Origin of the sequence: Streptomyces avicenniae, from assembly GCF_000719135.1 — a bacterium.
In the GTDB taxonomy this organism is placed as follows: domain Bacteria; phylum Actinomycetota; class Actinomycetes; order Streptomycetales; family Streptomycetaceae; genus Streptomyces; species Streptomyces avicenniae.
Genome location: NZ_JOEK01000017.1, coordinates 167039 through 223769, shown reverse-complemented (window position 1 = coordinate 223769; position 56731 = coordinate 167039). Strand labels below are relative to the sequence as shown.

General features: G+C 74.4%; 50 protein-coding genes and 1 pseudogene (2 of these 51 cut by a window edge). 33 read left to right on the top strand and 18 right to left on the bottom strand.

Translation table 11 applies throughout. From position 1 onward, the window contains the following. Window positions 1-2717, bottom strand: partial view of an AfsR/SARP family transcriptional regulator gene (locus IF27_RS26525; protein ID WP_052852329.1) — the 5' portion only. The gene continues 436 nt to the left of window position 1, outside the view; 2717 of the gene's 3153 nt are visible here — the first part of the coding sequence; its start codon is at window positions 2715-2717; its stop codon lies off the left edge, out of view. 121 nt (window positions 2718-2838) lie between these two features. On the opposite strand from IF27_RS26525, the gene IF27_RS26520 reads away from it, so the two are divergent. The 3 genes from IF27_RS26520 to IF27_RS26510 all read left to right on the top strand — a co-directional run bounded on the left by IF27_RS26520 (window position 2839) and on the right by IF27_RS26510 (window position 6188). Beyond that, window positions 2839-4374 (top strand): MFS transporter, encoded by a 1536-nt coding sequence (locus tag IF27_RS26520; RefSeq protein WP_052852326.1) that lies wholly within the window; start codon window positions 2839-2841, stop codon window positions 4372-4374. A 492-nt stretch (window positions 4375-4866) separates the two neighbouring features. After that, the gene (locus IF27_RS26515; RefSeq protein WP_052852324.1) at window positions 4867-5106 is read left to right on the top strand and encodes a ScoMcrA-related endonuclease; all 240 of its coding nucleotides are present in this window, start codon (window positions 4867-4869) and stop codon (window positions 5104-5106) included. Window positions 5107-5249: 143 nt separating this feature from the next. After that, a complete protein-coding gene (locus tag IF27_RS26510) occupies window positions 5250-6188 on the top strand; it encodes a hypothetical protein (RefSeq protein WP_052852322.1) in 939 nt (312 codons plus the stop codon). A 453-nt stretch (window positions 6189-6641) separates the two neighbouring features. Here IF27_RS26510 and IF27_RS26505 read toward each other — a convergent pair whose 3' ends face one another. After that, a complete protein-coding gene (locus IF27_RS26505; protein WP_052852320.1) occupies window positions 6642-7364 on the bottom strand; it encodes a TetR/AcrR family transcriptional regulator in 723 nt (240 codons plus the stop codon). A 157-nt stretch (window positions 7365-7521) separates the two neighbouring features. Between IF27_RS26505 and IF27_RS26500 the strand changes: the two genes are divergently transcribed. Further along, complete coding sequence (locus IF27_RS26500) at window positions 7522-7980, top strand: nitroreductase family deazaflavin-dependent oxidoreductase (RefSeq protein WP_052852318.1); 459 nt, start codon at window positions 7522-7524, stop codon at window positions 7978-7980. A 22-nt stretch (window positions 7981-8002) separates the two neighbouring features. Here the strand turns inward: IF27_RS26500 and hemC are convergent, their stop codons facing one another. After that, the gene (gene hemC, locus IF27_RS26495) at window positions 8003-8935 is read right to left on the bottom strand and encodes a hydroxymethylbilane synthase (protein ID WP_052852316.1); all 933 of its coding nucleotides are present in this window, start codon (window positions 8933-8935) and stop codon (window positions 8003-8005) included. Window positions 8936-9043: 108 nt separating this feature from the next. Beyond that, entirely contained in the window at window positions 9044-9196 is a 153-nt protein-coding gene (locus IF27_RS31285) for a hypothetical protein (protein WP_190233112.1), read from the bottom strand. Window positions 9197-9801: 605 nt separating this feature from the next. Between IF27_RS31285 and IF27_RS26490 the strand changes: the two genes are divergently transcribed. The 3 genes from IF27_RS26490 (at window position 9802) to IF27_RS26480 (ending at window position 13790) form a co-directional block, all read left to right on the top strand. Next, entirely contained in the window at window positions 9802-10503 is a 702-nt protein-coding gene (locus IF27_RS26490) for a helix-turn-helix domain-containing protein (protein WP_110946258.1), read from the top strand. A 114-nt stretch (window positions 10504-10617) separates the two neighbouring features. Then, window positions 10618-11367 (top strand): HAD family hydrolase, encoded by a 750-nt coding sequence (locus IF27_RS26485; protein ID WP_052852313.1) that lies wholly within the window; start codon window positions 10618-10620, stop codon window positions 11365-11367. Next, the gene (locus IF27_RS26480) at window positions 11364-13790 is read left to right on the top strand and encodes a glycoside hydrolase family 65 protein (protein WP_052852311.1); all 2427 of its coding nucleotides are present in this window, start codon (window positions 11364-11366) and stop codon (window positions 13788-13790) included. The genes IF27_RS26485 and IF27_RS26480 overlap by 4 nt, the downstream gene beginning before the upstream one ends. A 31-nt stretch (window positions 13791-13821) precedes the next feature. On the opposite strand, the gene IF27_RS26475 is transcribed toward IF27_RS26480, so the two are convergent. From IF27_RS26475 to IF27_RS26455, 5 genes are all read right to left on the bottom strand, one after another. Next, window positions 13822-14694: a universal stress protein gene (locus IF27_RS26475; RefSeq protein ID WP_052852308.1), complete on the bottom strand. Its 873-nt coding sequence runs from the start codon at window positions 14692-14694 to the stop codon at window positions 13822-13824. 135 nt (window positions 14695-14829) lie between these two features. Next, complete coding sequence (locus tag IF27_RS26470; protein ID WP_052852306.1) at window positions 14830-16044, bottom strand: NHL repeat-containing protein; 1215 nt, start codon at window positions 16042-16044, stop codon at window positions 14830-14832. A gap of 101 nt (window positions 16045-16145) precedes the next feature. Continuing rightward, window positions 16146-16508, bottom strand: a complete 363-nt coding sequence (locus IF27_RS26465; protein ID WP_052852303.1) for a nitrite reductase small subunit NirD — start codon at window positions 16506-16508, stop codon at window positions 16146-16148. Then, window positions 16505-19081, bottom strand: a complete 2577-nt coding sequence (gene nirB, locus IF27_RS26460; RefSeq protein ID WP_420822055.1) for a nitrite reductase large subunit NirB — start codon at window positions 19079-19081, stop codon at window positions 16505-16507. The genes IF27_RS26465 and nirB overlap by 4 nt, the downstream gene beginning before the upstream one ends. 53 nt (window positions 19082-19134) lie before the next feature. Further along, window positions 19135-20394 (bottom strand): NAD(P)/FAD-dependent oxidoreductase, encoded by a 1260-nt coding sequence (locus IF27_RS26455; RefSeq protein WP_052852299.1) that lies wholly within the window; start codon window positions 20392-20394, stop codon window positions 19135-19137. A gap of 126 nt (window positions 20395-20520) precedes the next feature. On the opposite strand from IF27_RS26455, the gene IF27_RS26450 reads away from it, so the two are divergent. The 7 genes from IF27_RS26450 to IF27_RS26420 all read left to right on the top strand — a co-directional run bounded on the left by IF27_RS26450 (window position 20521) and on the right by IF27_RS26420 (window position 25095). Next, window positions 20521-21003: a MarR family winged helix-turn-helix transcriptional regulator gene (locus tag IF27_RS26450; RefSeq protein ID WP_052852298.1), complete on the top strand. Its 483-nt coding sequence runs from the start codon at window positions 20521-20523 to the stop codon at window positions 21001-21003. Further along, on the top strand, window positions 21000-22676 hold the full coding sequence (locus tag IF27_RS26445; protein ID WP_052852297.1) for an MFS transporter: 1677 nt from the start codon (window positions 21000-21002) through the stop codon (window positions 22674-22676). The genes IF27_RS26450 and IF27_RS26445 overlap by 4 nt, the downstream gene beginning before the upstream one ends. A 104-nt stretch (window positions 22677-22780) precedes the next feature. Beyond that, window positions 22781-22993: a hypothetical protein gene (locus IF27_RS26440; protein WP_052852296.1), complete on the top strand. Its 213-nt coding sequence runs from the start codon at window positions 22781-22783 to the stop codon at window positions 22991-22993. After that, on the top strand, window positions 22986-23513 hold the full coding sequence (locus IF27_RS26435) for a DUF6879 family protein (RefSeq protein WP_052852295.1): 528 nt from the start codon (window positions 22986-22988) through the stop codon (window positions 23511-23513). The genes IF27_RS26440 and IF27_RS26435 overlap by 8 nt, the downstream gene beginning before the upstream one ends. A gap of 10 nt (window positions 23514-23523) precedes the next feature. Next, the gene (locus IF27_RS26430) at window positions 23524-24366 is read left to right on the top strand and encodes a helix-turn-helix domain-containing protein (RefSeq protein WP_052852294.1); all 843 of its coding nucleotides are present in this window, start codon (window positions 23524-23526) and stop codon (window positions 24364-24366) included. 100 nt (window positions 24367-24466) lie between these two features. After that, the gene (locus tag IF27_RS26425; protein ID WP_052852293.1) at window positions 24467-24697 is read left to right on the top strand and encodes a DUF397 domain-containing protein; all 231 of its coding nucleotides are present in this window, start codon (window positions 24467-24469) and stop codon (window positions 24695-24697) included. Next, window positions 24694-25095: a hypothetical protein gene (locus tag IF27_RS26420; protein WP_052852292.1), complete on the top strand. Its 402-nt coding sequence runs from the start codon at window positions 24694-24696 to the stop codon at window positions 25093-25095. Before IF27_RS26425 ends, IF27_RS26420 begins: the two co-directional genes overlap by 4 nt. A 25-nt stretch (window positions 25096-25120) precedes the next feature. Here the strand turns inward: IF27_RS26420 and IF27_RS26415 are convergent, their stop codons facing one another. Continuing rightward, window positions 25121-26095: an amidohydrolase family protein gene (locus IF27_RS26415; protein WP_052852291.1), complete on the bottom strand. Its 975-nt coding sequence runs from the start codon at window positions 26093-26095 to the stop codon at window positions 25121-25123. 159 nt (window positions 26096-26254) lie between these two features. On the opposite strand from IF27_RS26415, the gene IF27_RS26410 reads away from it, so the two are divergent. From IF27_RS26410 to IF27_RS26400, 3 genes are all read left to right on the top strand, one after another. Further along, window positions 26255-26749 (top strand): SigE family RNA polymerase sigma factor, encoded by a 495-nt coding sequence (locus IF27_RS26410; RefSeq protein ID WP_052852290.1) that lies wholly within the window; start codon window positions 26255-26257, stop codon window positions 26747-26749. Window positions 26750-26784: 35 nt separating this feature from the next. Then, window positions 26785-27723 (top strand): hypothetical protein, encoded by a 939-nt coding sequence (locus IF27_RS31280; protein ID WP_052852289.1) that lies wholly within the window; start codon window positions 26785-26787, stop codon window positions 27721-27723. 74 nt (window positions 27724-27797) lie between these two features. Beyond that, on the top strand, window positions 27798-28739 hold the full coding sequence (locus IF27_RS26400) for a DUF3152 domain-containing protein (protein ID WP_110946268.1): 942 nt from the start codon (window positions 27798-27800) through the stop codon (window positions 28737-28739). A 7-nt stretch (window positions 28740-28746) separates the two neighbouring features. Here IF27_RS26400 and IF27_RS26395 read toward each other — a convergent pair whose 3' ends face one another. Next, on the bottom strand, window positions 28747-29367 hold the full coding sequence (locus IF27_RS26395; RefSeq protein WP_052852288.1) for a GNAT family N-acetyltransferase: 621 nt from the start codon (window positions 29365-29367) through the stop codon (window positions 28747-28749). Window positions 29368-29423: 56 nt separating this feature from the next. Here IF27_RS26395 and IF27_RS26390 point away from each other — a divergent pair, with 56 nt between their 5' ends. After that, on the top strand, window positions 29424-30422 hold the full coding sequence (locus tag IF27_RS26390; protein WP_052852287.1) for an AraC family transcriptional regulator: 999 nt from the start codon (window positions 29424-29426) through the stop codon (window positions 30420-30422). 21 nt (window positions 30423-30443) lie between these two features. Here IF27_RS26390 and IF27_RS26385 read toward each other — a convergent pair whose 3' ends face one another. Together IF27_RS26385 and IF27_RS26380 are read right to left on the bottom strand one after the other, a co-directional pair. Beyond that, window positions 30444-30815, bottom strand: a complete 372-nt coding sequence (locus IF27_RS26385) for a cupin domain-containing protein (RefSeq protein WP_052852286.1) — start codon at window positions 30813-30815, stop codon at window positions 30444-30446. Between the two features lie 54 nt (window positions 30816-30869). Further along, window positions 30870-32990, bottom strand: a complete 2121-nt coding sequence (locus IF27_RS26380; RefSeq protein WP_052852285.1) for a molybdopterin oxidoreductase family protein — start codon at window positions 32988-32990, stop codon at window positions 30870-30872. 161 nt (window positions 32991-33151) lie between these two features. On the opposite strand from IF27_RS26380, the gene IF27_RS26375 reads away from it, so the two are divergent. From IF27_RS26375 to IF27_RS26345, 7 genes are all read left to right on the top strand, one after another. Then, window positions 33152-33892, top strand: coding sequence for a sirohydrochlorin chelatase (locus tag IF27_RS26375; protein ID WP_052852284.1), 741 nt, complete (start codon window positions 33152-33154; stop codon window positions 33890-33892). Window positions 33893-33994: 102 nt separating this feature from the next. Continuing rightward, window positions 33995-35311 carry a deoxyguanosinetriphosphate triphosphohydrolase gene (locus tag IF27_RS26370; protein WP_052852283.1) on the top strand — a complete coding sequence of 439 codons (1317 nt, stop codon included), beginning with the start codon at window positions 33995-33997 and terminating at the stop codon, window positions 35309-35311. A gap of 162 nt (window positions 35312-35473) precedes the next feature. Further along, window positions 35474-36754 (top strand): NAD(P)/FAD-dependent oxidoreductase, encoded by a 1281-nt coding sequence (locus IF27_RS26365; protein WP_052852282.1) that lies wholly within the window; start codon window positions 35474-35476, stop codon window positions 36752-36754. Between the two features lie 123 nt (window positions 36755-36877). Beyond that, entirely contained in the window at window positions 36878-38620 is a 1743-nt protein-coding gene (locus tag IF27_RS26360) for a pyruvate dehydrogenase (protein ID WP_052852281.1), read from the top strand. A gap of 47 nt (window positions 38621-38667) precedes the next feature. Then, entirely contained in the window at window positions 38668-40647 is a 1980-nt protein-coding gene (gene dnaG, locus IF27_RS26355; RefSeq protein ID WP_052852280.1) for a DNA primase, read from the top strand. Window positions 40648-40733: 86 nt separating this feature from the next. Next, window positions 40734-41885 (top strand): RNA polymerase sigma factor, encoded by a 1152-nt coding sequence (locus IF27_RS26350; RefSeq protein ID WP_420822054.1) that lies wholly within the window; start codon window positions 40734-40736, stop codon window positions 41883-41885. Window positions 41886-41982: 97 nt separating this feature from the next. After that, window positions 41983-42831, top strand: a complete 849-nt coding sequence (locus tag IF27_RS26345) for a pentapeptide repeat-containing protein (RefSeq protein WP_052852279.1) — start codon at window positions 41983-41985, stop codon at window positions 42829-42831. A 73-nt stretch (window positions 42832-42904) separates the two neighbouring features. Here the strand turns inward: IF27_RS26345 and IF27_RS30605 are convergent. Next, window positions 42905-43165 (bottom strand): annotated as a pseudogene (locus tag IF27_RS30605) (sigma factor-like helix-turn-helix DNA-binding protein); the annotation flags it as partial. Between the two features lie 124 nt (window positions 43166-43289). Between IF27_RS30605 and wrbA the strand changes: the two are divergent. Further along, window positions 43290-43907: an NAD(P)H:quinone oxidoreductase gene (wrbA, locus tag IF27_RS26335; protein WP_052852277.1), complete on the top strand. Its 618-nt coding sequence runs from the start codon at window positions 43290-43292 to the stop codon at window positions 43905-43907. Window positions 43908-43932: 25 nt separating this feature from the next. On the opposite strand, the gene IF27_RS26330 is transcribed toward wrbA, so the two are convergent. The 3 genes from IF27_RS26330 to IF27_RS26320 all read right to left on the bottom strand — a co-directional run bounded on the left by IF27_RS26330 (window position 43933) and on the right by IF27_RS26320 (window position 47340). Next, on the bottom strand, window positions 43933-45366 hold the full coding sequence (locus IF27_RS26330; protein WP_052852276.1) for a xylulokinase: 1434 nt from the start codon (window positions 45364-45366) through the stop codon (window positions 43933-43935). A gap of 182 nt (window positions 45367-45548) precedes the next feature. After that, entirely contained in the window at window positions 45549-46766 is a 1218-nt protein-coding gene (locus tag IF27_RS26325) for a cation:proton antiporter (RefSeq protein ID WP_052852399.1), read from the bottom strand. A gap of 94 nt (window positions 46767-46860) precedes the next feature. Next, window positions 46861-47340, bottom strand: coding sequence for a cation:proton antiporter regulatory subunit (locus IF27_RS26320; RefSeq protein ID WP_052852275.1), 480 nt, complete (start codon window positions 47338-47340; stop codon window positions 46861-46863). Between the two features lie 362 nt (window positions 47341-47702). Between IF27_RS26320 and IF27_RS26315 the strand changes: the two genes are divergently transcribed. Together IF27_RS26315 and IF27_RS26310 are read left to right on the top strand one after the other, a co-directional pair. Beyond that, a complete protein-coding gene (locus tag IF27_RS26315) occupies window positions 47703-48335 on the top strand; it encodes a winged helix-turn-helix domain-containing protein (protein ID WP_052852274.1) in 633 nt (210 codons plus the stop codon). Beyond that, entirely contained in the window at window positions 48332-49738 is a 1407-nt protein-coding gene (locus IF27_RS26310; protein WP_110946255.1) for an MFS transporter, read from the top strand. Before IF27_RS26315 ends, IF27_RS26310 begins: the two co-directional genes overlap by 4 nt. Here the strand turns inward: IF27_RS26310 and IF27_RS26305 are convergent. Then, on the bottom strand, window positions 49636-50304 hold the full coding sequence (locus IF27_RS26305) for a class I SAM-dependent methyltransferase (protein ID WP_110946254.1): 669 nt from the start codon (window positions 50302-50304) through the stop codon (window positions 49636-49638). The genes IF27_RS26310 and IF27_RS26305 overlap by 103 nt on opposite strands. A gap of 517 nt (window positions 50305-50821) precedes the next feature. Between IF27_RS26305 and IF27_RS26300 the strand changes: the two genes are divergently transcribed. From IF27_RS26300 to IF27_RS26280, 5 genes are all read left to right on the top strand, one after another. Further along, window positions 50822-52093, top strand: a complete 1272-nt coding sequence (locus IF27_RS26300) for a sensor histidine kinase (RefSeq protein WP_052852273.1) — start codon at window positions 50822-50824, stop codon at window positions 52091-52093. After that, a complete protein-coding gene (locus IF27_RS26295) occupies window positions 52090-52761 on the top strand; it encodes a response regulator (protein ID WP_052852272.1) in 672 nt (223 codons plus the stop codon). The genes IF27_RS26300 and IF27_RS26295 overlap by 4 nt, the downstream gene beginning before the upstream one ends. Before the next feature lie 74 nt (window positions 52762-52835). Next, window positions 52836-53756, top strand: a complete 921-nt coding sequence (locus tag IF27_RS26290; protein ID WP_052852271.1) for an NADP-dependent oxidoreductase — start codon at window positions 52836-52838, stop codon at window positions 53754-53756. A gap of 77 nt (window positions 53757-53833) precedes the next feature. After that, window positions 53834-54811: an aldo/keto reductase gene (locus tag IF27_RS26285; RefSeq protein ID WP_052852270.1), complete on the top strand. Its 978-nt coding sequence runs from the start codon at window positions 53834-53836 to the stop codon at window positions 54809-54811. 145 nt (window positions 54812-54956) lie between these two features. Then, window positions 54957-56731, top strand: the 5' portion of a protein-coding gene (locus IF27_RS26280) for a phosphatase PAP2 family protein (protein WP_052852269.1). It continues 142 nt past the right edge of the window; the window shows 1775 of its 1917 coding nt (coding positions 1-1775); it begins with the start codon at window positions 54957-54959; the stop codon falls past the right edge of the window.

Here is a 56731-nt window from a genome sequence, read left to right as displayed (position 1 = left end):
CCCAGCCCGAGCCCGATCTCGGCGAACTGCTCCCCGAACCGGTCCGACTGCTCGACGGCCACCCGCCGCGCCCGCTCGTGCAGCTCCCCGGCCTTCGCGTAGTCCCGCTCCAGCAGCGCGATGCGGCCGAGTCCCGAGAGCTGGAAGGAGAACTCCGCCCACAGCCCGAGGTCTTCGGCCATCCGCAGCCCGTCCCGGTAGAGGCGCGCGGCGCGCCCGTAGTCGCCGACGACCTCCGCGAGCGTCTGGAGCGGGACCATGGCCTGGAGCTGCCCCCACCGGTCGCCCAGCTCGCGGAAGAGCGCGAGGCTGCGCTCGCCGTCCTCGCGCAGCGCGTCGAAGTCGCCGCGCAGGTTCGCCTGGAACGTGCGGGTGCCGAGCGCGGCGGCGGTGCCCCAGGTGTCGCCGAGGGAACGGAACGTCTCCAGCGCCCTGTTGACCAGTTCGACCCCGGACGCCAGGTCGCCCACGCCGTACAGGCGTGAGCCGAGGAACCATTCGGCGCGCGCCCGTCCGGCCGGGTCGTCCACCGCCGCGTACGGCTCCAGCGCGGTGCGGTACTCCGTCACCGGGTCCGTGCCGCCGCCGCCCAGCAGGCGGATGCCGCCGCGCCACGCCGTGGCCCGCGCGACCAGCGCGGGATCGCGCGGGCCGGTGACCGACAGGGCGAGGGAGAGGGAGCGTTCCGCCTCGCCGGTCCTGCCGCGCAGCCGCCAGTACCAGGCGAGCGCGTTCACGAGGCGGAGCGCCGGGTCGGCCGCGCCCGTCCTGACGGCCGTGTCGAGCGCCGCGCGCAGGTTCGCCGTCTCGGCGTCGAGGCGGCGCAGCCAGGTGCGCTGCCCGTGGGCGCGCAGGTGGGGTTCCGCCTGTTCGGCGAGCGCGGTGTAGCGGGTGAGGTGCCGCTGCCTGAGCGCGTCGAACTCGCCGCTCTCACGCAGGCGTTCGTGGCAGTACGCGGTGACGGACTCCAGCAGCCGGTACCGCGGCCCGTCCGGCGTGTCCGCCACGACGACCAGTGAGGCGTCCACCAGCCGCGCCAGCAGGTCGGGCACGTCCCGGGCGGCGACGTCGCCGGTGGCGCAGAACGCCTCGGCCATGTCGAGCGCGCAGCCGTCCGCGTGGAGCGCGAGGCGCCCGAGGACCGCCCGTTCCCGCTCGCCGAGGAGGCCCCAGCTCCAGTCGATGACCGCCCGCAGCGTGCGGTGCCTGGCCGGTGCCGTGCGCCGTCCCGTGGCCAGCAGCGGGAACCTGTCGTCCAGGCGCGCCGCCACCTCGCGTACGCCCAAGGCCCGGACGCGGGTCGCGGCCATCTCCAGGGCGAGGGGGATGCCGTCCAGGCGTCGGCAGACGGCGGCCACCGCGTCGGCGGTGTCGGCGTCGAGCGCGAAACGGGGGGCGGCGGCGCTCGCGCGCGCGACGAACAGCTCCACCGCGGCGGGCTGCTCCAGCGGCGGCACCTCCTGGAGCCGCTCGCCCGGGATGCCGAGCGGCAGCTGGCTGGTCGCGAGGAGCGTGAGCGCGGGCGCCGCGTCGAGGAGCCGCTCGGCCACCTCGGCGACCGGCCCGACGACGTGCTCGCAGTTGTCGAGGACGAGGAGGGCGCGCCGACCACCCAGCGCGCGCACGACGCGGTCGGCGGGCGGGATCGGGCGGCCCGCCGTGTCGTCGCGTACCCCGAGGACGGCGCCGATCGTCTCGTAGACCGTCTCCGCCGTCGCGGTGGCGTCCAGCGCGGCCAGTTCGGCGAGCCGTACGCCGCCGGGGAACCCGTCGGCGGCCCGCGCCGCCGCCGCGCGGGCCAGCCGGGTCTTGCCGACGCCGCCCGCGCCGGTGAGCGTCACCAGCCTGTCGGCCGCCAGATGGGCGTGGAGCGTGCGCAGGGCCTCGGCGCGGCCGACGAGCGCGGTCAGGCCGCCGGGCGCGCCGCCGCGTGCCGGTGCGGGGGCGGGCGCGGGTGTGGGGGCCGTGGTGAGCGACGGGTCCTGCGTGAGGATCGCCCGGTGGAGCGCGGCCAGTTCGGGGCCAGGGTCCATGCCCAGTTCGTCGGCGAGGCGTTCGCGCAGCTCCGTGTAACTGCTGAGCGCCGCGTCCGGGCGCCCCGCCAGGCCGAGGGCGCGGATGTGCGCGGCGCGCAGCCGCTCCCGTAGCGGATTGCGGGCGACCGGCTCGTGCAACTCCTCCGCCACCGAGGCGTGTTCGCCGAGGGCGAGGCGCGCCTCGGCGCGTTCCTCGACGGCGGACAGCCGCCGTTCCTCCAGACCCGCGGCGGCGGCGCGGGTGAACTCCGCGTCCGCGAAGTCCGCGAACGCGGGGCCGCGCCACAACGCCAGGGCCGACGCGAACAGTTCGGCGCGCACGGCGGGATCGTCCGCCGCCCGTGCGCGCGTCGTCAGCCCGACGAACCGGTCGGCGTCCACCGCGTCGTCACCGACCACGAGCTGGTAGCCGGGCGGGCGGGACACCACCAGGTCACGGCCTCCGGGCTCGGCGGCTTCGAGCGCCCGCCGCAGCTGCCAGACCTTGTTCTGGAGCGCGCCCGCCGGACGGCCGGGCACCGCGTCGCCCCACAGGTCGTGGACGAGCCGGTCCGCGGACACCGGCCGCTCCCGGTGGACCAGGAGCGCGGCGAGCAGGGCCCGGACCTTGGCCTCCGGGACCCGCACGGGCCGCCCGTCCGCCGTCCACACCCCCAGCGGGCCCAGCACCCCGAAACGCATGGGATCACGCTAACCGACCGGCGCTCCCGGGCGGGGAACGGCCCGAGAGCGGACCGAGAGGGAACCGGGAGCGCCCCCGTCCACGCTGCCCGTCCCAAGGCTTCACCGGAAGGAACGCCCCATGACGACGCATGCCCCCACGACCGGCGTGGCGAGGAAGGCCGGTCCCCGGGAGTGGACCGGGCTCGCCGTGCTGGCCCTGCCCACCCTCCTGCTCTCGCTCGACCAGAGCGTGCTGTTCCTGGCGCTGCCGCCCCTCGCCGAGGACCTGCGGCCCAGCGGCACGCAGACGCTGTGGATCATGGACATCTACGGCTTCATGATGGCCGGGTTCCTCGTCACCATGGGCACGCTCGGCGACCGGATCGGCCGCCGGAGACTGCTGATCACCGGCGCGGTCGTCGTCGGTGTGACGTCCGTGCTCACCGCGTACTCCACGAGTGCCGAGATGCTGATCGTGAGCCGCGCCCTGCTCGGGATCGCGGCGGCGACGCTCATGCCGTCCACGCTGGCCCTGATCGGCAACATGTTCGAGGACCCGCGGGAGCGCGGCCGGGCCTTCGCGCTGTGGGCCAGCTGCTTCATGGCGGGCACCGCGCTCGGCCCGGTGATCGGCGGGGTGCTGCTCGAACACTTCTGGTGGGGCTCGGTGTTCCTGCTCGGCGTGCCGGTCATGGTGGTCCTGCTGATCGCGGCGCCCCTCCTGCTCCCCGAGTACCGCGACGCCGGGGCGGGCAGGATCGACCTGTTCAGCGTGGGCCTCTCCCTGGCGGCGATCCTGCCGGTCATCCACGGTCTGAAGGAGTTCACGAAGCACGGGTGGGGGCCGGTGCCGGTCCTGACGGCGGCGGCCGGTGCGGCCGTGGGCGTGCTGTTCGTGCGCCGTCAGCGGAAGCTGACCCACCCGGTGCTGGACGTGAGCCTGTTCCGCAACCGGGCCTTCACCTCCTCCCTGCTGATCACGACGCTCCTGATGGTCGGCGTGGCCGGGAGCTACCTGCTCATCACCGGTTTCCTCCAGATGGTCGAGGGGCTCTCGCCGGTCGAGGCGGGGCTGTGGATGGTGCCCTCGGCGCTCGCGTCGATCGTCTCCGCGATGCTGGCGCCCACGCTGGCGGCGCGTTTCTCGATGGCGTCCGTGATCGCCGCCGGTCTCGCCGTCGCGGCGGGCGGCTACGCGCTGATGGCCTTCGTCGAACCGGTCGGCGGGCTGCCGCTCCTGGTCGTCGGCTTCGTGATCTGCTTCTTCGGCACGGGGCCGGTCGGGGCGCTGGGCACCAACCTGGTCGTCAGCTCCGCGCCGCCGGAGAAGGGCGGCTCGGCCGCCTCGCTCCAGGAGACCAGCAGCCACCTGGGCGTGGCGCTCGGCATCGCCACGATGGGCAGCCTCGGCTCGCTCGTCTACCGGGAGGGGATCACGCTGCCGGGCGGGGTTCCTGCCGACGTGGCCGAGTCCGCCCGGGGCAGCCTCGAAGGCGCGCTGGCGGTGACACGAAACCTCCCGGCGGACGCCGCGCGCGAGACGCTGGCCGCGGCGCGGGAGGCGTACACGAGCGGGCTGAACACGGTCGCCGTGGTGTGCGCGGTGTTCGCCGCCGCCACGGCACTCATCGCGGCGACAACCCTGCGCCGCGCGGGCAAGCCCACCGATGGGTGACCGAGCAGACCTTCCACTCTGACGAGTTGGTTGCGCGGATGACGAGGTCGTCGCACCCGTCGTGGGCACAGCTTCCACGAGCCGGGCGCCGACCCGAACCGGAACGGCAGCGCCTGGTCGTTCCGGACGCTCGACGACGGGTCCGACGGGCTCTCGTAGCCATCCTCAGTACGGCGTGAGTGCATGGCGTGTGGCCGTGCGCGGGCGAGCTGTTCGGGTCCGGCCCTTCGCCCGCGCACCCGGCAGGCCTCGACCTGCCACACCCGCTTCAGGGGCGGGACCGAATCCTTCCGGTGTGCTGCTCAATGCCGCCGCCTGATGCAGCGTGGCCTCATACTCGGTCCCGCTCACGACATGTCGTGCCGGACAATCCGTGAGGTCTGGCTGCACTCGATGTGGCGGACGGTGCCCGGCCTCACCTCGAAGGAACGCCCCTATCCGGCAGCTGACTCCAGCAGTAATCAAGTCGAGCAATAGTCATATGATCCCAGCGTGGGAATCGACGATGTCACCCGTGAGCATCTGGTTCAGACACTGGCGGAGTGCGACGCCCTCGGCAGGAAGCCGTCCGTTGTCACCTACCGGATCAAGCCGGTTCGAAGCCACCTGGTCCTTCGGGATGGCCGTCTGGACGACTCCGGGGCCGTCGTCGGTGTGGCTTACCCGCATGCGACGTTCGGGCCCCGGGATCAGGCGACTTCCTCCGAGGCGCTGCGGCAGGTGTCCCGGTGACGGCGCGACCCGTTCTCCGTGTCGAGGGCTCTCACGGCGGGAAGGGGCCCGTTGACTCAAGTCCCGCGACACGCCTGTTGGTCTCCCCGGCGTTCGGCAGCGTCGAATCGCGCCGACACTGGAAGGACACTCTGGACCGGTCCGTGCCGTTCACCGAGTCCCCGTATGCCGAGAGGTTGACGGAAGACCAGCTACGGTCTCTGAAGACATTCCACCCGGACGGGCGGAGCAGGTTCTGGGGGGCCACCCCGGGCCACGACGGCAAGATGGCGGGCGTCTCCACCGGGGACGTGGTGTTCTTCACCGGCAAGAACCATCTGCGGGCCATCGGTGAGATCGGGGCGATCTTCCGGAACAGCTCCTTCGCCGATGTGTTGTGGCCGCCGAAGGAAGGCGGCGAGAGCTGGCACACGGTCTACAGCCTGCGCCAGTTCGAGCGGGCGGAGATTCCCTACGCGACATTGAGCGCTCTCCTCGGGTACAAGCCCACCTTTCAGTACCCGGGGCAGCTGGTGTTGTTCGGCGAACGGGCGCGTGCCGGAATCGACGGCCTGCTCATCACCACCAGGACGGCTCTGGAGGATGCCGGTGCCGTGACGCCGCCCGGCGTGGTTCGTGAACTGCCACTGGAGCGACAGCACACCCGGTCCGTGACGGTCGAGCGAACTGCGCAACAGGTTCTCTTCAACCGGGACGAGGCGGCGTTGGTCGCCGAATTCTGCGGAACCTTGACCGGCACGACAACGACACGCTTCGCAAGTCCGGCCGGCCTCTGTGACATCTTTCTGGACGGTCCTGAGGGAAGCGAACTCATCGAGGCCAAGTCGCGCGTCGGGCGTCGGTACGTACGCGAGGCCTTGGCCCAGCTGCTCGACTACGCGCGCTACGCACCCCGTGCGGTCGGTCGCCTCGGTGCGCTCTTCCCTCACCCTCTTGAACTCAGGGAACGCAGCTTTCTGCACCATTACGGGGTCGATGTCGTTCATCGGGTTTCCCCAGGCGTCTTCGAACGAGTCCCCGCTCCCGATCAGGCCCGTGAGCGCATGCGAATCATGTGGGAGTCGCGCGAACCGAGTCACTGACAGGGCCCCGAACGGGGCGGCGTTCAAGAGGTCGGCGCGTCAGGGGCATGCCGCGCAGCGGACACGGTTCACACGGCATTTTCCACGGGGTCACGGGGGCCAACACACTTCGGTGTCACCGATCCCCCGTGCGACGACGAGGCCGAGACGTGACTGCTGACCGGAGAAGAGAGGAACCGCCGTGAGGCGATTCCTCCGGCGGCCTCCGCCCGCGGACCACCAAGCTGCCATGGGCGTGTCCTCACCGGGCAGGGCTTGCGCAGGTAAGTCTGTGGCCAGGCGGGAAGGAAGAGAAGCCGATCTTGGTTCCCGGACGTTCCCGACTGTGCTCGAACACCCCCGGCATGCTTGAGCGTTCTGAGAACGCGCAGGCCGCATGAAGGACGCACATGCCCCCGGCAGCATCCGGGCCGTGCGACACCCGCTTTAGGAGAGCGGTGCTCCGTGCCGGGGTCACTCCTCCGGGGTGCCGCCGCGGGTGGTCGGGAGGCCGATGTCGGCGGCGATGCGGGAGACGGCGTGGGCGAAGAACTCGTCGCGCGCCGTCACCACGCCCGTGTACTGGCCGAACACCTCGAAGCTGATCAGCCCGACGAGCTGTGCCCACGCCGCCACCAGTGCCGCCACCACCGGCGCGGGCAGTCCCGGCGCGTACTCGTCGGCCAGCGCCTCCGCCTCGGCCCGCACCGGGGGCGGAAGCGGGTCCCAGGTCGGCGGGGCCAGCAGCGCGTCCTCCTGCGCCTCGGCCGTCAGCGCGAGCAGCGCGAGGGGTACGCGGACGCCGGGGCCCGTCGTCGCCTGCGGTGCCGCGTAGCCCGGTACGGGGGTGCCGTGCACGAGGGCGAACTCGTGCGGGTGCGCGAGGGCCCACGCCCTGACGGCCCCGCACACGGCGACCCAGCGGGTGGCCGGGTCGTCCCGGGGCGTCGCGGCGAGGGTCTCCTCGGCGGCCTCGCCCAGCGCGTCGTAGGCGTCCACGATCAGCGCGGTCAGCAGGTCGTCACGGCTCGGGAAGTACCGGTAGAGCGCCGACGACGCCATGCCCAGTTCCCGCGCCACCGCGCGCAGCGACAGCCGGGACGCCCCCTCGGCGGCGAGCCCGCGCCGCGCCTCGTCCTTGATGGCGGCGGTGATCTCGCGCCTGGCCCTGGCCCTGGCTCCCTCGATGGTGCTCATGCACCCCAGTCTGCCATTCGGTGGATCGGTGCACCAATACGTGAACACTGCTCTTGCTTTCGTGGCGCAGCCGTGCCACTGTGGTCCCAGGCCGAGAGCAGTGCTCACGTAACGGCCGCCCGCCCCGTCAGGACCCCGGAACCGAGAGGCACCCACCATGAGCAGCGAAGCCGCCCCGCACCTGCGCAAGCCCGGCTGGTTCACCGTCAACGTGCTCAACCGCACCGTCTCCTGGCTCACCCGTCGCGGCATCAGCGTCTGGGGCTCCCGCGTCCTCGCGGTCAAGGGCCGCAAGAGCGGCGCCTGGCGCCGCACCCCGGTCAACCTGCTGACCGTGGACGGCGCGCAGTACCTCGTCGCGCCGCGCGGCCACGTCCAGTGGACCCACAACATGCGGGCGGCGGGCGGGGGGCAGCTCATCCTCGGCAAGCGGGTCACCGCGTTCACCGCCACCGAGGTCGCCGACGACGACAAGCCGGAGATCCTGCGCGCCTACCTCAAGCGCTGGAAGGCCGAGGTCGGCATCTTCTTCGACGGCGTCGGCCCCACGTCGTCCGACGAGGAACTGCGCCGCGCCGCCCCGAAGCACCCGGTGTTCCGCGTCTCCTACGAGTGAGGGACGACGCGCGCGGCCGTGGTCAGTGCGGGATGGCGTCGATGACGTCCCGCGCCCCCTGGCGCAGCAGCGCCACGGCCACCGACATGCCCAGCGCCTCCGGGTCCAGCGGCCCCGCCCACTCGTGCGCGTCCAGGACCGTCTTGCCGTCGGGCGAGAAGACCCTGCCCCACAGTTGCAGCCGCCCGTCGCGCTCGGCCCTGGCGTAGCCCGCGATCGGGCTGTTGCAGTGCCCGCGCAGGACGTGCAGGAACGTGCGCTCCGCCGTCATCTCCCGCCACGCGTCCGGGTCGCCGAGGATCGAGACCGTCTCCAGGACGCGGTCGTCGTCCGCCCGGCACTGGAGCCCGAGCACCCCCGCGCCCAGCGGCGGGCACATGTCCTCGACGCCGAGCAGCTGCGAGGCCGCGTCCCGGCGCCCGATGCGCTCCAGGCCCGACAGGGCGAGCAGCAGCGCGTCCGCCTCCCCGGCGGCCAGCTTCTCCAGCCGCCGGTTGACGTTCCCCCGCAGCGGCACGCACTCCAGGCCGGGCCACGACGCGGCGAGCTGGGCCCGGCGGCGGACCGAGGACGTGCCGATCCGCGTGCCGTCGGGCAGTTCAGGGAGGGTCAGGCCCTCCGGGTGCACGAGCGCGTCGCGGATGTCGTCGCGCCGCAGGTACGCGGCGAAGGCGGTGCCGGGCGGCAGGGGCCGGTCGGCGGGGACGTCCTTCATGCAGTGGACGGCGAGGTCCGCCTCGCCCGCGAGCAGCGCGGCGTCCACCTCCTTGGTGAACGCGCCCTTGCCGCCCAGCGCGCCCAGGTCGCCCGTCCACCGGTCGCCCGATGTCGTGACGGGCACCACCGCGGTCCGCATCCCGGGGTAGAGGGCGCCGAGTTCGGCGCGCACCCGTTCCACCTGGGCCAGCGCCATGGGGGAGGAGCGGGAGACGATTCGGATCAGGTCGTCCGGCATGGCGGCCACCCTAGTGGCTCGCCCGCGTGCACCCGGACGGGCGGACGGGGGGCTGCGGGCCTCCGCTGAGGTCTCCCCGGAGCCGCTTCACCCGAACGGGCGACGCCGCTACGGTGTCCCTGGCGGCAGGGGCCGTGACGCGTCGCCGCCCTTGGCGCGGCGGTCCGCGCGGCTGAGGGCGTTCGCCTCGCGCAGCCGGTCCTCCAACTCCGGGCGGCGGTCGGGGTTGCGCGGCGTCGCGGACTGCTCGGTGTCGCTCATCGCGGGCCCTCCCCCCGGGGTCCCGCGGCCGGAGCAGCCGCGCCGTCGATGGGCCGGGCGCCCGCACACGTCGCCGATGGCGTGGTCACGTGCCTCACCTCTCATCACATGGTGTGGTGATCTCCCCTCATAGCGTGACCGCACGGGGTGCCCCGGCACAGTGGAAACGGGCCACAACCATGGCGTGCGCCGGGCGCGCCAGAGGGGCGCGCGGCCGGAATCCGTCGGGAATCCGCAGGCATGGCCTCGCCCGGCCGGGGCATCCGGTTCCCCGGAACGGCGACGGCCCCGCGTCCCCCCGCGCGCGGGCCGTCCGCCGGTCCACCAGCCCTCTGGCACCTCACAGCGTGTTCAGGCCACGACGGCGCGGCGCCGCCCGTCCGTCCCGGCAGGACACGCCGCGCGGGACCGTACGGCGCGGGCGGGCCGCAGCAGCGTCGTTCCCGGCGCGTTCCGGGGAATGGCCGACATTGCTCCGGGGCACTTGACAACCGCACACGCCACCAGCACGGGACGCGCCCCGGCGCGCGGGTCCCGTGGGGCCGGGGAACGCTGGGAACGGCGCCGGGTACAGCCGGGCAGGGGAAGCGAGAGGTGGTCGAACCATGGCAGGTCACGGACGGCACGTACACCGGGCGGCGCGCGGCGGCACGGGCACACGCAGCCACATCGGCGACGTCGGCCGCCGCGTCGCGATGCGGCGCGAGGAACTGGGCCTCAGCCGCGAGGACGTGGCGCACCGCGCGCGCGTCGCGCCCCAGTACCTGCGCTACCTGGAGGAGAGCCCCGCCTCCCCGACACTCGACTCGCTGACGCGCGTCGCCCGCGCGCTGGAGACCACCGTCGCCGAACTGCGCGGCGCCCGCCCGGTCGTCGGCGCCGCGCCCCGCCCGGCCGCCACCGCGGAACTCGTCGCGCTCGACACCGACGAGTGCTACGACCTCGTCGCCCGCCACACGGTCGGCCGCGTCGCCGTCACCACCGCAGACGGCCCGGCCATCATCCCGGCCGGGTACCGGCTCGTCGAGGGCGCCGTCGTCTTCCGCACCGGCACCGACGCGCCGCCCGCGTTCGACACCGACATCGCCTTCGAGGTGGACCACCTGCCGTCGGGGCGCGACGGCGTCGGCTGGAGCGTGCAGATCCTCGGCCGCGCCACGCCGGTCGTGGACGAGGAGGAGGTCGCCCGGCTCGTCGCCGCGACCGAGGGCGGCCGGTGGGCGGGCGGCGAGCGCGAACTGTGGGTCAGGCTGCGCCCGGTGCGCGTGACGGGCCACCGGATGCGGCTCGCCCCGTCCGGCCGCTGACCGGCCCCCGGCCCGTCGCCGCGACCCCCGTCCGGCCGTCGCCCGTTTGCGGGACGGCCGTCGCGGGGGTCCCATGGAACGAAGGCGACAGGACTGACGTCCGGGAGGCGGTGGGTGGCTGTGCCGGAACTGTGGGACTGCCGGGCCGTGGTGTTCGACACCGATGGAGTGATCACCGATTCGGCGCGGGCGCACGCGACCGCCTGGAAGGAGGCGTTCGACGCCGTACCCGGCGTGGAGCCGCCGTTCGACCAGGAAGACGACTACCGGCGCTACGTGGACGGCAAGTCGCGCCTCGACGGCGCCGCCGCCTTCTTCGCCGCGCGGAACATGGACCTGCCCTACGGCGAGCCCGACGAGGCGCCCGGCACCGACAGCGTGTGCGCCGTGGCCGCCATGAAGGACAAGATCTTCATGCGCGTCCTCGACGAGGGCGTCCTGGAGGCGTACCCCGGCACCGTACGGCTGATGCTGGCGCTCCAGAGCGCCCACGTGCCCTGCGCCGCGATCTCCTCGTCCCGCCACGCGCGCGACCTGATCGAGCACGCGGGCGTACGCCCCATGCTGGAGACGGTCGTGGACGGCAACGACGTCGCCAGCCTCGGCCTGGCGGGCAAGCCCGACCCCGCGCTCTTCCTGGAGGCCGCGCGCCGCCTGTCGGTGCCCGCCGGGTCGGCCGCGATCGTCGAGGACGCGCTCTCCGGCGTCGAGGCGGGCCGCCGCGGCGGCTTCGGCCTGGTCGTCGGCGTGGACCGCACGGCCAGCGCGACCAGCGCCGACGACCTGCGCGCGCACGGCGCCGACATTGTCGTGCGCGACCTCGGCGAACTGGTCGGCGCGGCCTCGGAAGGTGACGGCGGATGACCGACTCCGAGTGGCAGTGGACGTACGAGGGCTACGACCCGGCCGCCGAGCCCCTGCGCGAGGCGCTGTGCACCCTGGGCAACGGCTACTTCGCCACCCGCGGCGCCGCCCCCGAGACCGTCGCCGACGGCACGCACTACCCGGGCAGCTACGCCGCCGGTCTCTACAACCGGGCCCCCACCCTCCTCGCCGGGCGCACCCTGGAACACGAGGACATGGTCAACCTGCCCAACTGGCTGCCGCTGCGCTTCCGCACGCACCCCGACGACGGCCCGGACGGCGACTGGTTCACGCCCGACGACCCGGCAGGGGGCGAGCTGCTGGAGTACGGCCAGGAACTGAACATGCACCAGGGCACGTACGAGCGCCGCTTCCGCTACCGCGACGCGCACGGCCGCCACACCCGCGTCGCGCAGTCCCGGCTCGTGCACATGGGCGACCCCCATCTCGCGGCGCTGCGCACCGAGTTCACCGCCGAGGACTGGTCGGGCACCGTGGAGGTCGAGTCGGCGATCGACGGCTCGATCGGCAACACGGGAGTCTCCCGCTACAGCGACCTCGCCGACCACCACCTGACGGCGATGCGCACCGGCGGCGGCGAGGAGAAGGACCCCACCGTCATCTGGCTGCGCTGCCGCACCAGCGTCTCCGACATCCGGATCGTCGTCGCCGCGCGCACGCACGTCGAGCCGGAGATCAAGCGCGAGGACATCAGGACCCACCGCTCCGACTTCCGCGTCGGGCAGGTCCTCGTCCTGCCGATCGCGCCCGACCGCCCGGTCGTCGCGGAGAAGACGATCGCGCTGCACACCTCGCGCGACCCCGCGATCAGCAGCCCGCTGTCCGCCGCACTGGAACGCGTACGCCGCGCGCCGTCGTACGCCGACCTGCTCGCCTCGCACCGGATGGCCTGGGAACGGCTGTGGCGCCACGCGGGACTTGAGGTGCCGGGCGAGCCGGGCCGCATCCTGCGCGTGCACCTCTTCCACCTGCTCTGCACGCTGTCGCCCGCGCACACGGCGGAGCTGGACGTCGGCGTGCCCGCGCGCGGGCTGCACGGGGAGGCGTACCGGGGCCACGTGTTCTGGGACGAGCTGTTCGTGCTGCCCTACCTGAACCTGCACTTCCCCGACCTGTCCAAGGCGCTGATCAACTACCGCTACCGGCGTCTGCCCGAGGCGTGCCGCTCGGCGCACGCGATCGGCCGCGCGGGCGCGATGTACCCCTGGCAGAGCGGCAGCGACGGCCGCGAGGAGACGCCCGAGGTCCACCTCAACCCGCGCTCGGGACGCTGGCTGCCCGACAACTCGCGGCTCCAGCACCACGTCGGCTCCGCGGTCGCGTACAACGCGTGGCGCTACGGCCAGGTCACGGGCGACACCGAGTTCGCCCACTCGCGCGGCGCCGAGATGCTGCTCCAGATCGCCCGCTTCTGGGCCGACTCCGCCGTCTACGACCGGCGGCACGAGCGCTACCGCATCCTCGGCGTCCTCGGCCCGGACGAGTACCACGACGGCTATCCGGACCGCGACACGTCCGGCCTGGACGACAACGCGTACACCAACGTCTCCGCCGCCTGGGTCCTCGCGCACGCCGTGCGCGTGGCGCGGACGCTGCCGGTGTCGCGGCGCCGCGAGGTGTTCGAGCGCATCGGCCTCGCCGACGGGGAGCCCGACGAGTGGGACGAGATCTCCCGCCGCCTCCACGTCCCCTTCCACGAGGGCGTCATCAGCCAGTTCGAGGGCTACGGCGAGCTGGAGGAACTGGACTGGGAGGGCTACCGGAAGCGGTACGGCGACATCCGCCGCCTGGACCGCATCCTGGAGTCGGAGCACGACACCGTCAACCGCTACAAGGCGTCCAAGCAGGCCGACACGGTCATGCTCGGCTACCTCTTCCAGCCGCGCGAGCTGATCGCCGTGCTCCAGCACCTCGGCTACACCGACTTCGACGAGGACACGTGGCGGCGCACCGTCGAGTACTACCTCGACCGTACGAGCCACGGGTCCACGCTCAGCGGCGTCGTGCACGCCTGGGTGCTGGGCCGCTCCCGGCACGCCAAGGCGTGGTCGTACATGAAGGACGCGCTGGCCAGCGATGTCTGCGACATCCAGGGCGGCACCACGTCCGAGGGCATCCACCTCGGCGCGATGGCCGGGACGCTCGACCTCGTGCAGCGCGGGCTGACGGGCCTGGAGACCCGCAAGGGCGCGCTGTGGCTGGACCCGGCGCCGCTGCCGGAGCTGTCCGAGTACGCGTTCTCCGTGCGGTTCAGGGGCGTCGAGGTGCGGCTGCACATGCGGCCAGGCGAGGTGAAGGTCTCCGTCCCCGAGTGGGAGGAGGCGCCCGCGCGGGTGCGGCTCGGCGACCTCACGGTCGAGGTGGCGCCCGGCGAGGAGAAGCTGCTGCCGCTCCCCGGCTGACGCGCCGGACGCGGCGCCGTCCGCCCGTGGCCTACCGCCCGTGCCGTTCGTACGGGACGACGGCCACGGGCGCGGGCGCGTGGTGCAGCGCCGCGTGCGCGACGGCGCCGATGCGCATGGCGAACAGCGAACGGTTCGTGCGCCGCCCCACCACCAGCAGCGCCGCGCTCACCGAGGCGGCGCGCAGCAGCTCCTCCGCCGCGTTGCCGAACCGCACGTCCTCGATCAGGGGCACGTCCGGGAACTGGAGGCGCCAGGGCGCCAGCGCCTCGACCAGCGCCGCCGTCTCCCGCGCCTCCGCCTCGTCGTGCGCGTCGCGGTCCTCCAGGTTCTCCGGCAGGTCGGAGCCGCCGAAGAGCGACGGCGCCCCGCCCCACACGCGCACCGCCCGCACGGCGGCCCCCCGTGCGACGGCGGAGGCGAACGCGAGCCCGAGCAGCGCGTCCCCCGGCGGCCCGAGGTCCCGCAGGCCGACGACGATCTCGTCCCCGTCGTCGTCCGCCCCCGCCCGCACGAGCACGACGGGGCGCTCGCTGTGCGCGATGACGGGCAGGCCGACCGAGCCGAGCAGGAAGCCCATCACCGGGGTGTGGCCGCGCGTGCCGAGCACCATGACCTCGGCGCCGTCGGCCTTCTCGATCAGCCCGGCGGTCGCCGTCTCCGCCAGCAGCTCCGTCGTGACGGGCAGGCCGGGGTGACGGGAGGAGACGTCGCGCGCCACCTGCTCCAGCAACTGCTGCCCGTCCCGCCCGTCCGGCACCGTCCCCATGTACAGGGACTCATCGACCCAGGCGTGCACCAGGTGGACGCCGAGCCCGCGCCGCCCGGCCTCGCGCGCGGCCCACTCGACGGCGGCGCCGCTGCTCGGGCTGCCGTCCACCCCGACGGTCAAGGGCCGGACCATGGGCCGCCTCCTTCGCTGTCCCGCACCACCGGTCGCTTCCCGCGCCACCGCACGGTCACGTCCACTGTGGCGCGGTTCGGTGCCGGGGGCGACCGGTGGTCGTCCCCCGGGGCGAGGGGCCGGGCGCGCGGGTGGTCAGTTCCAGGAGTGGAGGACCAGGGGCTGCGACAGGATGGGGTTGTCCTCGTCGGCCGTGGCGCCGACGAACGTGAGCCGGCCCGTGGGGGAGAGGGACACGCCGTTGATCCAGCGCAGGTCGGCGTCCGTGTCCGGGAGCACGGGGAGCGTCCACCGGTCGCCGGTCAGCCGCATCACGAGGCCGGACGGGTCGCCGACGCGCTCGCCGACGACGGTCACACCGCCCGGCGTGACGGCGACGCGCTTGAGGCGCCCGGCGGCGTCCGGCGTGGGGACGCGCTCCCAGCCGTCACCGGTGTCGCGCAGGACGAGCGCCTCGGTCCCGGTGTCCCCGCCGTCCTCGGTCGGCAGGCTCCGGCCGACGGCCCACAGCGTGCCGTCGGCGCCCGCGGCGAGCCCGTACAGCTCGCCGCCCCCCGGGGTCGCGGGCAGGTCGGCGGTCGTCCACACGCCGTCGTCCAGGTGGCGCAGCGCCGGGTGGCCGTTCTCGTCCCAGCCGCCGATCCACAGCTCGCCAGGACCGGTCGCCAGGAGGCTGCTCGGGGTGAACGCGGCGGGGTCGGGCACGGCGACCTGCTGCCAGGAGGTGCCGTCCCAGTGCTCCACGAGGGCCTCGAAGTGCGATTCGATGATCACGCCGCCCGGCTTCGTCGGATGCGGCGTGCGGCTGTCGATGATGTCCGCCCAGCCGACCGCCCACACGTCGTCGGGGGCGAGCGCGGACACCGCCGAGAAGCCGCCGAACTCGGCCTTCGGCGGCAGCGGCGCGGTCACGGCCCGCCAGACGCCGTCCGTCAGGTGATAGGTCAGGATGCCGCCCGTCTCCTCCAGGTCGGCGAGCCCGACGAGCCATGCCTCGGCGCCGCCGGAGCCCGGTACGGCGGTGGCGGCGTTGATCTCGTTCATGCCGCCGCCGTACGCGGGCAGCTCGATCTCCTGCCATCCCTGATCGGTCCGCGTGTCGAGGCCGAGGAGCAGCGGGCTGTCCGGCACGTCCTCGCCGCGGTGCATGCCGAACGCCCAGGTGGTGTACGGGTCGATCTGCACGGTGTCGAGCAACTGGCCGATGCCAGGGGGGAGCGCGGGGGTGGTGAAGACGGGGGCGTGCCCGCTCGCTGTGGTGGGGACCGTCGCGGCACCGGCCGCGGGGACGCCGCCGAGGGCGACCAGCGCGCCGGACGCGAGGGCCGTCAGGGCGAGAGATATGCGCATGTGCGTGCTTTTCCAGGTGAGGAGACGGGACGTGAGGAGGCGATCCTAGGCTCGCCGATCGCAAGTGCGCACGATTCAGGGGGTGTTGGCCGCGTCACGTGTCAGTTCGTCGTGCGGCGGGTGGGGTAGGCCGTGACCGCGCGGTCGGGGGAGGGGTCGTCGAGGCAGACGCCGGTCGTCAGGTCGAAGCGCTGCTTGAGCAGCGGCGAGGCGACGAACGGGCCGCCGCCGCTGCCGCCCGTCGAGCCGAGCAGCCCGCGCGCCAGCACCCGGGCGCCCGTGAACGGGTCGCGGTTGTCGATGGCGTACGTCGCGCCGCGGCCGTCGAGGAAGACCGCCGCCTGGGCGCCGCCCGGCAGCAGCGCCGCGACGCCCCGGCCCGGGGTGAGGGCGGCCAGGTCGCAGACGGGGAACCAGGAGCCGTCGGGCAGGAGCAGTTCGAGGGTGGTGGGCGGCGTGCTCATCGGGCGGTGGCCTCCGCGGTCGGGACGGCCAGCGCCGTCAGGTCGGGCCTGATCTGGCCGCGCTCCGGGGTGAAGGTGACGGTGGGGTCGGGGGTGTCGGGCGCGTTCACGAAGGACACGAAGCGCCGCAGCCGCTCCGGGTCGCCCAGCGTCTGCGCCCACTCGTCGCGGTACCCGGCCACGTGCGCGGCCATCAGCGCCTCAAGGTCGGCGCAGATGCCCAGCGAGTCGTCCACGACCACGTCGCGCACGTGGTCGAGGCCCATGCGCTCCAGCCAGACCGAGGTGCGCTCCAGGCGGTCGGCGGTGCGGACGTAGAACATGAGGAACCGGTCGATCAGCTGCACCAGGCCGGTGTCGGAGAGGTCCTGCGCCAGCAGGTCGGCGTGCCGGGGCGTGGCGCCGCCGTTGCCGCCGACGTACAGGTTCCAGCCGGCCGCCGTCGCGATGACGCCGAAGTCCTTGCTCATCGCCTCGGCGCACTCGCGCGCGCAGCCGGAGACGGCCGACTTCAGCTTGTGCGGCGAGCGCAGCCCCCGGTAGCGCAGCTCCAGGTCGATGGCCATGGCCACGCTGTCCTGCACGCCGAAGCGGCACCAGGTCGAGCCCACGCACGACTTGACCGTCCGCAGCGCCTTCCCGTACGCGTGCCCCGACTCGAACCCGGCGGCGACCAGCCGCGCCCAGATGCGCGGCAACTGGTCCACGCGGGCGCCGAACAGGTCGATGCGCTGGCCGCCGGTGATCTTCGTGTAGAGCCCGAAGTCGCGCGCGACCTCGCCGATGACGATCAGCTTCTCCGGCGTGATCTCGCCGCCCGGCACGCGCGGCACGATCGAGTACGACCCGTTGCGCTGCATGTTGGCGAGAAAGTGATCGTTCGTGTCCTGGAGCGCGGCCTGTTCGCCGTCCAGGACATAGCCGTCCGCGCCGATGGACGGTGCCAGGGAGGCGATGACGGACGCGGCGACCGGCTTGCAGACCTCGCAGCCCTCGCCGCCGCGCGCCTCGGCGCGGCCGTAGCCGTCCAGCAGCGCCCGGTAGGTGGTGATCCGCAGGGCGCGCACGATCTCGTACAGCTCCTGCCGCGTCTGCGCGAAGCAGCCGCACAGCCCGGTGTCCACGGCGACCCCGGCCGCCGTCAGCTCGTCGTTCACCAGCTGGCCGAGCACCTTGACGCAGCTGCCGCAGCCGGTGCCCGCGCGGGTGCAGCCCTTGACCTCGGCCACCGACGCGCAGCCGCCCTCGGCGACGGCCGCGCGGATCGTGCCCTTGCTGACGTTGTGGCAGCTGCAGATCACCGCGTCGTCGGGCAGCGCCGCAGGGCCGATGGCGGTGGGCGGCGCGAGCCCGGCTGGCAGGACGAGTTGCTCGGGTGCGGCGGGCGGCACCGTGCCGGTCAGCGGGCGCAGCAGGCCGTACGACTCGGCGTCGCCGACGAGGACGCCGCCGAGGAGCGTGCCGTCGTCGGCGACGACCAGCTTGCGGTAGATCCCGGCGCGCGAGTCGGCGTAGACGACGTCGAGGCAGCCGTCGGCGCGGCCGTGCGCGTCGCCGAAGGAGGCGACGTCCACGCCGAGCAGCTTGAGCTTGGTCGAGGTGTCGGCGCCGGTGAACGGCCTGCCGTCCGCCGCGCCCGCGATGGCGGCGGCGGCGGTCGCGGCCATCTCGTAGCCGGGCGCGACCAGCCCGTACACCGTGCCGTCCGCCGCCCGCGCGCACTCGCCGATCGCGTAGACGGCGGGGTCGGACGTGCGGCAGTGCGCGTCCACGACGATGCCGCCGCGCTCGCCGACCGGCAGCCCCGCCTCGCGGGCGAGCGCGTCGCGCGGCCTGACCCCGGCCGAGAAGACGACGAGCCCGGCCGCGACCGACGAGCCGTCCGACAGCGTGATGCCGGTGACGGCGCCGGTCGCGTCCGTCGTGATCTCCTGCCCGCCGACGCCCGTGTGCACCACGACGCCCAGGCCCTCCACGGCCCGCCGCAGCGCGGCGCCGCCGCCGTCGTCCACCTGCACCGCCATCAGGCGGGGGGCGAACTCGACGACGTGCGTCGTGAGGCCGAGCCCGGTCAGGGCCCCGGCCGCCTCAAGCCCCAGCAGGCCGCCGCCCACGACGACCCCGGCGCGGGCCGTGCGCGCGCGCTCCTCGATGGCGCGGACGTCCTCGATCGTGCGGTACACGAAGCAGCCGTCCGCGTCGCGTCCTGGCACGGGCGGCACGAAGGCGTACGAGCCGGTGGCCAGGACGAGCGTGTCGTACGCGACGACCAGGCCGGACGCCGTCGTGACGGTCCGCGCCTCCCGGTCGAGGGCCGTGACGGGGTCGCCGGTGTGCGTCTCGATGCCGTGCGTCGCCAGGAAGCCGTCCGGGACGAGCGACAGGGCCTCGGGCGTCGTGCCGGTGAAGCAGGAGGTGAGGTGCACGCGGTCGTACGCCGGGCGCGGCTCCTCGCCGAACACGACCACCCGGGCGGTGCGCGTCACGCCGAGGTCGGCGAGCTGTTCGAGGAAGCGCTGGCCGACCATGCCGTGACCGACGAGCACGAGGGTGGGCTTGCGCGCGGGGGACATGATCGGGGCCTCCATGCGGGTGGGTGCGGGTGCGGGATGCGGGTGCGAGGGGGTCAGGCGGTGTCGGGGGAGAGCAGGTGCAGCAGCGGGCCCGCGGGGAGTGGCTCGGCCGCCTGCCAGGCGCGCGCCAGCGGGCCGACGCCGCCCAGGTCGCCCACCAGGACGCCGCCGCGCAGGTGGTCGTCGCGGACGACGAGCGAGCGGTACGTGCCGCGCGTCCCGTCCGCGAGCCGCAGCGTGTCGTCCGGCGGGCCTGGCACGGGCAGCCCGAAGGCGGCGAGGTCGAACGGCGCCGGTCCGTCCGGCAGCGTGAGGCGCACCAGCGCGCGGGTGCCGGTGTAGCGGGCGGCGCGGTCGCCGCTCAGCACGGCGGCCAGGACGTCGGCCTGTTCGGTCGCGGCCCCGGCCAACCCGTAGGAGACACCGGCGTGTTCAGCGCAGTCGCCGAGGGCGCGGATGCGCGGGTCGGCCGTCGTCAGCAGGTCGTCCACGACGACGCCGCCCGTGGGGCCGACGGGCAGCCCGGCGTCCCTGGCCAGCCCGACGCGCGGCCGGACGCCGCAGGCGAGGACCACGAGCCGGGCGTCCGCCTCGTACCCGTCCGCCAGCCGCACGCCCCGTACGGCGCCCGTCGCGGGGTCGGTGCGCAGCGCGCTGACCGCGCACTCCGTGTGCACCTCGACGCCGAGGTCCGTCAGGTGGGCGCGCAGCAGCGCGGCGGCCTCCGGGTCGAGGTGGCGGTCGAGCAGGTGCGCGGCGCGCTGGGCAAGCAGCACGCGGGCGCCGCGCCGTGCCAGCGCGGCCGAGGCGAGGACGCCGAGCAGGCCGCCGCCGATGACGACGGCGGGCGCGGCGCCCGGCGCGGCGTCGAGGGCGTCGCTCAGCGCGCGGCAGTCGTCGAGCGTGCGCAGGGCCCGGACGCCGTCCGGCAGTTGGTGGCCGGGGGAGTGGAGGCCGGGCAGGGGCGGCAGGACGGGGTTGGCGCCGGTGGCGAGGACGAGGGTGTCGTACGGGTGCACGCCGCCGTCGTCGCACGTCACGGTGCGCGCGGCGCGGTCGATGCGGACGGCCCGCGCCCCGGGGAGCCAGCGCACCGCCTCCGGCGGGCCCGGCAGCTCGATGACCTCTGCCGGGTAACGCCCGGCCAGCACGTCGGCGAGCAGCACCCGGTTGTACGCGGGCCACCGCTCCTCCGCCAGCACCGTGACGGACCCGGCGGCGCCCGGCAGGACGCGGCGCGCCAGGCGGGCGGCTGCCTGGCCGCCGCCGACGATCACCAGACGGCCGTCCGCCGCCGCGCCGTTCGTTCGCATGCACCGAGCGTGCGGGGGCGCTGTTACCCGGCGGCATCACACCCGTTTCCCGGCGGGAACGCTGTCCTCCCCGCCCGCCGCGGGCCGCTGTGAGCCCGATACATAAGGCAGTGATATAAATGAGTTATGGACTTTCCCCGGGAGACGGTGCACGCGCTCGAACGCCTCCTGCGGCTCTTCCGCCGCATGAGCACCCCGAGCGACCTGTCGCTGACCGCCGTCGCCACCCTCTCCACCCTGGAACGCACCGGCCCCCGCCGCCTCACCGAACTGGCCGCGGCCGAAGGCGTCACCCAGCCCGCGATGACGCAGCTCGTCTCCCGCCTCCAGGACGCGGGCCTCGCCGCGCGCGCCGCCGACCCCGCCGACGGCCGGGTCGTCCTCGTCGGCATCACCGACACGGGACGCGACTTCCTGGAGCGGCGCCGCGCGCTGCGCGCCGAACGCCTCGTCGTCCTCCTCGACCGGCTCCCCACCGACCAGCAGGACGCCCTCCGCGCCGCACTCCCGGCCATCGACGCGCTCACCCGCCTGGCACTTGAGGAACCCCCCGCCGTCCCCACAGCCGCAGTCCCCGACACCCGACACACCCCGGGAGCACCCACATGAGCGGCCCCGCCACCGCCCGTCCGTTCCAGCAGCCGAAGGCCGTCTTCGCGGTCGCCTTCGCCTGCGTCGTGTCCTTCATGGGCATCGGCCTCGTCGATCCGATCCTGCCCGCCATCTCCGAGGACCTCGACGCCACCCCGAGCCAGGTCTCCCTGCTCTTCACGAGCTACCTGGTCGTCACCGCCGTCGCCATGCTCGTCACCGGCTGGGTCTCCAGCCGCATCGGCGCCAAGCGCACGCTGATCGTCGGCCTCGCCGTCATCGTCGTCTTCAGCGCCCTCGCCGGGGCCTCGGGCAGCATCGACGGCATCGTGGGCTTCCGCGCGGGCTGGGGCGTCGGGAACGCTCTGTTCATCGCGACGTCGCTCGCCGTCATCGTCGCCTCGGCGAGCGGCGGCTTCGTCGGCGCGATCGTCCTGTACGAGACGGCGCTCGGCCTCGGCATCGCCGTCGGGCCGCTGCTCGGCGGGCTGTTGGGCGACATCAGCTGGCGCGGCCCGTTCTACGGCGTCTCGGTCCTCATGGCCATCGCGCTGCTCGCCACCGTGATCCTGGTCGAACCCCTGCCCAAGCCCGCCAGGAAGACGCGGCTCAGCGACCCCCTGCGCGCCCTGCGGCACCGCGGCCTGCTCACGCTCTCGCTGACCGCGCTCTGCTACAACTGGGCGTTCTTCACGATGCTGGGCTACGCGCCGTTCCCCATGGAGCTGAGCGCCGTCAAGCTCGGCCTGGTCTTCACGGCGTGGGGCGCGCTCGTCGCGCTGTTCGCGGTGGCGGGCGCGCCCTGGTTGCAGCGGCGCCTCGGCCTGGCGCGCACGCTGTACGTGAACCTGGCGCTGTTCGCCGTCGTCATGGTCGTCATCGCCCTCGGCGTGGACCACAGGGCCGTCCTGATCGGGGCGGTGGTCGTGTCCGGCGTCTTCATCGGCGTGAACAACACCGTCACGACCCAGGCCGTCATGACGGTCTCGCCGGTGGACCGGCCGGTGGCGTCGGCCGCGTACGGCTTCGTCCGCTTCATCGGCGGCGGCCTCGCGCCGTACGTCGCGGGCAAGCTGGTCGAGGCGACGAACCTGCACGTGCCGTTCTACGTCGGCGCGGGCGCCCTCGTCCTCGGCATCGGCATCCTCGCCACCGCCCACGACCTGCTGGGCGCCGCCGAGCGCCGCCAGCGGGAGGCGCCCGGCCACGAGGCCGCCGTCACCCCCGCCGCCGCGGCGACGGGGGGCGACGGCGTCATCGTCGCCGCCGTGGACGACGGGCCGCTCGCCGCCGAGGTCACCAGGACGGCGGGGCGCCTCGCCCGGCTGAACGGCCGCGCCGTCCACGTCCTGCACGCCCGTGAACTGGGCCTGGGCGCGGGCACGGCGGCCGAGGCGGAGGAGGTGGCCGCGGCGCGTGAGGTCGTCAGGCGCCACGTGGACACCCTCGCCGGGCAGGACGTCCCCGCGACGGGACACGTCCTCGGCGACGCCGCCGACCACGGCGACGTCGGCCGCATGATCGCCGCGTACGCCGACCGCACGGGCGCGCGCGCCATCGTCATCGGCGTCCCGACGCACGGCGGGCTCCCGGCGCTGATCGACGCCAGCGCGAGCCGCGAGCTGTGGCGCCACGCGCACTGCCACATCCTCATCGTGAACCCGTCCACCGCCCACGCCCCGGCGGCCTGACCCCCGCCAGCGGCGCAAGTTCGCGCAAGTCCGTGGTGACGCAGTGCAGTTGTTGGCACGCTGTCCGTGCGGTCGCGCCCGGCGACGGCGGACGAGGAGCACTCATGGCACTGATCAAGCTCGGTAAGGACCCGGAGAGCAAGGTGGGCGAATCGCCGACTCTCTACTTCGACGAGGACAGCGACACCTACCTCATGCAGTCCTGGAGGGTCACCGACGCGGAGCGTCTGTCCCAGATGGACATTCCCGCCCACGAGACGGTCGTCGAGTTCCCGAGGCGCATGATGCAGTTCTTCCCGGAGGTGACGCATGACTGACATCCCTTCGTTCCGCGACCTGTTCGCCCACAGCTCCCGGTCCGCCGTCCACCTGGAGATGCGCGACGGCTACATGACCTCGGACCCGAGCTACGAGGCGTGGCGGCGCGGCCTGCGGGACGGGATCGTGGACATCGATCCGGCATGGCTGCCCTGGGCCCGGCTCGTGCGGGAGACGGTGGACCGGGGTGTCGAGGTGCGGCGCGCCCGGATCGTCTCCGAACCCCTCAGTGACTACATCCGCTTCGAGCACCACGTGACGGACGAGAACGTCGCGGCGGGGGAGCAGGTCCGCTGGCTGCCACGCCGCCGTGCCACCGATCTGGCGCTGCCCGGCAACGACTTCTGGCTGTTCGACGGCGAGGTGCTGCTGATCAACCACTTCGACGGCGAGGGGGAGGTCGCGCCCGGTGTCCCCCGGGAACTGATCGGTGACCCCGAGGTCGTGAAGCTCTGCGCCACGGCCTTCGAGGCCGTCTGGGAACGCGCCGTCCCGCACGAGGACTACCGACCCGCCTGAGACTGGTCGTGTGGTCGCATCATCGAGTGTCCAAGAAGCGAGAAGGGCCTTCGGCCGACGCCTGCGGGAGATCCGTGAGGACGCGGGTCTCACCGCCAGGCGTCTGGCCGAAATGGCCGGTTGGCACGAGTCCAAGTGCTCACGGATCGAGAACGGCAAGCAAGCGGTCTCACAATCGGACATCCGGACGTGGGCCGAGTGCTGCGGGGCGCCGGAACAGGTCGCCGATCTCCTCGCCGTGTCCCGTGGGCTGGACGGCATGTACGTCGAGTGGAGGCGGCTCTGCAGATCCGGGCTCAGACAGGTACAGCAAAGGGCGCTTCCTCTTTACGAGAGGACTCGACGCTTTCGTGTCTATGAACCGGGAGTTGTCCCAGGTCTTTTGCAGACGGCGGACTACGCGACCGCTCTGATGACGTCCATCGCGGCTTTCCTCGCCATTCCCGATGATGTCGAGGAGGCAGTGGCTGCGCGGCTGGCCCGCCAGAAGGTACTTCACACGGGTGACCATCGCGTCGCTCTCGTTCTGGAGGAATCCACGCTCCGGACCCGTATCGGGGGCGCGGACGTCATGGCGGCCCAGTTGGGGCATCTGCTGGTGGCGGCGACGCTGCCCCGCGTGAGCCTGGGGATCATCCCCTCGACCGTGGACAGGCCCATGTGGCCGGTGGAAGGTTTCTGGCTGTTCGACGACACGACGGCGCTCGTCGAGTTGGCCACGGCCAAGGTGACGGTGACCCAGCCTCATGAATTACTCATTTACCAACGCACGTTCGCCCTGCTCGCCGAGATGGCCGTCTACGGAAAGGCCGCCAGGAACTGCATCACCGAGGCCATCGACGCGCTCGGGTGACGCGGTGCAAGTTCCCGCACATCGCTGGTCCCGCCGCACGCGGTCTCCCTAACGTCCTTTCCGTCGGTTCCCGCAGGGGGAGCCGGAAAGGTGGGTCGTCATGGCCGGACAGGACATCTACGCCGTCGATCTCGGCGGAGCCGAATTCGCACCCGCGTGCGGCGGTAATGGGCCGGACGGGCCGGAGACATGCGTCACCCTGGCGCCCATTCCGGGCGTCGAGGGTGCCTACGCGTTGGGCGACAGCAAGCGGCCGGAGGCGGCACCGCTGCGGTTCACGGTCGAGGAGCTGGCGGCGGCCGGTATCGACCTGGAGAACTTCGGCCGGTGACGCACGTCCACGCGTTCTCGTGGCTCGGGCCGCGTGCGGACCTCGACCGGGAGCGTGAACGGCGGGCGGACCACCCGTCGTTCACGGCGGTCGGGACACCGCCGATGCGCGTGGCCGACTGGCTGCGCAAACCGGTGGCGTACGTCAAGGCCACGTTCGACGACCCGCCCAGCGCCGTCTCCTGGCTCTCCGGGCAGGCGGCCGGGGCCGGTACGCCGGTCTGGCCGCCGCTCGACCGGCGCTGCCAGGACGCGCTCGACGTGCTCGGCTGGGGCGGTGACATCGCCTGGGGCCTGTACGGTCCCGGCGTCCGCTACCTGTCCCTGGCGCTGGTGAGCTGTCCCAACCGGGCCGATCCGCAGGCCCCGTGCCCCTGCGCCGCCTCGGCGGTGGGCTGAGGGCCCCGGGGCACACCGCCCTCCCTCACCCGCCGCCCGTGGGGGGCAGGTGGGGGAAGAGGCGGGCCGCGTTGCGGGTGGTCAGGGCGCGCCATGTCGTGCCGGGAGGCTGCTCGGCGCCGCCGAGCGACGCCACCTGCGCCGCCACCCCCGCGGCCGGTGTCCAGCACGAGTCGCTGCCGTACAGCACCCGGTCGCTCCCGAACGCGCCGACGAGGGCCGGGATCTGCCGGGGGAACGGCGTCCCCGCCGTGTCGTACCAGAGCCCGGACAGCTGCTCCCGCACGCCGGGGCCGCCGGACGCCGCGCCGCCGAGGAGGGGCCGGAAGAGTTCCAGCCGGTCCGCGAGCAGCGGCAGGACGCCGCCGCCGTGCGTGACGATCCAGCGGATGCCCGGGTGGCGGGTCAGGACACCGCCGAGGACCAGGTCGGACGCGGCCCGCGCCTCGTCGAAGAGGTACTCGGCCATCGGGCGCGGACGGCCCAGGGCGAGCGTCTCGGCGCAGGGCGGCGACGTGGGGTGGACGAGGACGACCGCCCGGCGCCGGTCCAGCTCGGTCCACAGCGGCTCGAACCGCTCGTCGCCCAGGTAGACGCCCCCGGCGTTGGACAGGACCGTCAGGCCGTCGCTGCCCAGCACGTCGAGCGCGCGGGTGGCCTCCGCGAGCGCGCCCTCGACGTCGGGCAGGGGCAGGGAGGCGAGGTGGCCGTAGCGGTCGGGGTGGTCGCGTCTGAGGGCGGCGCCCGCGTCGTTCACCGCGCGGCTGAGCGCGCGGGCGGCGGCGTCGTCGCCGAAGTGGGTGCCTGGGGAGGAGACGGAGAGCAGCGCGGTGGCGATGCCCGCCTCGTCCATCTGCCGCAGGTGGTCGCGCGCGTCCCAGGACGGCCAGCCGGGCATGCCGTCAGGCCGGACATGTCCCGCCGCCTTGGCCGCCGCGACGTAGGCGTCGGTGAGGAAGTGCGCGTGCACGTCGAGCAGGGGCGCGGGGGAGTCGTTCACGCGGGGCCTCCTGGCGATGCCGTCCTGCCGTCACCTCACCTTCAGGGGCGGGCGGTCCTCCGGCAACCCGGGGACGTTATCGTTTCGTGATCGAACCTTCTGGCCAGCCCGATGATCAGACAGGGAGAGAGACACGGACGGGTCGTGGCCGGGGAGCGCATGGGTGACACGCAGGACTTCGAGGAGTACGCGCAGGCGCGCCAGCACTGGCTCTACCGCACGGCCGTGCTGCTGTGCGGCGACACCCACCGCGCCCAGGACCTCACGCAGACGACCCTCGTGAAGCTCCTCCAGCACTGGAACCGGGCGGCCGGGGCCGACAACATCGACGCGTACGCCCGCACCGTTCTGACCCGGACGTTCCTCGCCGAACAGCGCAGGAGGCTCCTCGGCCGCCGCCTGCACACCACCCTGGACAACCCGACGTCGCCCGGCGACCCCGCGCTGCGCGTCACCCTGCTCGCCGCGTTGCGGGACCTCCCGCCCAAGGCGCGGGCCATGGTCGTCCTGCGCTACTGGGAGGACCAGAGCATCGAGAACGTCGCCGCCTCCCTGGGATGCAGCCCCGGCACGGTCAAGAGCCAGTGCTCCCGCGCGCTCGCCATGCTGCGCGAGCGCCTGGGGGCCGACGAACGCATCACCGCCGAGTGCTGAGCCGCGCGCCGCGCCGAGTGCTGACGAGGAGCACCGTGGACACCAACGAAACGCAGGACGCCGCCCGGCTGAGGGAGGCGATGGGCCGCGCGGTCGGCGACCTGGAGGCGGCGCCCACGCTGCTGCCGACCGCGCTCGTCCTCGGGCCACGCCGCCGCGCCAGGGTCCTGATGGCCAAGGCGGGCGGCGCCGTGGCCGCCACCGCGGCGGTCGTCGCGCTCGTCGCCGTCGCCGCAGGTCCGCGCCTCACGGGCCAGGACGGCACGGACGTCGCCGCCGACCCGCCCCCGGTGGCGTCGCCGCCCGGCAGCGAACCCGTGGAGACCAGGACCTCCACCCCCTCACCCACGGATGCCACCCCCGACTCCTCGGCGACGAGCCCCGGCGGCGCCGTGCCGCGCTACCCCGTCGTGCCCGGCGTGGCGGGCGAGCCGGGCGAGCCGGGCGCCCCTGGCGCGCCCGGAGGGGCCGCCATGCCGCCCGCCGAGCGCGCCCGCGTCGATGAGTACCGGCAACGGGCCGCGCACGCGCTGGAACTCGCCCTGCCCACCGAGGTCGGCGCGATCCAGATCGTCCAGTCCCCCGTCAGCGCCTACCAGGGCCGGACGCAGGACGGCCTGACGTTCCCGCTCGTCTTCTCGGTACGCGCCAGGTCAGGCGACCAGGGCGCGGAGGAGAGCGCCGTCACCTGCCTGCCCGACGAGGCGGCGGACGCCTGCCGGGTGGACACCCTGCCGGGCGGGGAGAGCGTCGCCCTGCGCGGCCTGACCGCCGAGGCGCGGCGCACCGGCGGGGCCAGCGCCACATTCCGCGTCGGCGGGAGCGAAGTCCTGCTCGCCGCGCGCCCCGACGCCGCCACCGGCACCCCCTCGCCCGTCGGGCCCGACGAACTGCTGCGTCTGGCCGCCGCCCCGCTGGCCACGGAGCTGTTCCAGGAGGCGGACGCCGCGCCGCTTGACGTCGTCCCTGAGTGACGCCCCCGCCACTCTCCCACCTCACCACCACCCTCACCGAACCGCGCACACGGCGCCAGGAGAACGGCCCACCCATGCGAAGCCCCGCCCCACCGCTCGCGCCCGTCCCGTCCCGGAGCCGCAACGGCAACCGGAACAACCGGAACCGCAAGGGAAGCCGTCGCGCCCGCCGCGCCCGACGTACCGTCCCGCTGAGCGCCCTGACGGCCGTCCTGGTCATAGCCGCCGTCGCGGTCGCGGGCGTGCTCGCCTTCCGGGGCGGCGACGACACCCCGCCCCCGGCCGGGGCGTCCGCCGCGCCCCCCTCGGCCGCCGCCAGCCCCCCGGCCGAACCGGCGCCCGACACCCCGGCGCCCGACACCCCGGCGCCCGACACCCCGTCGGCCGACACATCGCCGCCCGGCGCGGCCGATGGCGAGCCGTCGGCCGACGGCACGACCGTCGAGGTCCTGGAGACGGGCCCCGGCACCTTCACCACCGCGCCGGGCGACGGCGGGCCGGTCGGCGGGCGGGCCGTCCTCACCTACCGCGTCGAGATCGAGGACGGCATCGGCCTCGACCCCGCCGCCACGGCGGCCGAGGTGCACGCCGTCCTCGGCGACCCGCGCGGCTGGACGAACGAGGGCGACACCGGCTTCCGCCCGGCGGACGACGGCGCCACGCCCGACTTCACCGTCCGCGTCGCCACGCCCGGCACGGTGGACGCGCTCTGCGGCGAGTACGGGCTGAACACGCGCGGCGAGACCAACTGCTCGATCGGCCAGGTCGTCGTCGTCAACCTGCGCCGCTGGGTGCAGGGTTCACCGCAGTTCGACGGGCCGATCGGCGACTACCGGGCCCTCATCGTCAACCACGAGGTCGGCCACTTCCTCGGCCACGGCCACGAGGGCTGCCCCGGCGAGGGCGCCACGGCCCCCGCGATGATGCAACAGATCATGGGCCTGGACGGCTGCGTCGCGAACGCCTGGCCGTACGGTGAGGACGGCGCCTACCTCAGCGGTCCTTCCGTGCCCTGACCCGCCGTCACGCCCCCGCGGCCGGGCCCTCGGGCCCGAGCGCGCCGTCCGGCACGCCGAGCCCGCCCGGCCGCGCGGAGCCGCCCGACAGGTCCAGCTGCATCAGCAGCGTGTCCAGCCAGTGCCCGCGCTTGTGGCCCACGGCGGTCAGCCGCCCCGCGTCACGGAAGCCGAGCCGCCGGTGCAGCGCGGGCGACGCGTCGTTGTCGCAGTCGGCGATCACCGCGACGACCTGACGGACCCCGGCCGCCTCGCACGCCGCGAGCAGCGCCGTCAGCAGCGCCCGCCCGAGCCCCCGCCCGGTCCGCCCCGGCGCGAGGTAGACGCTGTTCTCCACGGTGTAGCGGTAGGCGTCCTGCATCCGCCACGGGCTGGCGTACGCGAAGCCGACGATCTCGCCGTCCTCCTCCGCCACCAGGAACGGCAGCCCGCGCTCCGCGATGCCGTCCAGCTTCTGCCGCCACTCGCCCGTGGTGGGCGCGGTCTCCATGAACGTGATCAGGGTGGACGCGACGTAGTGGGCGAAGATCGTGGTGACCGTGAACAGGTCGTCGGGCGCCGCCGCGCGGATCACGCGGACGGGGGTGGAGGCGGTGGCGAGAGCGGTGGGCTCGCTGTGCTCGGGCATGCCCCGACCGTATCGCGCACCACTGACGTCACCCGCACGAGCTACGCTCCGAGGCCATGGACAACGCACTGGGCAGCCTCCTCGACGGTCCCCGGGCCCGTGGCGCGTTCCTGATGCGGGCGGTCCTGGCGCCGCCGTGGGGCGTGCAGGTCAGGGACGAGGCACCGCTGACCGTCATCTGCGTGACGCGCGGCGACGCCTGGCTCGTCCCAGGCGACGGCGCCCCGGGCCCGGGGCCCGCCGGGAACCACCCCGACGCCGTGCGGCTCGCCGCGGGCGACCTCGCGCTGATGCGCGGCCCCACCCCGTACACCGTCGCCGACGACCCGGCGACCACGCCGCAGGTCGTCGTACGGCCCGGCGGGTGCAGCGTCGCGGCGGACGGGACCGACCTGTGCGAGGAGATGGACCTCGGCGTCCGCACGTGGGGCAACGCGCCCGACGGGTCCACCGTGCTCGTCATCGGCACCTACCAGCTGCGCGGCGAGATCACGGGGCGCCTCCTCCAGGCCCTGCCGCCCGTCCTCACGCTGCGGCGCGACAGCTGGGACAGCCCGCTGATCCCGCTGCTCGAAGCGGAGGTCGCGCGCGACGAGCCGGGCCAGGAGGTCATCCTCGACCGGCTCCTCGACCTGCTGGTGATCGCCGCGCTGCGCGCCTGGTACGCGCGCCCCGACGCCGCCGCGCCCGCCTGGTACCGGGCGCACGGCGACCCCGTCGTCGCGCAGGTGCTGCGGCTGATCCACGACCACCCGGCGCACCCGTGGACGGTCGCGGGCCTGGCGGCCAAGGCCGGTGTGTCCCGCGCGGCGCTGGCGCGGCGGTTCGGCGCGCTGGTGGGCGAGCCGCCCATGACGTACCTGACCGCGCACCGCCTCGACCTGGCCGCCGACCTGCTGCGCGAGCCGGACGCGACGCTGGAGTCGGTCGCGCGCCGCGTCGGCTACGGCAGCGCGTTCACGCTCAGCACGGCGTTCAAGCGGGAGCGGGGCGTGAGCCCCAGCGCGCACCGCGTCCTCGGCAGGGAGGCCGCGGGCACCGACACAGGGCACTGAGGCCCTGTCCCCGGGGGCCGGTCACGCAGGGTGGGACTCGCGGCGTGTGTCGTATACGACCAGCGGCTCGGGCGTGGCCGTCACGGACGTCAGCAGGATCACCGCGTCGTGCACGGCCGTCAGCGCGTGCCTGCTGTGCGGGACGCGCATCACGTGCCCGGCCTCCAGGTCCGCCGCGACCCCGTCCGACGAGACCAGCCGCACCCGGCCGCGCAGCACCTGGATGCTGGAGGCGGGCGGCGCGTTGTGCTCCTCCAGCACGCACCCGGCGGTCAGCGCGATGACGCTCTGCCGCAGCGGGCCGTCGTGCAGGAACAGATGCGCGCTGCGCCCGTGGTCCCCCTCGTGCGCCAGCGCCATGTGCGTGTCGGCCAGCTGGGTGATGTCGTCCATCCCTCCATGCTGACCCGTGGCCCGCGATGCGCAACTCGGGCACGCTCGGGCACGTCAGCCCTCCGCGCCCCCCTCGGCACGTGTCACCCGTACGGCGCACACCTTGAACTCCGGCATGCGGGACGTGGGGTCGAGCGCGGGGTTCGTCACCGTGTTGGCGCGTCCCTCCCCCGGCCAGTGGAACGGCATGAACACGGTGTCCTGCCTGATGTCCGTGCTGATCCGCGCGGGCGCCACCGCCCGCCCCCGCCGCGACACCACCGCCAGCGGCTCGCCCTCCGCCACCCCGAGCCGTGCCGCCAGCCGTGGATGCAGCTGCACGAACGGCCCTGGCGCCGCCGCGTTCAGCTCCGCCACGCGCCGCGTCTGCGCGCCCGACTGGTACTGCGCGAGCACCCGGCCCGTCGTCAGCAGCAGCGGGTACTCCGCGCACGGCTCCTCGGCCGACGGCCGGTGCTCCACGGGCGTGAACCGCGCGCGCCCGTCCGGTGTCGCGAAGCGGTCGAGGAACAGGCGCGGCGTCCCCGGGTGCTCCGGCGTGGGGCAGGGCCAGAACACGCCGTCCTCGGCGGCGATCCGCCCGTACGTGATGCCCGCGTAGTCCGCCACGCCCCCGGCCGACGCGCGCCGCAGCTCGTCGAACACCTCGGCCGGGTCCTCGGAGAAGCCCGTCGGGTGCCCGAGCCGCGCCGCGAGGCCGCCGAGGACGGCCAGGTCGCTGCGGCAGCCCGGCGGCGGGTCCACGGCCTTGCGCCGCAGCAGGACGCGGCCCTCCAGGCTGGTCAGCGTCCCCGTCTCCTCGGCCCACTGCGTGACGGGCAGGACGACGTCCGCCAGCAGCGCCGTCTCCGACGCGACGACGTCGCAGACGGCGAGGAAGTCGAGCGCCCGTATGCGCTGCTCCACATGCGCGGCGCGTGGGGCGGAGACGACGGGGTTCGAGCCCATCAGCAGGAGCGCCCTTATGCCGTCGGGTGCGTCGCGGCCCAGTGCGTCCAGCAGTTCGTAGGCACTGCGCCCCGGCCCTGGCAGATCCGCAGGGTCCACGCCCCACACCGCGGCGACATGGGCGCGGGCGGCGGGGTCCGTCAGGGATCGGTAGCCGGGCAGCTGGTCGGCCTTCTGCCCGTGCTCACGGCCGCCCTGCCCGTTGCCCTGGCCGGTGAGGCAGCCGTAGCCGGAGTACGGGCGCCCGGCGCGGCCCGTGGCAAGGCACAGGTTGATCCACGCGCCGACCGTGTCCGTGCCCTTCGCCTGCTGCTCGGGGCCGCGTGCCGTCAGCACCATGGCGGCCTGCGGGGCGCAGAACATGCGGACGGCCTCACGCAGCGCGGGCACCGGCACGCCGGTGATCCGCTCCACCAGCTCGGGCCAGTGCGCCATGGCGGCGGCGCGCGTGGCGGGCCAGCCGGAGGTGCGTTCCGCGATGAACGCCTCGTCGGTGTGGCCCTGCGCGACGACCAGGTGCAGCATGCCGAGGGCGAGCGCCAGGTCGGTGCCGGGGCGCGGCGCGAGGTGCAGGTCGGCCAGCTCGGCGGTACGGGTGCGGCGCGGGTCGATCACGATCAGCGTGCCGCCGTTCGCGCGCAGCTCGGTGAGGTAGCGCACGGCGGGCGGCATCGTCTCGGCCGGGTTGGAGCCGACCAGGATCACGCAGCCGGTGCGCGGGATGTCGGCGAGCGGGAAGGGCAGGCCCCGGTCCAGGCCGAACGCCTTGTTGCCCGCCGCTGCGGCGGACGACATGCAGAAGCGCCCGTTGTAGTCGATCTGCGAGGTGCGCAGCACGACGCGGGCGAACTTGCCCAGCGCGTACGCCTTCTCGTTGGTCAGCCCTCCGCCGCCGAAGACGCCCACGGCGTCGGGCCCGTGCCGCCCACGCGCGGCGGCCAGCCCGGCGGCCACCCTGTCCAGCGCCTCGGGCCACGTCGCGGGCCGCAGCGGGCCCTCCCGGGTGTCGCGGACCAGCGGGCCCGTCAGACGGGCGCCCGACGCCAGCACGGCGGGCGCGTTCTGCCCCTTGCCGCACAGGGCGCCCCGGTTCACGGGGAACGCCTCGCGCGGCACGACGTCGAGCCCGTGGGCCCCCCGCCGCAGTCCCATGCCGCACTGGAGCGCGCAGTAGGGGCAGTGCGTCTGCGTGATACTGCTCACTGTCCCGGCGGTGTCGGCGCTCATGGCGCCATCGTGGGTCGTCCGTGTTACGCCGGGCGTGGGGCGGCGTTACGCGGCAGGGGCGGCGTCCTCAGCGCCGCAGGGCCCGCGCGGTGAGCGAACGGCGCGGGCATTCGTGACATGTCCGCAATGCAATCGCAATCGGTCGGGCGCACCCTGGCCGAATGAGCACCGTCCGCCAGAGCACCCCACCGACGCTCGTCGCCGTCGCGCACGGCTCCCCCGACCCCCGCGCCCGCCAGACCGTCCGCACCCTCCTGCGGCTCGTCGGCGCCATGCGGAAGGGGCTGCGCGTCGAGCTGGGGCACCTGGACCGTGACGAACCGCTGCTCGCCGACACCCTGGCCAGGCTGCGCGGGGACGTGGTGCTCGTCCCGCTGCTCTTCAGCCGGGGATTCCACGTCAAGCACGACATCCCCGCGCTCGTCGCCGCAGCCCCGCACCTGTCCGTGACCACGACGGGCTCCCTCGGCCCGCACCCGCTGCTCGCGGAGGCCCTGCACAGCCGCCTGATGGAGGCCGGGTACCGCAGGGGCGGCGCCGTGGTGCTCGCCGCCGCAGGCTCGCGCGACCCGGAGTCCGCGGCGGGCACGGAGTACACGGCGCAGATGCTGTCCGCGCGCCTGGGCGGCGCCACCGTGCTGCCCGCCTACGCCTCCGCCGCCACGCCGACGGTCGAGGAGGCCGTCGCGACGCTGCGGGCGCGCGGGCACCGCGACATCGCGGTCTCCTCGTGTTTCACCGCGCCAGGCGTCTTCGCCACCCGCTGCGCCGAGGCCGCGCCAGGACTGCCCGTGGCCAGGCCGCTCGGCAGCCACCCCGCGCTGGCCCGGCTGCTGCTGCACCGCTACGACCGCGCCCGTGGCGTCCTCGGCGCGGACACGCCGCTCGCCGCGACCGCCTGACGCGCCCCGCCCCGCAGCCGTTCGCTGAAGCTACCGCGCGCGGGCGCACACGGCCCCGCCGCGCCGCGCCTCCCCGTGCGCCCGCCCGCTACCGTCAAGGGCATGCACCCCGCACGTCCCGCACCCGGCGCCGACCCCTCCGCCGTCCCCGCCCCCTACGACGAGGCCGACGCCGCCCGCTTCGACCCCGAGCCCGACAAGCGGCCAGGCCGCACCGCGTTCCAGCGCGACCGCGCCCGCGTGCAGCACTCCGCCGCGCTGCGCCGTCTCGCGGGCAAGACGCAGATCGTCACGCCCGACACCGGCGACGCCGCCCAGCCCGCCTGGGACATCACCCCCCGCACCCGCCTCACGCACTCCCTGGAGTGCGCGCAGATCGGCCGCGACCTCGGCGCCGCCTTCGGCTGCGACCCGGACATCGTGGAGGCCGCCTGCCTCGCCCACGACCTCGGGCACCCGCCGTTCGGCCACAACGGGGAGCGCGCCCTCGACCGCATCGCCGCGCCCTGCGGCGGCTTCGAGGGCAACGCCCAGTCGCTGCGGCTGCTGACCCGCCTGGAGCCGAAACGATTCACCGGCCCCGAGGGCGACCGCCCCGTCGGCCTCAACCTCACCCGGGCCGTCCTCGACGCCGCCACCAAGTACCCCTGGCCGCGCGGCGCCCACCCCACCGACCCCGGCTCCCACAAGTTCGGCGTCTACGCCGACGACCTCCCCGTCTTCACCTGGCTGCGCGAGGACGCCCCGCCCACCGCGCGCTGCTTCGAGGCCCAGGTCATGGACTGGTCGGACGACATCGCCTACTCCGTGCACGACCTGGAGGACGGCATCCACGCGGGCCACCTCGCCCCCGCCCTCCTGCGCTCCGCCCCCGAGCGCGAGACCGTCCTCGACGTCGCCGCCCGCCGCTACGCGCCCCCCGGCACGCCCGCCGAGGCGCTGGCCGCCGCCCTCGACCGGCTCCTCGCCCAGGACTGGTGGCCCGCCTCCTACGACGGCACCGCCCCCGCGCAGGCCCGCCTGAAGAACGCCACCAGCCAGCTCATCGGCCGCTTCTGCCTCGCCGCCGAGGGCGCCACCCGCGCCCGCTTCGGCCCGGGCCCGCTGCGCCGCTACGAGGCCGACCTCGTCGTCCCCGAGGACGCGCGCCTCGAATGCGCCGTCCTCAAGGCCGTCGCCGACGCGCACGTCATGCAGCGCCCCGAGTTCGAACGGCAGCGGGCACGGCAGCGCGCCCTGCTCACCGAACTGGGCGAAGCCCTCCGGAGCCGCGCCCCCGAAGGGCTCGACCCGCAGCACCGTGCGCTGTACCTCGCCGCGGGGGACGACGCCGCCCGCCTGCGCGTCCTGGTGGACCAGATCGCGGCCCTCACCGACGCGTCCGCCCGCTCCCTCCACGCACGGCTCACCCGCCGCTGAGCGGTGAACGGAAGGTGAACCGCGCCCCCGCACCCGCCGGGGCGCACTCCGGCGCACGTGCCCCCGCCGCCCTCTTCCCGTGAACACCCCAGGTGAGGCAGGCTCCTTGAGCCACACATCGGTTCACCACCTGAACCGCCACACCTGATCTGGAGGCAATGCGTGGACGGGACACACCGGACGTTCCTCATCGTCGGCGGCGGCCTGGCCGGTGCCAAGGCGGCCCAGACACTGCGGGACGAAGGCTTCACCGGGCGCGTCATCCTGATCGGCGACGAGCACGAACAGCCCTACGAACGGCCGCCGCTCTCCAAGGACTACCTCCTCGGCCGGGCGACCCGCGGCAGCGTCCACGTCCACGAACCGGCCTGGTACGCCCACCACCGGGTCGAACTCCACCTCGGCGAACCCGTCGTCGCGATCGACCGCGCCGTCCGCGAGGTCAGGCTCGGCGACGGCACCCGGCTGCCGTACGACGCCCTGCTGCTGGCCACCGGCGCGGAACCGCGCCGCCTCGGCATCCCCGGCACCGACCTCGCGGGCGTGCACCACCTGCGCCGCCTCTCCCACGCCGACCACCTGCGCGGCGCGCTCACCAGCAGCGCCGCGCGCACCGGCGTACCGCTGGTCATCGCGGGCGCCGGATGGATCGGCCTCGAAGTGGCCGCCGCCGCGCGCGCCCTCGGCGTCGAGGTGACGATCGTCGAGCCGGAGCCGACGCCGCTGCACGCCGTCCTCGGCCCCGAGCTGGGCGAGGTCTTCACGGCCCTCCACCGCGACCACGGCGTCACCTTCCGCTTCGGCACCCGGCTCGCCGCGATCACCGGCCGGGACGGCATCGTCGCCGGGGTCCGCACCGAGGACGGCGAGGAACTGCCCGCGCGGGCCGTGCTCGCCGCCATCGGCGCCGCCCCGCGCACGGCGCTCGCCGCGTCCGCCGGGCTCGCGCTGGCGGCCGACGGCACGGGCGGCGTCCTCGTGGACCGCTCGCTGCGCACCAGCGACCCGCGCATCTTCGCGGCGGGCGACGTCGCGGCCGTCCCCGGCACGCTCCCCGGCGGCGGCGCCGGGGAACCGCGCCGCGTCGAGCACTGGGCCAACGCCCTCAACTCGGGCCCGGCCGCCGCCCGCGCCATGCTCGGCCAGGAGGTGACGTACGACCGGGTGCCGTACTTCTTCTCCGATCAGTACGACGTCGGGCTCGAATACTCCGGTTGGGCCCCGCCCGGCAGTTACGACCGCGTCGTCCGGCGCGGCGACGTCGCCAAGCGCGCGTTCATCGCCTTCTGGCTGCGGGACGGCCGCGTCCTGGCCGGGCTCAACATGAACGTCTGGGACGTCACCGACGGCATCCAGGCCCTCGTACGCTCCGGCGCCCCCGTGGACCCCGACGCCCTGGCCGACCCCGGCACGCCGCTGGCCGACCTCCTGCCCGACGCCTGACCTGGCGGACGGCGCGCGGCGCCGCGCGGCCGGTCAGCCGACCGGCCGCGCGGAACGTGCGAAAGCCGCATACGTGGATAGATTGCTCATGCTGCCCGTTCTTCCGGAAAAGGTGCGTGAGCGATGGCCAAGCAGACCGTGGCGGAACAGTTCGTCGAGACCCTCGTCCGCTCCGGGGTGCGGCGCCTGTACGGCGTGGTCGGCGACAGCCTCAACCCGGTCGTGGACGCCGTGCGCAGGACCGGAGGCATCGACTGGGTGCAGGTGCGGCACGAGGAGACCGCCGCCTTCGCCGCCGGGGCCGAGGCACAGCTCACCGGCAGCCTCGCCGCCTGCGCCGGATCCTGCGGCCCCGGCAACCTCCACCTCATCAACGGCCTGTACGACGCGCACCGTTCGATGGCGCCCGTCCTCGCCCTCGCGTCCCAGATCCCCAGCTCGGAGATCGGCACCAGCTACTTCCAGGAGACGCACCCCGACCGCCTGTTCCGCGAGTGCAGCCACTACTGCGAGCTGATCTCCAACCGCAGCCAGATGCCGCGCGTCCTCCAGACCGCGATCCAGCACGCGATCGGGCGCGGCGGCGTCAGCGTCGTCGCGCTCCCCGGCGACATCGCGGCCGAGCAGGTGCCGGAGCGCGCCGAGGAGCACGCCCTCGTGACCGCGCGCCCGACCGTCCGCCCGGCCGACGCGCAGATCGACGCGCTGGCCCGCATGGTGGACGACGCCCGCCGCGTCACCCTCTTCTGCGGCAGCGGCACGGCGGGCGCGCACGCCGAGGTGATGCGCTTCGCCGAGCGCGTCAAGTCGCCCGTGGGCCACGCCCTGCGCGGCAAGGAGTGGATCCAGTACGACAACCCCTTCGACGTCGGGATGAGCGGCCTGCTCGGCTACGGCGCGGCGTACGAGGCGACGCACGAGTGCGACCTGCTGCTCCTCCTCGGCACCGACTTCCCCTACAACGCCTTCCTGCCCGACGACGTGCGCATCGTCCAGGTGGACGTCCGCGCCGAACACCTCGGGCGCCGCTCCACGCTCGACCTGGCCGTGTGGGGCGACGTGAAGGAGACACTGAAGTGCCTGACGCCGCGCGTCCGGGAGAAGACGGACCGGCGCTTCCTCGACCGCATGCTGAAGAAGCACGCGCAGGCGCTGGAGGGCGTCGTCCGCGCGTACACGCGGAAGGTCGAGAAGCACAGGCCGATCCACCCCGAGTACGTCGCGTCCGTGCTGGACGAGGAGGCGGCGAAGGACGCCGTCTTCACCGTGGACACCGGCATGTGCAACGTCTGGGCCGCCCGCTACCTGACGCCGAACGGGCGGCGGCGCATCATCGGCTCGTTCAGCCACGGCTCGATGGCCAACGCGCTGCCGCAGGCCATCGGCGCCCAGTTCCTCGACCGGCGCCGCCAGGTCGTCACCCTCTCGGGCGACGGCGGCTTCACCATGCTGATGGGCGACTTCCTCACCCTCGTCCAGTACGACCTGCCGGTGAAGGTCGTCCTGTTCAACAACTCCGTGCTCGGCCTGGTCGAGCTGGAGATGATGGTCTCGGGCCTGCCCGCCCACGGCACGACCTACCGCAACCCGGACTTCGCCGCCGTCGCCCGCGCGGCCGGGGTCCACGCGGAGCGGGTCGAGAAGCCGAAGGACGTCCGCGGCGCCCTGCGCTCGGCGTTCCGCCACAAGGGCCCGGCGCTCGTGGAGATGGTCACCGACCCGAACGCGCTGTCCATCCCGCCCAAGATCAAGGCAGAGATGGTGACCGGCTTCGCGCTCTCGGCGAGCAAGGTCGTGCTCGACGGCGGCGTCGGCAGCATGCTCAAGCTCGCCCGCTCCAACCTGCGCAACATCCCGCGGCCCTGACCGGAGCGCCCGGGAGGAGTGTCGGAGGGGCGCCGTAGACTTCTGGCGTGGCGGGCAGGATCAACGACGAGGACGTGAAGGCGGTACGGGACGCGGTCCCGATCGACGCCGTGGTCTCCGAGTACCTCCAGCTGCGCCCGGCCGGGGGCGGCAACCTCAAGGGCCTGTGCCCCTTCCACGACGAGAAGTCCCCCTCGTTCCAGGTCAGTCCGAGCAAGGGCCTCTACCACTGCTTCGGCTGCCAGGAGGGCGGGGACACCCTCTCCTTCGTGATGAAGATCGAGCACCTGTCGTTCTCCGAGTCCGTCGAACGGCTCGCCGCGCAGGCGGGCATCACGCTCCGGTACGAGCAGGGCGGCTACAACCCGGGCCGCCAGCAGGGCGAGCGCACCCGCTTCGTCGAGGCGCACAAGGCCGCCGCCCAGTACTACACCGAGCAGCTCGGCTCCCCCGAGGCCGAGATCGGGCGGCGCTTCCTTCATGAGCGCGGCTTCGACGAGGCGGCGGCGGCCCACTTCGGCGTCGGCTACGCCCCGGCGGGCTGGGACCACCTCGTCCGCTTCCTGCGCGGGCGTGGCTTCACCGACCGCGAGCTGCTCGTCTCCGGCATCGCGCAGGACGGCAGGCGCGGCCCCATCGACCGGTTCAGGGGCCGGCTGATCTGGCCGATCCGCGACATCACCGGCGAGGTCGTCGGCTTCGGCGCCCGCAAGCTGCGCGACGACGACAACGGGCCCAAGTACCTCAACACGCCCGAGACCCCGATCTACCGCAAGTCGCAGGTCCTCTACGGCATCGACCTCGCCAAGCGCGACATCGCGAAGACCAACCGGGCGGTCGTCGTCGAGGGCTACACCGACGTCATGGCCTGCCACCTCGCGGGCGTCACCACCGCCGTCGCCACCTGCGGCACCGCCTTCGGCGGTGACCACGTCAAGATCCTGCGGCGTCTCCTCATGGACAGCTCGACGGCCCACAGCGCCGGTGAGGTCGTCTTCACCTTCGACGGCGACGCCGCCGGGCAGAAGGCGGCGCTGCGCGCGTTCGAGGACGACCAGAAGTTCGCCGCCCGCACCTCGATCGCCGTCTCGCCCGGCGGCATGGACCCGTGCGAGCTGCGGCTCGGCCAGGGCGACGAGGCCGTGCGGCAGCTGATCGAGACGCGCTCGCCGCTCTTCGAGTTCGCCATCCGGTCGATCGTCTCGCAGCACAACCTGGACACCGCCGAAGGCCGTTCCGCCGCGCTCGACTTCGCCGGGCCGATCGTCGCGCAGATCAAGGACAGCGCGATCCAGCACGAGTACGCCGTCCGGCTCGCCGGGCTCGTCGGCATCCCCGACGAGAGCTTCGTCGTCCGGCGCGTCGGCCAGCTCGCCCGCTGGACCCGGCAGCGTGGCCAAGGGGGCCAGGGCGGCCAGGGCGGGGGCGGTGCCCGCGCCGTCCTGCGCAGCCCCGCGCGCGTCGGCGGCGGCGCCCAGGGCGGCGACGGCGCGCGGGCCGCCACCCCGCCGGGGCAGCGCGCCTCGTCCGGCCCCCCGCTCAACCTGCGCAGCCCCGCCCTCCTCGAAGAGCGCGAACTCCTCAAGCTCGCCCTCCAGTTCCCCGCCCTCGTCGCGCCCGCCTTCGACGCCTACGGCGAGGACGAGTTCACGGCCGCGCCCTACGTCACGGTCCGGCGCGCCGTCCTGGAGGCGGGCGGCGTCAGCGGGGCCGACGACGCGTTCCTCGAACGCGTCCGCGAGGCCGCGCCCGACGACACCGTCCGCACCCTGATCACCGAACTGGCCGTCGAACCCCTCACGATGCCGCGCCGCCGCCGCGCCGAGACCGACGTGTACGCGGGCCGCCGCCTCGTGCAGGTCAGGCTCGCCGCCGTGGACCGCAGGCTGCGTGACCTGGAGTCCACCGCCCGCCGCGCGGAGGCCCAGGGCGGCGACCCACAGGCCGTCGCCGACCTGCGCGGCGAGCTGTGGACGCTGGAGCAGTACCGCACCGCCCTGCGCGAACGGGGCGTCGCGGCGCTCTGACCGGGCGCGTCCACGCGCCGTGAGCCCGCCGGGTGCTCCGGCCCGCGCAAAAAGTACCCGCACGACCCTCGTGGCCGGAGTGTGTCGTGGCGCACACTGAGAGCGGCGCCCACCCCACCCCGCTCCGCGTCCGCACCGCTCCGCTCCGCGTTCCGGCTCCACGCCCGCCCGGCGCCGCCGACAGCGCCCGCCGCCCTCCCGCGCGGCAGCCGCGTCACCGATCCTCGCTGTTTCCGCCTGTCGCGATCACCGGAGGTTCGTCCGTGCAGTCCCAGACGCTCACCACCGAAGCCCCGGCCGCACCCGTCCCGCGGACCGACAGCTCCGGCGGCGCGGGTGACCTCTTCCGCCAGTACCTGCGCGAGATCGGCCGCATCCCGCTGCTCACCGCGTCGGACGAGGTGGAGCTGGCGTCCCGCGTGGAGGCGGGACTGTTCGCGGAGGAGCGGCTGCTGACGGCCACCGGGCTCGACGACCGGACGGCGCTCGACCTCGACCGGCTCGTGGTGCGCGGCAGGCTGGCGAAACGGCAGCTCATCGAGGCCAACCTGCGGCTCGTCGTCTCGGTGGCGAAACGGTACATCGGGCGCGGCATGACCATGCTCGACCTGGTGCAGGAGGGGAACCTCGGCCTGATCAGGGCGGTCGAGAAGTTCGACTACGCGCGGGGCTTCAAGTTCTCGACGTACGCGACCTGGTGGATACGCCAGGCCATGTCCCGCGCCATCGCCGACCAGGCGCGCACCATCCGCATGCCGGTGCACGTGGTCGAGCTGATCAACCGCGTGGTCCGCATCCAGCGCAGCGTCCTCCAGGAGCAGGGCCACGAGCCCAGCGTCGAGGAGGTCGCCGTGCTCCTCGGCCTGACCCCCGCCCGCGTCGGCGAGATCCTGCGGCTGGCCCAGGACCCGGTGTCGCTCCAGGCGCCGGTCGGCGAGGAGGAGGACGTCAACCTCGGCGACCTCATCGAGGACGCGGACATGCCCTCACCCGCCGAGACCGCCGCGTTCATGCTGCTGCGCGAGCAGTTGGAGGCCGTCCTGTCCACGCTCGCCGACCGCGAGCGGCGCGTCGTGGAGCTGCGCTACGGGCTGGTGGACGGCCGTCCGCGCACGCTGGAGGAGATCGGCCGCCTCTTCGGCGTGACGCGCGAGCGCATCCGGCAGATCGAGCACAAGACGCTGAGCAAGCTCCGCGACCACACCTACGCCGAGCAGTTGCGCGGCTACCTGGACTGAGGCCGCCGGTCCTGCGCGCCGCGCGGGGGAGGACAATGGGCGACGGCGCCCGCCGACCGGCCGCCCTCGTCATCGCCACCGCCCAGGAGCGTCCCCTTTGTCACGGCAGTCCCCCGAGACGGCGAACCGCCCCTCCGACGCGCGCGCCGCGCTGCGCGCCGACTGCGGCAGCTGCTTCGGACTGTGCTGCGTGGCCCTGCCGTTCACCGCCTCGGCCGACTTCCCCGTCAGCAAGGACGCCGGGCGGCCCTGCGGCAACCTCACGGACTCCTTCCACTGCGGCATCCACGACCGGCTGCGTGAGACGGGCTACACCGGCTGCACCGTCTACGACTGCTTCGGCGCCGGGCAGCGCGTCTCCCAGATGACGTTCGGCGGGCGCGACTGGCGGGCCGAACCCGGCGCGGCCCGCGCCATGTTCGACGCCTTCGCCGTCACGCGGCAGCTGCACGAGCTGCTGTGGTACCTCACCGAGGCCGTCGCGCTCCCGCCCGCCAGGCCCCTGCGCGCGGAGCTGCGCCAGACCCTCGCCGAGACGCGGCGGCTGGCCGAGGGCGACGCCGCGTCCCTCGCGCGGGTGGACGTCCCCGCGCTGCGCGCCCGGGTCGGGGACCTGCTCGCGCGGGCGAGCGCCCTCGTCCGCGCCACGGTGCCGGGGCGTACCAAGGACCGCCGCGGCGCCGACCTGATGGGGGCCCGGCTGCGTGGCGCCGCGCTGCGGGGCGCGACCCTGCGCGGCACCCTCCTCGTCGCCGCCGACCTGCGGAAGGCGGATCTGCGCGCCGCCGACCTGCTGGGCGCCGACCTGCGGAACGCCGACCTGCGCGGCGCCGACCTGACGGACGCCCTGTTCGTCACGCAGCCGCAGCTCACGGCGGCCCGCGGCGACGCGGCGACCCGCTTCCCGTCCCACCTCACGCGCCCCGCGCACTGGACGGCCGCCTGACACTCCGCGCGCCGCGCCGGTCAGTTCGTCGTCCAGGGGCGGAGCTTCCCCGGGGCCAGCACCGCCCCACCGGGCCACCCGCCCCGGCTGGCCGTCGGGCGCGCGCTCCGAGGACGCGCCGGCGGGCGGACGCGGCCAGCTGGCGGCACGCGGCCGGGGAGCGGCCGACGATCCCGCCCACCTCGGCGAAGGGGTAGCGGAAGACGTCGTGCAGGAGGAACACGACCCGTTCGGCCGGGGTCATCGCGTCGAGCACCACGAGGAACGCCATGGTCACCGACTCGTCGAGCGTGACCTGGTCGGCCGGATCCGTCCCGCCGCCGCCCGGCCGGCCGCCTCACATCCCGAGGCCCCGTCTCGTCATACCGGACGGACCGGACCGTCGGTCAGGTCGGAGCACCTCACCCCGGATCAGCCGGGATCAGCTCTGATCAGCTCGGAGAGAGAAGGAACCGCCCATGCGCCCCGTGAACGTCGCGGTCGTCTACTACAGCGCCACCGGCACCGTCCACACCCTCGCGCGCGCCGTCGCCGAGGGCGCCGAGAAGGCCGGGGCCACCGTGCGGCTGCGCAAGGTCGCCGAGACGGCCCCGGCCGAGGCGGTCGGCGCCAGGCCCGAGTGGGCCCGTCACCTGGAGGACACCGCCGACGTCGCCGAGGCGGCGCACGGCGACCTGGAGTGGGCCGACGCGGTCCTCCTCGGCACCCCCACCCGCTTCGGCAACCCGGCGGGACAGCTGCGGACGTTCCTCGACACCACCGGCCCCCTGTGGTTCCAGGGCAAGCTCGCCGACAAGGTGTACTCCGCCTTCACCGCATCCAACACCGCGCACGGCGGGCAGGAGTCCACCCTCCTGGCGCTGGCGAACACCTTCTCCCACTGGGGCGGCGTCATCGTGCCGCCCGGCTACACCGACCCCGTCCAGTTCAGGTCGGGCAACCCCTACGGCACCTCGCACGTCACCGGTGACGGCCCGCCCGGCGAGGTCGTCCTCGACGCGGCACGCCACCAGGCCCGCCGCGTCGTGGACACCGCGGCCTCGCTCCTGGCGGGCCGCGCCGCGCGCGGGCTCTGACCCGGCGCAGCGCCGCCCCGCCGGGTCAGGCGTCGAGCGCGCCGAGTGCCCCGGGGTGCCGCTCCTCGCGCACCGCCGCGTACTGCTGCCGTACGGCCGCGCCCACCGGCCGCTCCTCGCCAGGGTCCAGCGTCTCGCCCGGCGCGGACGGCCAGGCCGGGGGCGCGTCGGCGGTCAGGCCGCCGCCCGCCACCCCCTGCGCCCAGGCCGCCTGCCGGGCCGCGCCGAGCGCCGTGTAGTCGGCCGGTTCCGGTATGACGACCTGCGCGCCGAACAGGACGGGCGCCAGCGCCTTGACGGCGGGCAGCTCGGCCGCCGGGCCCAGCAGGAAGACGCGGTCGATGCGCACGCCCCGGTGCCGCAGCACGTCGGCCGCGTCCGCGAGGCCGCACAGCATGCCCTCGAACGCGGCGCGTGCCACGTGCTCGGGCTTCATGCTCTCCCGCCGCAGCCCGGCCAGGGTGCCCGCCGTGTGCGGGAGGTCGGGGGTGCGTTCGCCCGCGAGGTAGGGCAGCAGGACGAGGCCGTGCGCGCCCGGTGTCGAGCGCAGGGCCAGCTCCGAGAGGGACGCGAGGTCCTGCCCCAGCATCTCGGCGGCGCCGCGCAGGACCCGCGTCGCGTTCAAGGTGCGCACGACGGGCAGGTGGCGCCCGGTGGCGTCGGCGAGCGACGTGATGGTGCCCGTCGGGTCGGTCAGCGCCTCGTCGTGCACCGCGCAGACGGAGCCTGAGGCGCCGAGCGAGATCACCGCGTCGCCGGGGCCGACGCCGAGGCCGAGGGCGGCGGCCATGGTCTCGCCGGTGCCCGCGGAGATGAGCAGCCCCTCCGGGGTGTGGCCCGCCGTGGCGGCGGGGCCTATGACGTCGGGGAGGTTCACGGGGTGGCCGAGGGCCAGCTCGGCCAGTTCGTAGCGCCAGGCCTCAGAGACGGCCGACCAGTAGCCCGTCGCCGAGGCGCAGCCGCGGTCGGTGGTCCAGCGGCGGGGGCGTCCGAGCAGTTCCCACACCAGCCAGTCCTGCGCCTGGAGCACGGTGGTGGTGCGCTTCGCCGCCTCGGGGTCCTCGCGCGCGAGGCGCCGCAGCTGGGCCAGCGGCTGGTTCGCGTGCGGCACGGCGCCGACCGCCTCGGCCCACGCCGCCCGGCCGCCGAGCGCCTCGACCAGGCCGAGCGCGGCCGTGCGGGCGCCGTCGTCACCCTCGGACAGGGCGGGGCCGACGGGCTGCCCGTCGGCGTCCAGGGGGACCATGCCGAGGGGCTGCGCCGTCACGCCGATGGCCGTGACGCCGTCCAGCATGCCGCCGTCCGTGGCCTCGCCGAGCGAGAGCAGCCAGGCCCCCGGCGTGTTGCCGCCGACCGGATGTTCCGCCAAGCCCTGCCGGACGATCCGCCCGGTCTCCGTGTCGCAGACGACGATGCGTGTGTGGACGGACGAGCTGTCCAGACCGGCGACGATTCCCATGAGGTCAGATGATGCCTCATCCGGTCGGCCCACGGGTCGGGGGCCGTACGGGTGACAGGGTCCGGGCGGTTCCGCGTCGGCCGCCGACCAGGTGGCGCCGCGTGCCGCCGCACGCGCGCGCCATGGCCGGAAGGTCGCCCTGCGGCGGCCCCGCCCGTTCCTTCACTCCCCCCGGGGCGTGCTCAGACGCCCGATTCCGCCCCACGCGGTTCGCCGACGACCTGGGCCGTCTCCTGCTGGCGCGAGCGCCGCCACTCGACGACCCGCCGTGCCACGGGCTCCGTCCACCGTGTGGCGAACGGGCCGACGACCACGAGGATCAGCACGTAGGCCGTCGCGACCGGCGCGATCCGTGGTTCCGTGGCCGACGCGAGCCCCGCTATGACGATGGAGAACTCGCCGCGTGCCACCAGTGCGCCGCCCGCCCTGAACCGGCCCCGTGGACCGATCCCCGCGCGCCGCGCCGCGTAGTAGCCGGTCGCGATCTTCGTCCCGGCGGTCACCACGGCCAGCAGCAGTGCGGGCACCAGCACCGGCGGGATGTCCGACGGGTTGGTCGAGAGACCGAAGAACACGAAGAACACGGCCGCGAACAGGTCGCGCAGCGGCGTGAACAGCCGCCGCGTGTTGTGCGCGACCTCCCCCGACAGCGCGATGCCGACGAGGAACGCGCCGACCGCCGCCGAGACCTGGAGCCGCTGTGCCACGCCCGCCACCAGCAGCGTCAGGCCCAGCACCACCAGCAGGAGCATCTCCGGATTGTCGGAGGAGACGGCCTTGCTGATGACCCGTCCGTGCCGCAGCGCCAGGAAGAGCGCGACGCCCGCGGTGCCCAGCGCGATCGCCAGGGTCACGCTGCCGCTGGCGAGCCCCACACCCGCCAGCACGGTGGACAGGACCGGCAGGTAGACCGCCATCGTCAGGTCCTCGATCACGAGGATGCCGAGGATGACGGGCGTCTCGCGGTTACCGAGACGCTTCATCTCCGTCAGGATCTTCGCGATCACCCCGGACGAGGAGATGTACGTGACGCCCGCCAGCGCGAGCGCGCCCACCGGCCCCCAGCCCAGGAGCAGACCGGCCACCGCCCCCGGTGTGGCGTTCAGCACCAGATCGACGATGCCGGACGGGTACTGCGTCTTCAAGCTGTCCACCAGCTCGGTGGCCGTGTACTCCAGGCCGAGCATGAGGAGCAGGAGGATGACGCCGATCTCGGCGCCGATCTCGATGAAGTCCTCGGTCGTGGACAGGGGGATGAGCCCGCCGTGGCCGAAGGCGAGCCCTATGAGGAGGTACAGGGGAATGGGGGAGAGGCTCAGCCGTCCCGCCAGCCGTCCGACGAGGCCGAGGCCCAGGACGACGGCTCCTAGTTCGATCAGCATGGTAGTTGTGTCGTGCACGATCACCGCACCCTTCGATAGTCGAGGTCATTGACACGGCTCCGTGCAGCGCTGACCGTCGGCGGCCCCGTCCCGGGCGCCGGGTGGACGGATGTCACGCCCCTGCGATGATGTCGGCCAGGTCGTCAACGCCCTCACGGGTGCCGACGACCAGCAACGTGTCACCTGCCTCCAGGCGGAAGTCAGGGCCTGGGGAGGGGTGCGCGCCGGTCCTGCGGAGCACGGCCACGATCGAGGCGCCGGTCCTGGTGCGGGCCTTGGTGTCCCCCATGGGACGCCCGCGGTAGGGCGAGTCGGGCTCGATCGGAATACGTTCGGTGACCAGGTCGATGCCGAGTTCTGCCACGCCGAGCGCGCCCTCGGCCCGCTCCGGTGCCATCACGGAGGCGAGGCGGGCGGCTTCCTCGGACTCCAGCGGCACCGTGCAGGCGCAGGCGTCCGGGTCCTCGGGATCGAAGAAGCTCACGAAACGTCGGCCGTCCTCGTGGGCGACGACGGAGATGTGCCGTCCGTCCCGGGTAGCGACGTCGTACTGGGTGCCGACGCCCGGCAACGGGGTGCGTCGCGTCACCATATGATCTGCCTCCTCAACCGCTGGTCCCCGTCACCCTAACCCGCCCTGGCGCCGGGGGATCAGGCGTGCGGCGTCCGCGGGTGGTGGTGGAAGGGTGTGCGTCTCCATTGTCGCGGACATGAGGCGCAGAGCGAAGTGCCCGGCGGCGGAAGATCGTTGATCATGAGCGGCGCGCGCGGCGGTGTGTCCGCCGGTGCCCGCCGGGCCGATACGTGACCGTGACCCGGGGGCCTTCGCCCTCCCTCCGGCCTGCCTGCTGCCTCCTCGTCTCCCCCTCCCTCGGTGACTCCTTCGGGTGATCGCCCACGTTTTTTTGCAACGAGGTCTTTGCAAAAAAACCTTTGTGGATTACGGTGAGTGACATGACTGGACAGGATGCACACTCCCCGCCGGAGGGCTTCGACCCGCGGTACGACGTCGCCCTCGACGCGCGCGGCCTGCGCGCCCTCGCCCATCCCCTCCGCATCCGTCTCCTCGGCCTGCTGCGCGGCGACGGGCCCGCCACCGCGACCGGCCTCGCCCAGCGGACCGGCCTCAGCTCCGGCGCGACCAGCTACCACCTGCGGCAGCTCGCCGCGGCCGGGTTCGTCGCGGAGGACACCGCGCGGGGCACGGGCCGGGAGCGCTGGTGGCGGTCGGTGCACCGGCGCACCGCGTTCAACGACATGGATGTGGCGCGCAGCGAGCCCGAGGCGACCCTCGCCTACCTGCTGGCCGTCGCCGCCTCGCACGCCGAGCGGACCGAGGCGGCGATCGGCTCGCTCCAGACGATGCCCGCCGTCTGGCAGGAGTCCGTCGGCCTCACCGACGTGGCGCTGCGCCTCACCCCCGAGGAGACCGGTGCGCTGCGCCGCGACCTGCGCGAGGTCGTCGCCCGGTACCGCCGCGACCTCGTGGACGAGCCGGTCGAGGCGCCGCCCGGCGCAGAGCGGGTGACGGTCATCGTCGAGATCCTCCCCGACCCCGCCCTGCCGTCGCCGGAGCACGTCCGGTGAGCGCGCGGCGCGCGGGGCGGGGGGCCGGGCCGCGCCGGGGCCGTCCCCTCCTGGGGCTCCTGACCGCCTTCGCCATAGCCAGGACCGGCACCGGGATCTCGGCGATCGCGCTGCCCTGGTTCGTGCTGGTCACGAGCGACAGCGCCGTCCGCACCGGCCTGGTCGCCTTCTGCGAGCTGACGCCCTACGTGCTCGCCAAGGCGCTGGCGGGGCCGGTCGTGGACCGGACGGGCCCTCGCGTCGTCTCGTGGACGACCGATCTGGTCAGCGCCTCCTGCGCCGCCGTCATACCCCTGCTCCACACGGCCGGGGCGCTCCCGTTCCCGCTGCTGCTCGCCCTCGTCGCCGTGATCGGTGCCGCGCGCGGGCCCGGCGATCTGGCGAAGGAGGTGATGGTGCCCGAGGCGGCCGACCGCTCCGGGGTGCCGATGGAGCGCGCCACCGGCCTGTCCGGGGTGGTCGAGCGGCTGGCGGGCACGGTGGCGCCCGCCGCGGGCGGCGCGCTGGTCGCGCTGGCCGGGGCGATGACGGGCCTGCTCGTCAACGCGGTCTGCTTCGCCCTCGGTTCCCTGGTCATCGCGGCGGTGCTGCCCCGGGGCATGGGCGGTCCCGCTGCCCGTCCCGCCGCCCCGGCTGCCGATCCCGGCGCGCCGCCCGGGGGCGAGCGGGAGCCCGGCTACTGGCGGAGCCTGCGGGAGGGCGCCGCCTTCGTGCGGAGCGACCGGATGCTCGGCTCGCTCCTCGTGCTCGTCGCGGTCACCAATTTCCTGGACGCCGCGTTCAGCGCCGTGCTGCTGCCGGTGTGGGTGCGCGAGTCCGGGTACGGGCCGTCCACGCTGGGGTTGCTGGCCAGCGTCTTCGGCGCCTCCGCCGTCGCGGGCAGCGTGTGCGCCGCGGCGATCGCGCACCGGCTGCCGCGCCGCCCGGTGTTCTTCGCCGGGTTCCTCGTGAGCGGCGCGCCCCGTTTCGTGGTCCTGGCGCTGGCGGCGGAGGGGGCCGTCCCGCTGGGGGCCGTCGTGGCGGTCTTCGCCCTGGGCGGCTGCGGGGCCGGTTTCCTGAATCCGATCATCGGCGCGATGGTCTTCGAGCGGGTGCCCCGGCATCTGCTGGGGCGCGCGCAGGCGATAGGCGACTCCCTCGCCTTCGCGCCGATACCCTTCGGCGGCCTGGCGGCGGGCGCGGCCGTCGTGGTCGTCGGCCTGTCACCCGTGCTGTTCGTCCTGGGGGCGGTCTACCTCGTGGCGACGACGGGCCCGCCGTTCCTCGCGTCGTGGCGGGACATGGACCGGCGTCCCGGCCGTCAGAGCGGGAGCACGCCCGCGGCGGCCGGTGCGGGGGCCGAGGTCGAGGTCGGCGCGGCGGCCGTCACCTCCGCCGAGGAACGGGGGCCGCTCGCGACGTAGACGAAGGCGGGCGGGAAGTTCCGCCAGACGGTCCGGCCCGTCTCCACATGGGCGAACGAGGCGCGGACGCGGGCCCGCTGGCGGCGCGCGGGAGCGGCCCAGCGCGTCCAGGAGTAGCTGAACTGCGTGTAGGCGCCGTCGGGGGCCAGCACCGAGGCGATGGTCTCCACCAGCGGCCGTTCCCCGGTCTCGAAGACGGTGAACGGCAGCCCGCTGACGACGAGGTCGGCGGGGCCCGTGCCCCGTTCGGCGAGGATGCGCGGCAGGGCGTCCGCGCTGTCCTCCACCACCTCGACGCCGGGGAAGCGCCGTGCCAGGTGGCCGGTCATGCGCGGGTTCAGGTCGATGGCGACATGGCGGCCCCTGCCGCCCAGCCGCTCCTGCAAGGCGTGGGTGAACGCGCCGGTGCCCGGGCCGAGTTCGACGACCACCGGGTGGCCGGTCGCGGGCACGACGTCGGCCATGCGCTCGGCGAGCGCGGGGGAGCTGGGGACCAGCGAGGCCGTCCTGACCGGATGCCGGAAGAACTCGCGGACGAACAGCGCGTGTCCCGTGCGCTCCACCATGGTCAGCTCCCTGCCTGTCGCCCTGCGGTGATCACGGTTGATCACGATCGGCGAGCGAGTGGTCGCGCGGCATCCCCAGTGGAGCCGGAGCCTCCGGCCTCAAGGAGGAGGCGGTTCAGCCTTGAGAGGTATGTGACCGCGCGTCAGAGTGTGCTAATGCGGCCGGGGCTCCGCCCGTGCCCGCACGGCCGGAGCCGCCCGGCGGACGGCCGTTCCCCGACTGTGAGAGTCGCCACGCCGAGGCGTCACCGGCCGGGTCCGTGACGCCGTGACGCCGTGACGCCGGGGGAGTGCCGGGGAGAGGCGCGCCGCCGGACGTCCGCACGTGGCCGGGGGAGTGGTCCGGGGCGGGTGCGTGCCCAGTTCATCCCTATCGGGCGGGCAGCGTGACGCGCGCCCAACTACGAGATGAAGCAGTCGAGTTGCCGGTCGGCGTCCCGCGTCACGACGCCCCGGCCGCCGACCGGACGGCCGCCTGACCGGTGGGCTTGCCACCCGGCCGGGATACTGTCGGGCCGTGCTGTTGACGTGGGTGGGACGTGCGGTGGGCGAGCGGTTCGGGCCCGCGCGGCTGGCGGTGCTGGTGATCGGACCCGGCTACCTGCTCTTCATGCAGCGGACCCCCGTGACACCCGGCGACTGGACCGTGACCCTCGCCGCCGCCGCGCTGTTCCTCGGCGGCGGCAGCTGGCCCCTGGCCGTGACCGTCGCCGAGTCCGCCCTGATCGTCGTCGCCCACGGCGTCACCGACTCCACCCCCGTCGTCGCCAAGGTGCTCGCCAGCGTCGCCCTGTTCGAGCTGGCCGTCCGCCGCCCCTACCGCACCGCGCTGCTGGGGATGGTCGCCGTCTCCTTCGCCTACGTCGTCATCCTCGACCAGCACGAGACGGTCGGCGGCGTCCTCGCCGTCGGCTACCGCGTCCTGTGCGTCGTCGGCGCGCCCCTCCTCCTCGGCGCCTACCTGCGCTCCTCCCGCGACGCCCTCGCCCAGGCCCGCGCCCGCGCCCGCGAGGCGGAGGAGCGCCGCGAACTGGCCGCCGAGGGCGCCCGCCTCGCCGAACGCACCGAGCTGGCCCGCGAACTCCACGACCTCGTCGCGCACCACGTCGCCTCCATGGCGCTGCGCGTCGGCGTCGCCCGCGAGGTGCTGCCCGGCCTCGCCCCACCCGTCCGCGAGGTGCTGGACGACGTCCACGCCGCCGCCACCGCGACGCTCGCCGACCTGCGCCGGATGGTCGCCGTGTTACGGGATCCCGCCGCGTTGCAGGACACGGGCCGCGCGGGCTCGCTGCTCGTCGCCCCCGCCGAACTGCCCGCCGCCGTCACCGCCGTCGTCGAGCGCTCCACGCAGGCCGGTCTCCGGGTCGAACCCCGGATCGACCCCGGACTCGACACGCTCGACGCCGTCCGGGGCCTCGCCGTCCTGCGCGTCGTCCAGGAGGGCCTGACCAATGTGGCCAAGCACGCGGGAGCGGGCACCCGCACCCGTGTGTCCGTCACCCTCGCCGAGCCCGAGGCCGAGCCCGCCGCCGCCCCGTCCTGCCACGACACCCGCGCCGAGCGCGTCGCGCGCACCGTCCGCGTCGAGGTGTCGGACGAGGGCCCAGGCAGGCCGCCGTCCGCCCACCTGGCGCTGCGCACCCCCGGCAGCGGCTTCGGCCTCGTCGGCCTGCGCGAGCGCGTCGCGCTCTTCGGCGGCACGCTCGTCGCGGGCCCCGCGCCGCACGGGCCCGGCTGGCGGCTGCGCGCCGAGTTCCCCGCACCGAGGGTCCCCCGGGAGACGCCATGATCCGCACCCTCCTCGTCGATGACCAGCGGCTGGTCCGCGCCGGGCTCCGCATGCTCTGCGAGTCCACCCCCGACATCCGCATCGTCGGCGAGGCCGCGGGCGGCGCCGAGGCCGTCCGCCTCGCCGAGGCGGAGCGCCCCGACGTCGTCCTCATGGACCTGCGCATGCCGGGCATGGACGGCACCACCGCCACCCGCCGCATCACCGAGGCACGCCCCGCCACCCGCGTCGTCGTCCTCACGACCTTCGACGACGACGACCACCTCTACCCCGCGCTCGCCGCAGGAGCCTGCGGCTTCCTCGCCAAGGACGCCGCCCCGGCCGAGCTGACCGACGCGATACGGCAGGCCGCGAACGGCGGCACCCCGTTCAGCCCCGCCGTGCTGCGCCGCCTCGTCGGGCACGCGACGCGCGCCTGGCAGGGCCGCGCCACCGGCCCCTGCGACCCCGTGCCAGAACTGACCGCGCGCGAGCGGGAGATCCTGGCGCACGTCGGCCGCGGGATGTCCAACGCGGAGATCGCCGCCCGCGTCCACATCGGCGTGACGACGGTGAAGACGCACGTCGCGAGCCTGATGCGCAAGACCGGCAGCGCCACCCGCGTCCACCTCGCCGTGTTCGCCGTCCGTCACCCGCCCGGTGGTGGGCCCCGCCCGCAGGGCTCATAGTGGGCGGGAGGCGCTGAGTCCTGCCCGACGAGCGGCGGGGGAGCCCGTCCAGGGAGCCCGCGAGAGGAGCCGGCATGCCGCGCGCAGTGAGGTTCGACGAGTACGGCGACATCGACGTCCTGCGGGTCGTGGACGTGCCGCGCCCCGAACCGGGCCCCGGCCAGGTCCTCGTCGAGGTGAAGGCCGCCGGGATCAACCCGGGCGAGGCGAGCATCCGCAAGGGGCTCCTCGACGCGCAGTGGCCCGCGTCCTTCCCCTCCGGCCAGGGCAGCGACCTGGCCGGGGTCGTCACCGGCACGGGCCCCGACGTGACGGACTTCGCGCCGGGCGACGAGGTCATCGGCTTCACCGACGCGCGGGCGAGCCAGGCCGAGTACGTCGTCGTGGAGGCGGCGAACCTCACGCCCCGGCCCAGCGGCGTGTCCTGGGAGGTCGCGGGCGGCCTCGCCGTCGTCGGCAGCACGGCCTGGGCCTGCGTGGAGGCGGTCGGCGTGGCCATGGGCGACACCGTCGTGGTCGCGGGCGCGGCCGGTGGCGTCGGCACGGTCGCGTCGCAGCTGGCCAGGAACGCGGGCGCCACCGTCCTCGGCCTGGCGGGCCCGGCGCACCACGACTGGCTCGCCGAGCACGGCATCGTCCCGGTCGCGCACGGCGTGGGCGTCGCCGACCGCCTGCGGGCCGTCGCGGGCCGCGCGCCCGACGCGTTCATCGACACCCACGGCGACGGCTACGTCCGCCTCGCCGTCGAGCTGGGTGTCTCCCCCGACCGGATCAACACGATCATCGACTTCGACGCCGCCGGGCAGTACGGCGTGAAGACGGACGGCAACGCCGTCGGGGCGCGCGCCGACGTCCTCGCCCGGCTCGCCGCGCTCCTGCACGACGGGGAGCTTGAGCTGCCCGTCGCCCGCGCCTACCAGCTGGAAGAGGTCAAGGACGCCTACCGCGACCTGGAGGGCGGCCACACGCTGGGCAAGATCGTCCTCGTCCCCTGACGGGCCCCGCCGTCCTCACGCGCCCTCGCCGGGGCAGACTGCGGGGACGGACGGACGACGACGAGGGGAAGGCACCGATGGAGTACACACGCCTGGGCGGCTCGGGACTGCGGGTCTCGCGGATCGTCCTCGGCTGCATGAGCTTCGGCGACCCGGGGCGCGGCACCCACAGCTGGTCGCTCGGCAAGGACGAGGCACGCCCCCTGGTTCGCGCCGCGATCGAGGCCGGGATCACCACCTTCGACACCGCGAACAGCTACTCCCTCGGCGACAGCGAGGTCCTCACCGGCGCGCTCCTGGGGGAGTTCGCCAAGCGCGACGAGGTCATCATCGCGACCAAGGTGTACGGCCGGATGGGTGAGGGCCCCAAGGAGAGCGGCCTGTCCCGCGCCGCCATCCACGCCCAGGCCGACGCCAGCCTCCGCCGCCTCGGCACCGACCACATCGACCTCTACCAGATCCACCGCTACGACCCCGAGGTCCCCGTCGAGGAGACGATGGAGGCGCTGCACGACCTCGTGCGCGCGGGCAAGGTCCGCTACCTCGGCGCCTCGTCCATGTGGACCTGGCAGTTCGCCCTCGCCCAGCACGCCGCCGACCTGAACGGCTGGACGCGCTTCGTCTCGATGCAGAACCAGTACAACCTCCTCATGCGCGAGGAGGAGCGCGAGATGCTGCCGTACTGCCTCGACCAGGGCGTCGGCGTCCTCCCCTGGAGCCCCCTCGCGCGCGGCAGGCTCGCCCGCGAACCCGAGACGGCGACCCGGCGCAGCGCGTCCGACGCGTTCGGCTCCCGCCTCTACCGGCAGGCCGTGGAGTCCGACCGCGAGGTGATCGACGTGGTCGGCGCCGTCGCGGCCGAGCGCGGCGTGTCCCGCGCGCAGGTCGCGCTCGCCTGGCTGCTGCACCGGGAGCCCGTCACCGCGCCCATCGTCGGCGTCACCGGCGACCACCACCTGTCGGAGGCTGTCGCCGCCGTCGATCTGGACCTGACCGACGACGAGGTCGCCCGCCTCGCCGCGCCCTACGTCCCGCGCCTCCCCGAGGGTTTCTGACGGTCCGCCGCCTTCCCGCGACAGGCCGTTCGGCGGCGCGCGCCCCCACCCCGCGCGCCGCCACCGACCGCCAGGTACATTTTCGGGATGTCGGCCGTTCATCACGCCGACAGCGGGCGGCACACAGAATTCAGAAGGCGTACGGGTGGCGGACAGCGAGAACGTACGGACGACGGAGCACGTCTCCCGCGTCCGCCCCGCCGTCCTGTGCGGCCTGTGGCTGCTGGCCGCAGCCGCCGTCGTGCACCGTCTCCTCACGGTTCAAGGACTGCCCGCCGCCGAACGGCTCACCGGCCGCCCCGCCTGGCTAGACGACCCGGAGCTGCCGCTCCACGGCGCGGGCGGCTTCAGCGGCACACCGGCCGCCGCGCTGCTGCTGCGCCCCTTCGCCGCCGTGGCAGGTGACGCCGGGGTCGCGTGGGCGTGCCTCGTCCTGCTGGTCGCCGCCGCGCTGGCCGCGATCGCGGTCCGGGCGCTCCCGTCCACGCAGCGCGCCTGGGCCCTGCCCGCCGCGTTCGCCCTGCTCGTCGTCGCCATCCCCGTGCGCGAGACCGTCACGGCCGCCCGGCTCGACATCGTCGCCGTCCCGCTGGCCCTCGCCGGATGGCTGCTCGCCGCACGCCGCCCGTACGGCGCCGCGCTGATCGGCGTCGCCGCCGCCCTCCAGCCCGCGCTGCTGCTGTTCGCACCGCTCCTCCTGCTGACGGGCCGCCGCAACGCGGCCGTCGTCACCGCCGGGACGTTCGCCGCCGTCACCGCCGCCGCCTGGGCCGTGCTGCCAGGCGACTCGTCCACGTTCTGGCTGCACCACCTCGCCGGAGCCGGACTTGAACCGGCTCCGGACGACCCCGCCAACCAGTCCCTCCACGGCGCCCTGCTCCGCCTCGGCCTCAGCGGCCCGGGCGAGATCGTCCTGTTCACGGCGCTCGCCGCCGCCGTCTGCGCCCTCGCCCTGCGCCGCGCCGCCCGGTACGCCACGGACGGCCAGCCCCTGCTGGCCGCAGCCCTCGTCGGCTGCGCCGCGCTGGCCGCCACCCCGGCCGCCCCGCAGCAGCTCCAGCTGTGGCTGGCGCTCGCCCTGGCCGGACGCGTCGGCCGCCGCACCGCCGACCGCCCCATGTGGCCCGTGTTCGTCGTCCTGGCGCTCGTCGTGCCGGGGGACGCGCTGCTGCCCAAGATCGACTCGCTCGCCGTCATAGGCGACAACGTCCCGCTGCTGTGCGCCCTGCTCGCCGCGTGCGTGCTGCGCTTCCTGACCCGCGACTCCGCGCTGTGGTCCCGGCCGGTACGCGCGGGCCTCGCCTCCCGTCCCAACCTGCTGCTGGAGCTGGCCCTCATCCGCGTCGGGTACTGGGCCTACTCCTACGTACGCGGCTACGTGCGCGGCGACCGCGAGACCGTCGAGGCGCACGGCCACCAGATCCTCGACATCGAACGCTTCCTGCGCATCGACATCGAACACGGCATCAACCACTTCGTCGCCGACACGCCCTGGCTCGCGGACGCCATGGACATGTACTACGCGACCTTCCACTTCGCCGTCCCGCTGACGATCCTCGGCTGGCTGCTCGTCCGCCACCCCGGCACGTACCGCCGGGCCAGGCGCGCCCTCGCGTTCACGACGCTCTTCGGCCTCGCCGGGTTCTGGCTCTACCCGCTGGCGCCGCCCCGCCTCATGCCGGGGCTCGGCTACATCGACACGGCCAACGGCCCGCAGGACCTGGACGACCCGCGCTTCGGCGCGCTCACCGGCGTCACGAACCCGTACGCCGCCATGCCGTCGCTGCACGTCGGCTGGTCGCTGTGGTGCGCGCTCGTCCTGTGGCGGGCCGCGCCGTACGCCTGGCTGCGCGTCGCCGGGTTCCTCTACCCGGTGGCGACGACCGTCGTCATCGTCGGCACGGCGAACCACTACCTGCT

Bases quoted from the DNA above. Each gene is read 5' to 3' on its own strand.
- IF27_RS26520 (WP_052852326.1), top strand. From the start codon at position 2,839: ATGACGACGCATGCCCCCACGACCGGCGTGGCGAGGAAGGCCGGTCCC.
- IF27_RS26505 (WP_052852320.1), bottom strand. From the start codon at position 7,364: ATGAGCACCATCGAGGGAGCCAGGGCCAGGGCCAGGCGCGAGATCACC.
- IF27_RS26500 (WP_052852318.1), top strand. From the start codon at position 7,522: ATGAGCAGCGAAGCCGCCCCGCACCTGCGCAAGCCCGGCTGGTTCACC.
- hemC (WP_052852316.1), bottom strand. From the start codon at position 8,935: ATGCCGGACGACCTGATCCGAATCGTCTCCCGCTCCTCCCCCATGGCG.
- IF27_RS31285 (WP_190233112.1), bottom strand. From the start codon at position 9,196: ATGAGCGACACCGAGCAGTCCGCGACGCCGCGCAACCCCGACCGCCGC.
- IF27_RS26490 (WP_110946258.1), top strand. From the start codon at position 9,802: ATGGCAGGTCACGGACGGCACGTACACCGGGCGGCGCGCGGCGGCACG.
- IF27_RS26480 (WP_052852311.1), top strand. From the start codon at position 11,364: ATGACCGACTCCGAGTGGCAGTGGACGTACGAGGGCTACGACCCGGCC.
- IF27_RS26475 (WP_052852308.1), bottom strand. From the start codon at position 14,694: ATGGTCCGGCCCTTGACCGTCGGGGTGGACGGCAGCCCGAGCAGCGGC.
- IF27_RS26470 (WP_052852306.1), bottom strand. From the start codon at position 16,044: ATGCGCATATCTCTCGCCCTGACGGCCCTCGCGTCCGGCGCGCTGGTC.
- IF27_RS26465 (WP_052852303.1), bottom strand. From the start codon at position 16,508: ATGAGCACGCCGCCCACCACCCTCGAACTGCTCCTGCCCGACGGCTCC.
- nirB (WP_420822055.1), bottom strand. From the start codon at position 19,081: ATGTCCCCCGCGCGCAAGCCCACCCTCGTGCTCGTCGGTCACGGCATG.
- IF27_RS26455 (WP_052852299.1), bottom strand. From the start codon at position 20,394: ATGCGAACGAACGGCGCGGCGGCGGACGGCCGTCTGGTGATCGTCGGC.
- IF27_RS26450 (WP_052852298.1), top strand. From the start codon at position 20,521: ATGGACTTTCCCCGGGAGACGGTGCACGCGCTCGAACGCCTCCTGCGG.
- IF27_RS26445 (WP_052852297.1), top strand. From the start codon at position 21,000: ATGAGCGGCCCCGCCACCGCCCGTCCGTTCCAGCAGCCGAAGGCCGTC.
- IF27_RS26440 (WP_052852296.1), top strand. From the start codon at position 22,781: ATGGCACTGATCAAGCTCGGTAAGGACCCGGAGAGCAAGGTGGGCGAA.
- IF27_RS26435 (WP_052852295.1), top strand. From the start codon at position 22,986: ATGACTGACATCCCTTCGTTCCGCGACCTGTTCGCCCACAGCTCCCGG.
- IF27_RS26425 (WP_052852293.1), top strand. From the start codon at position 24,467: ATGGCCGGACAGGACATCTACGCCGTCGATCTCGGCGGAGCCGAATTC.
- IF27_RS26410 (WP_052852290.1), top strand. From the start codon at position 26,255: ATGGGTGACACGCAGGACTTCGAGGAGTACGCGCAGGCGCGCCAGCAC.
- IF27_RS26400 (WP_110946268.1), top strand. From the start codon at position 27,798: ATGCGAAGCCCCGCCCCACCGCTCGCGCCCGTCCCGTCCCGGAGCCGC.
- IF27_RS26395 (WP_052852288.1), bottom strand. From the start codon at position 29,367: ATGCCCGAGCACAGCGAGCCCACCGCTCTCGCCACCGCCTCCACCCCC.
- IF27_RS26390 (WP_052852287.1), top strand. From the start codon at position 29,424: ATGGACAACGCACTGGGCAGCCTCCTCGACGGTCCCCGGGCCCGTGGC.
- IF27_RS26385 (WP_052852286.1), bottom strand. From the start codon at position 30,815: ATGGACGACATCACCCAGCTGGCCGACACGCACATGGCGCTGGCGCAC.
- IF27_RS26380 (WP_052852285.1), bottom strand. From the start codon at position 32,990: ATGAGCGCCGACACCGCCGGGACAGTGAGCAGTATCACGCAGACGCAC.
- IF27_RS26375 (WP_052852284.1), top strand. From the start codon at position 33,152: ATGAGCACCGTCCGCCAGAGCACCCCACCGACGCTCGTCGCCGTCGCG.
- IF27_RS26370 (WP_052852283.1), top strand. From the start codon at position 33,995: ATGCACCCCGCACGTCCCGCACCCGGCGCCGACCCCTCCGCCGTCCCC.
- IF27_RS26360 (WP_052852281.1), top strand. From the start codon at position 36,878: ATGGCCAAGCAGACCGTGGCGGAACAGTTCGTCGAGACCCTCGTCCGC.
- wrbA (WP_052852277.1), top strand. From the start codon at position 43,290: ATGCGCCCCGTGAACGTCGCGGTCGTCTACTACAGCGCCACCGGCACC.
- IF27_RS26330 (WP_052852276.1), bottom strand. From the start codon at position 45,366: ATGGGAATCGTCGCCGGTCTGGACAGCTCGTCCGTCCACACACGCATC.
- IF27_RS26320 (WP_052852275.1), bottom strand. From the start codon at position 47,340: ATGGTGACGCGACGCACCCCGTTGCCGGGCGTCGGCACCCAGTACGAC.
- IF27_RS26315 (WP_052852274.1), top strand. From the start codon at position 47,703: ATGACTGGACAGGATGCACACTCCCCGCCGGAGGGCTTCGACCCGCGG.
- IF27_RS26305 (WP_110946254.1), bottom strand. From the start codon at position 50,304: ATGGTGGAGCGCACGGGACACGCGCTGTTCGTCCGCGAGTTCTTCCGG.
- IF27_RS26295 (WP_052852272.1), top strand. From the start codon at position 52,090: ATGATCCGCACCCTCCTCGTCGATGACCAGCGGCTGGTCCGCGCCGGG.
- IF27_RS26290 (WP_052852271.1), top strand. From the start codon at position 52,836: ATGCCGCGCGCAGTGAGGTTCGACGAGTACGGCGACATCGACGTCCTG.
- IF27_RS26285 (WP_052852270.1), top strand. From the start codon at position 53,834: ATGGAGTACACACGCCTGGGCGGCTCGGGACTGCGGGTCTCGCGGATC.